This window comes from Streptomyces sp. NBC_01198, from assembly GCF_036010485.1.
In the GTDB taxonomy this organism is placed as follows: domain Bacteria; phylum Actinomycetota; class Actinomycetes; order Streptomycetales; family Streptomycetaceae; genus Actinacidiphila.
Genome location: NZ_CP108568.1, coordinates 7,381,490 through 7,437,833, shown reverse-complemented (window position 1 = coordinate 7,437,833; position 56,344 = coordinate 7,381,490). Strand labels below are relative to the sequence as shown.

Here is a 56,344-nt window from a genome sequence, read left to right as displayed (position 1 = left end):
GTAGGAGTCGACCACGTCGCCCGGCGCCAGACGGGAGAGTTCGGCGCCGTCGGACGCCAGCGCGACGACCGGCGGGCGGACCGCCGCAGCCGCGGGCGGCGAGATCCAGGCGAGCAGCACCGTCCCGTGCGCCGGCACCGCCACCTCGCGGTCGCCCACCACCAGACGGTCCGCCTCGGCGGCCACTCGCAGCTCCGTCGTGCCGACCCATGGCGCCTCGTGCGCGTGCCCGGGACGCGCCGCCGTGCGGGCCCAGCTCCGCAGGCCGCAGCTGCTCACGAGGTCGATGACGCCGAGCTGGCCGCCGCTGCCCACCGCGCACCGCGGCCCGGGCAGCGCTTCGTCCGCCACAGCGCCTCCGCCCGTCTCCGTCCACCTCCCGGCGGACCGCTCGACCACCGCGCTGATCGGCTCGGCCCGCGCCGAGCCGGGGCGCCAGACGAGCCGGACCGCGGCGACACCCGCGTCCAGGTCGAGGTCGAAGGCGACGACGGTCGCGACCCGGCGCGGCAGCCACCACGGCTGCGGGTCGCGCCCGGCGACCAGTCGCCGTACGACACCTGGCAGGACGCGGTCCGACCGCCGCCGGCGGCGCTCCAGTTCGCGCCGCAGCGCCGCAGTCACCATGTGCTCCACGGTACTGCCGCGACCCCCGTCGCGGCGTCCGATTTCCGCCAGCACCACGGCCGGAACCGCGGGCACAGTCGAGGGTGAGAGAGTACGTCGAACGAAGGGGACCACCGTGACCGTCCACACCACGATCGACAGCCCGATCGGTCCGCTCCTGCTGGTCGGCGAGGAGTCCGCGGCGCCGGGCGGGCGCACCGCGCTGGCCTGGCTGACGATGGCCGGGCAGAAGAACGCCCCCGCGGTGAGGCCCGAGTGGGCGCACCGCCCGGCCGCGTTCGCCGACATCGCCCGCCAGCTCGACGCGTACTTCGCCGGTGAACTGACCCGGTTCGACATCCCGTTCGCCGACAGCGGCACCGGCTCGGAGTTCCGGCAGCGGATCTGGGACGCGCTGGAGGACCTTCCGTACGGGACGACCACGACCTACGGCGAGATCGCCCGCCGGCTCGACGTGCCGCGTGGCGAGATCCGCGCGCTGGGCGCGGCGATCGGCGCGAACCCGGTGTCGATCGTGCGGCCCTGCCACCGGGTGATCGGCGCCGACGGATCGCTCAAGGGATACGCCGGCGGCCTGGAGCGCAAGCGCGAACTGCTCACCCTGGAAGGCGTGCTGCAGCCGATGCTCGGCTGACCCCGCCGTCACTCCGGCGGGTGAATACCGCACGGAGGACCAATCCGGTTCCGGCGGGGCGACGAAGTACGGCCGGAGCGTCCGCGACCGCGCGGGCGCGAAGGAGAGATGGGGCGTGATGGCGACGGATCGCATCGACACCCGGTTGCTTGAACAGCTCACGGAGCAGTCGCAGGACCTGAACAGCGACGCCGTGCGGATCACCGACGAGGCGCTGGAGGACTTCACCGAGGTCGCCCGCGAGCAGACGGCGGCCCGGCGGCGGTGGTGGCGCGGCGGCACGGTGGCCGGCGCGGCCGGCGCCGCGGCGCTGTTCGGCTCGCTGCGGGCGACCGCGGCGACGTCGAGCGACGACGTGATGGCGCTGCAGACCGCCGCGTCGATCGAGAACCTGGCGATCAGCGTGTACCGGACGGCGGCGGCGCTGCCGTTCATCAAGAACGGCAACAAGACGATCGTGGCGTTCATCGCCAAGACCACCGCCCAGCACCAGGCACACGCCTCGGCGTTCAACTCGGCGGCGACCCGGGCGGGCGGCAGCGCCCAGAACGCCCCCGACCCGAAGTACGCGGCGGTCGTCAAGCAGGCGCTGCCGTCCATCAGGACACCGGCGGACGTGGTGAAGCTCGCGATCACCCTGGAGGACGTCGCGGCGCAGACCTACACCAAGAACGTGGGGCAGGTGAGCAGCGCCGAACTGCGCAAGCTGTTCGCGTCGGTCGCGCCGGTCGAGGCGCAGCACCGGGCCACGCTGCTGGCCGTGCAGGCACTGCTGGCCGGGAACATGACCGGCCTGATCGCCATTCCGACCGACGTCGCCAGGCTGCCCGCCGCGGCGGGCAGCGTCGGCATTCCCGACGCGTTCTACCCGACCGCCGGCGCTTCGCCGATCTCCGAGGGGGCCGTGAAGTGACGACCGCGCACGACAACTGGGAACTGCCGATCAGCGAGGCGCAACTGGCCCGGCTGACCCGCGACATGGAGGACGCCCACCGCTCCACGCTGCCCGCGATGCGGGCCGGCGCGGTGGATCTGGCCGCCGAGGTCCGCGACGGCGGCGCCGGGCAGCACGAGCGGCCGCGCGATCCCGGGCGGCGGCGCTTCCTGGCCGGCGCCGGCGGCCTGGCGGCGGCTCTGGCGCTGGCCGCGTGCTCCAGCAGCGACAAGGACACCTCCGCGTCCGGTACCAAGGGCGCGGGCGCGCCGAAGCCGTCGGCGTCCAGCCTCTACACCGGTGATCTGAAGGTCGTCGCGCTGGCGACCGCGCTGGAGAACCAGGCGGTGGGCGCCTACCGGGCCACCCTGGCGGCGGCGAAGGCGGGCAAGCTCGGTACGGTCCCGCCGGCCGTCGCGACCTTCGTGACCACCGCGATGGCGCAGCACTCCGACCACGCGAAGGTGTGGAACGCGGTGCTGACCGGCGCGGGCAAGCCGGCGGTCACCGGGGTGCCGCTGACCAACCAGGCGGCCACCACGGCCGCGCTGGGCAAGGCCACCTCGGTCGGCGACGTCGCGAAGCTGGCGCTCCAACTGGAGGACCAGGCCGCGCAGACGTACGTCTTCGCCGCCGGCGCGGTGACGAGTGCGGGAGGCATCCAGACCGCCGCCACCATCGCGCCGGTCGAGGCGATGCACGCGGCGATCCTGCACTACGTGCTCGGGCAGTACCCGGTGCCCGACGACTTCCTGCCCACCAGCAAGGCGGCGAGCCCGGCCCTGCTGACCGTCTGACCGCCCGGCACCGGCGCCTGCCGGCCGTGCTGCGTGCCACCCGCTCGTTCCGCAAGCACGGCGGGACGAGCGGGTGGCGCGCCGCGGCCGGCAGGTGTCACCCGCCCGGCCTCAGGACATCCGCTGGACGGCGACGATCGCCACGTCGTCGCCGAGCCGCCGCCCGACGTGCTGGAGCAGGTCCGCGGTGAGCACGGAGAGCAGGTCGTGCGGCGGCAGGCCGGTCCAGCCGGCCAGCCGCTCGGCGAGCGGATAGAAGGTGCCGAGGTCGTCGCGGGCCTCGATCACCCCGTCGGTGTAGAGCAGCAGGACGTCGCCGACCGCGAGGTCGTAGCAGTCGATGTGCTGGGCCTCCGGGGTGAGGTCGCCCAGGCCGAGCGGTATGGCGGGTTGCCCGGGCTCCAACGCGAGCACCGTGTCCTGGTGCAGCAGGATCGGCGCGGGGTGGCCGCAGTTCACGATCTCGATGCTGTCGCCGTCCGCCGCGACGTCCACCATGGCGGCGGTCACGAAGCGCTCGAGGAAGTCGGGGCTCTCGGCCGCCTCGGGTTCCGGGTCGGTGCCTGGCTGGGGCGGCGGGGCGTCGGCGAGGTCGGTGAGGTCCTCGCGGAGATTCCGGTCCAGGAAGCCGGGCATGGCGCGCAGCGGGGTGTGGTGGCGGGCGGCGCGGCGGAAGGCCGCGATCAGCATGCTGGCGACCTCGACGGCGGCCAGGCCCTTGCCCTGGACGTCGCCGACCAGCAGCCTGATCCGGCCGCTGCCGAGGTCGGCGGTGGCGTAGAGGTCGCCGCCGATGGCGGCCTCCTGGTCGGCGGCCATATAGGTCGAGGCGATGGCGAACCGGCCGAGCCGGTCGGGGAGCGGGCGCAGCAGTGCCCGCTGGGTGACTCCGGCCACCCAGCGGGACTGGGCGAGCTCGCGTTCGCGGCGGCGGCGGACTCTGGCCGCCATGACGGAGGCCACGCCGACCAGCGCGGCGGTGGCCAGGGTGACCGGGAAGTTGAGGGTGTCCATCTGGCCGTTGCCCTCGGCGGCGAGCGCCAGGCAGGGGAAGGCGGCGAAAGCGACGAGCGCCACCGGGCCGGGGGCGAGGAAGGACGCGCACACCGCGGGCACGGCCACCATCAGGCCGCCGATGCGCAGCTGCGCGCCGCCGGCCAGGTCGATGCCGAGCAGCAGGGCGAGCAGGAGCAGCGGGAACGCGAGCCGGGCCTTCGGTGAACGCGCGAGCCTGGGCAGGCGCGGTTCGTCCGTGCTGCCGCTCGTCACCATGAGACAAAAGTACCGTCACCGGACATACCCCACCTTTCCGCCACGGGCCGCGGGCACGGATCAGGGCGGCGGAGCAGCGGTGCTCTTCCTGATCACCAGATTGGTGGCCAGTTCCATCCGGGTGGTGGAGGTGGTGGACGGCGCGGCCCGCAGCCGCAGCATCATCCGGGAGGCCTCCTCCGCCATCCTGCGCAGCGGCTGCCGGACGGTGGTCAGGGCGGGGCGGGACCACTGGGCGACGGCGACGTCGTCGTAGCCGACCACAGACAGGTCCGCCGGAGTGCGCAGCCCGTACGCGCCGGCCGCTTCGAGCACGCCGATCGCCTGCAGGTCGCTGCCCGCGAAGATCGCGGTGGGGCGGTCAGGACCGGCCAGCATCCGCATGGCCAGCTCGTAGCCGCCCTCGACGTGGAAGTCGCCGAAGGCGATCAGGCCGGGGTCGATCTCGATGCCGGCCGTCGTCATGGCGGAGCGGAAGCCGTCCAGCCGGGCCAGCGAGCACATCATGTCCTCGGGGCCGGTGATGATCCCGATCCGCCGGTGGCCGAGCTCGATCAGATGGCGGGTCGCGGCCAGCCCGCCGGACCAGTTCGCGGAGCCGACCGAGGGCACGTCGGGCTCGGGGTCGCCGGCCGGATCGATGATCACGAACGGGATGGAGCGGGACCGCAGCTGCTGCTTGAACTCGTGCGGCAGCGAGGAGAAGACCAGGACGACGCCGAGCGGGCGGCGGCGCAGGACCCCCTCGATCCATTCGGTGCCGGGCGAGTGGCGGGTGCCGCTCTCGGTGAGCACGACGCTGGCGCCGATCTCCTTGGCCACCTTCTCGACACCCAGGATCAGCTCCATCGCCCAGATGGCGTCCAACTCGTGGAAGACGATCTCGATCAGCGGTGCCTCGGGCGTGCCGCGTGAGGTCCGCCGGTAGCCGTGCAGCTCCAGCAGCCGTTCGACCTTCAGCCGCGTCACGGCCGAAACATCCTGACGCCCGTTCAGCACCTTCGAAACTGTCGAGATCGAGACACCGGCAGTTTCGGCGACCTGGGCGAGCGTGACCCGAGCCTCGTCCACCTCTTCATCCATAAGAGCGCAGCGTACGGCACATCTGAGCGTAACGCTTTGATAACCCGGACCCCGAGGGTTGACCCTTCCGTAGCCGCACCTTAGCGTCACACCGCGCAGCAATTTTCGGCGACGGTGCCGAAATATTTCGAAAGGCTGGACGATGACGAAGAGATGGCTTCCCCGTGCCGCGGCCGGCACCGTGGTGCTCGCGCTCGGGCTGACGCTGGCCGCGTGCGGCGGCGGCAGCTCAAGCAGCAGCGGCTCGGGCAGCTTCAAGGTTCTCGTATACGGCGACGCGAGCAACAAGGTCGAAAAGCAGATCATCGACACGTTCAACAAGACGTCGAAGGTCAAGGCGGTCCTCCAGACCATCCCTGGTGCGGACTACCAGCAGAAGCTGCAGACGATCATCAACACCAAGCAGGCCCCGGACGTCTTCTTCAACTGGGGCGGCGGCAGCATCGCGCCCTTCGTCAAGGCCGGCCTCCTCCTTCCGCTCGACGACTTCATCGCCAAGGACCCCGGTCTGAAGTCCAACTTCCTGCCGTCGGTCTTCAACAGCGCGGCGGTGGACGGCAAGGCCTACGGCATACCGATGCGCGGCACCCAGCCGGTCCTGATGTTCGACAACAAGAAGGTGCTGTCGGACGCGGGCCTGACCGAGCCCAAGACCTGGGACGACCTGCTCAACGCCGTCAAGGTCCTCAAGGCCAAGCACATCACCCCGATCGCGCTGGGCGGCGGTGACCAGTGGCCGACCCTGATGTGGTACGAGTACATGTACGACCGCATCGCGGGCCCCGGCCTGTTCGAGAAGGCCATGGGCGGCGACAAGTCCGCCTGGGACAGCGCCGACAGCCGCGCCGCGCTGGCGAAGCTCAAGGAGCTCATCGACGCCGGCGCCTTCGGCACCAACTTCGACTCGGTGAAGTACACCGACGGCGGCTCGGTGGCCCTGGTGGCGCAGGGCAAGGCCGGCTTCGAGCTGATGGGCTCCTGGTACTACTCCCAGCAGCAGCAGGACAACCCCGACTTCGCCAAGAGCGGCCTCGGCTTCAGCTCCTTCCCGACCGTCGCCGGCGGCAAGGGCGACCCGACGGACGTCGTCGGCAACACCAACAACTTCTACTCGGTGCTGAAGAAGACCAAGTACCCGGACGCCATCGCGCAGTTCCTGAAGCTGCAGTACTCCGACGAGTTCGTGAAGGCGCAGATGGCGATCGGCAACCTGCCGACCACCACCAACACCGTGAACTTCCTGAACACCGCTGCCATCCCGGACTACTCGAAGTTCCAGTACGACCTGGTCAAGGCGGCCCCCTCGTTCCAGCTCTCGTGGGACCAGGCCTACCCGCAGACGGCCAGCGAGGCCATGCACACCGCCGTGCAGCAGTTCTTCGACGGCAAGCTCGACGCCGACGGCTTCATCAAGGCCATGCAGGCCCTGCCCACGTCCTGAACCGGGATTCCCACATGACCACCTCTGCCGAACCCAGGGTGGCAAGGCGCCGGTCCATACGCCGGTCCGGCGCCGCCGTGGCCCGCCCAGGCTTCGCCTGGGCGGCGCCCGCCACCTTGTTCTTCCTGCTCTTCGCCGTCCTTCCCCTGGTCCTGGTCGCGGTGCTGTCCTTCACCGACTGGGACGGCCTGGGCTCGCCCCAGTACGCCGGTCTGGACAACTGGAAAGCGCTGATCCACGACCACGTCATGATCCAGAGCCTGTGGCTCAGCGTCCTGATCACCGTGCTCGGTGTCGTCGTCCAGACCCCGCTGAGCATCCTTCTCGGGGTGTGGGCGGCAGGCAAACAGCGCAACCGGGCGATCCTGTCCGCGATCTACTTCGTACCGCTGCTGCTCTCGGCGACCGCGGTGTCCATCTTGTGGCGGGCACTGCTCGACCCGAACTTCGGCGTCCCCTCGCAGGCCAAGTGGCTCTTCGGTGACGGCAACCTGTTCGGCCACCAGACCAGCGCCATCGGCGTGCTGGTCTTCGTCGGCGCCTGGCAGTACACGCCGTTCCACACGCTGATCTACCAGGGCGCCGCCCGGGCCGTTCCGCAGGTGCTCTACCAGGCCGCGGAGATCGACGGGGCGGGCACCATACGGCAGTTCTTCCACATCACGCTGCCGCAGCTGCGCAACACGATGATCACGTCGATGATCCTCATGGTCGTCGGCGGCCTCACCACGTTCGACACCGTGCTGATCCTCACCCAGGGCGGCCCGGGCACCGACACCACCATCAGCGCTTACTACATGTACCAGAAGGCGTTCAAGAGCTTCGACTTCGGCGGCGGTTCGGCCATCGCCCTGGTCCTGGTCCTCATCGCCACGGTCATCTCGCTCGTCGTCGTCAAGGTCTCCGGCTACGACAAGATGCGCAGTTCCTCGGAAGGCCTGTGATGAAGCGCCGTCCCAACTATCTGGCGGGCCTGGGATCCCTGGTCTGGCTGTTCCTCATCGGCCTGCCGCTGTACGTGATGCTGGCCGCCACCTTGCAGGACCGCTCCGACTACTCCTCGAACGGCCCGCTGGCCTTCCCCAAGCACGTCACGCTGCACAACTACACGCAGGACTTCTCCAACGGCTTCGGCCACTTCTTCCTGAACACCCTGCTGGTCACCCTCGCGGTGGTCGCCATCGTGCTGCTGCTGGTGCCTCCGCTGGCGTACGCGATCGTCCGCAGCCGGGGCCGGATCACCACCGGCATCTTCCGGCTGTTCCTGCTGGGCCTGGCGATCCCCGCCCAGGCGGTGATCGTGCCGATGTTCTACGTCATCAGCAAGGCGGGTCTCTACGACAACCTGATCGGCATCATCCTGCCGACCGCGGCCTTCTCGCTGCCGGTGTGCGCGCTGATCCTCAGCGGCGTCATGCGTGAGATCACGCCGGATCTGTACGAGGCCATGGCCATGGACGGCGCCTCGCCGTGGCGGGTGTTCTTCCAGCTGGTGGTGCCGCTGTCCAAGAGCGGGCTGTCCACCATCGTGGTCTTCTCCGCCCTCCAGGCGTGGAACGGCTTCCTCTTCCCGCTGGTGCTGACCCAGTCCGACTCGTCGAAGGTCATCACCCTCGGCCTCTTCAACTTCCAGACCGAGCACGGCATCGACATCCCCGGCCTGCTGGCCGCGGTCGTGCTGTCGATGCTGCCCATCTTCATCGTCTACCTGTTCGCCCGCCGTGCCCTGGTCCAGGGACTCATGGGCGTCGGAGGAAAGTGACCGGCACCGTGGCCGAAGAGAAGAAGTCCGCTGCCCCCCCATGGAGGAACACCTCCCTCGCCCCGGAAGACCGGGCCGACGCGCTGATCGCCGCGATGACCGTGCAGGAGAAGGTCGCGCAGCTGTTCGGCGTCTGGGTGGGCGCGTCCGACGAGGGCGGCGAGGTCGCCCCGTACCAGCACGAGATGGAGGAACCGGTCACCCTGGAGAGCCTGCTGCCGCAGGGTCTCGGCCAGCTGACCAGGTCGTACGGCACCGCCCCGGTGGATGCCGCGCTCGGCGCGCTGTCCCTGCTGCGCACCCAGCGGCGTATCGCCGCGGCGAACCGTTTCGGCATACCGGCCGTCGCGCACGAGGAGTGCCTGGCCGGCTTCGCCACCTGGGGCGCCACCGCCTACCCCGTACCGCTGTCGTGGGGTGCCAGTTTCGACCCCGAGCTCGTCCGCACCATGGCGGGCAGGATCGGGCGCGACATGCGTGCCGTCGGCGTGCACCAGGGCCTGGCCCCGGTGCTCGACGTGGTGCGCGACGCCCGCTGGGGACGGGTCGAGGAGACGATCGGCGAGGACCCGTATCTCATCGGCACCGTCGGCACCGCCTACGTCCAGGGCCTGGAGTCCGCCGGGATCGTGGCGACGCTCAAGCACTTCGTGGGCTACTCCGCCTCCCGCGCCGGGCGCAACCTCGCGCCGGTCGGCATGGGCGGCAGGGAACGCGCCGACGTGATGCTGGCACCGTTCGAGATGGCGCTGCGCGAGAGCGGCGTCCGCTCGGTCATGCACGCCTACACCGACACCGACGGCATACCGTCGGCGGCGGACGAGGAGCTGCTGACCGGGCTGCTGCGCGAGACCTGGGGCTTCACCGGGACGGTCGTCGCCGACTACTTCGGCGTCGCCTTCCTCAAGACCTTGCACGGCGTGGCCGGCACCCTCGGCGAGGCGGCCGGCGCCGCGCTCGCGGCGGGCGTCGACATCGAGCTGCCCACCGTCAAGGCGTTCGGCGAGCCGCTGCTCAAAGCGCTCGCCGACGGGCAGGTCTCCGAGGCGCACGTGGACCGCGCGCTGCGCCGGGTGCTGGTGCAGAAGGTGCAGCTCGGGCTGCTCGACCCGGACTGGGACCCGGTGCCCGAGGCGCTGGCGGGCGCCGACCTCGACGACACCGCGGCGCTTCGCGGTTCTGTCGACCTCGACCCGGCGGAGAACCGCGCCATCGCCCGGCGGATCGCCGAGCGCAGCGTCGTCCTGCTGCGCAACGACGGCACCCTGCCGCTGGAGCGCCCGGCCAGGATCGCGGTCATCGGCCCCAACGCCGAGGTCCCCACCGCGGTGCTCGGCTGCTACTCCTTCCCCGTGCACGTCGGCGGGCAGCATCCCGAGATGCCGCTCGGCATCGAGCTGCCCACCCTGCGCGAGGCGCTGGCCGCCGAATTTCCCGGCAGCGAGGTCGTCACCGCCGCCGGTTGCGGCGTCGACACCGACGACACCGGGGGCTTCGCCGAGGCGGTACGGCTGGCCGCCGGCGCGGACGTCGTCGTCCTCGCCCTCGGTGACCGGGCCGGGCTCTTCGGCCGCGGCACCAGCGGCGAGGGCTGCGACGCCGAGACCCTGGCGCTGCCCGGCGTCCAGCAGCAACTGCTCGACACGCTGCTCGACACGGGCACCCCGGTGGTCGTCACGATGCTGGCCGGGCGGCCCTACGTGCTCGGCCGGGCGGTGACCGAGGCCGCCGCGATCGTGCAGACGTTCTTCCCCGGTGAGGAGGGCACCGGCGCTGTCGCCGGCGTGCTGTCGGGCCGGGTGGAGCCGTCAGGACGGCTCCCGGTGAGCATCCCCCGGCAGGCCGGCACCCAGCCGACCACCTACCTGGCGGCCAAGCTCGGCCAGTCCAGCGAGTCGTCCAACATCGACCCGACGCCGGCCTTCGGCTTCGGCCACGGCCTGACGTACACCGCCTTCCAGTGGGCGGATCTGGACGTGCCGGACCTGCAGGCCGGGACGGACGGCGAGATCCGGCTGGCGTTCACCGTCCGCAACACCGGTGAGCGGGAGGGCACCGAGGTGGTGCAGCTGTACCTGCACGACCCGGTCGCCTCCGTGGTGCAGCCGGTGCAGCGGCTGGCCGGCTACCGGCGGGTGCACCTGGCACCCGGGCAGTCCGCCCGGGTCGAGGTCGTCGTGCCGGCCGACCTGGCGTCCTTCACCGGGCGCGGCGGGCGGCGGATCGTGGAGCCCGGCGAGCTGGAGCTGCGGCTCGGCGCGTCGTCCACGGACCTGCGGCTGACGGTCATCGCCACGCTGACCGGCCAGGTGCGGGAGCTGGACCACACACGCCGGCTGCACGCGACGTTCAGCACCTCCAAGGAGCCGCTGCCGCAGGTGTGAGCGGAGGGCCGGCGGGCGGCCCTGGCGGCGCACCGCAACCCCTCGACGCGGCGGCGGCCACCGGTGAACCACCGGTGGCCGCCGCCGCGTTCGTACACCTGGGCGGTCAGTCCAGGCTGAGCACCTGGCGCAGGACGCTGCCCAGCTCGGCCGCCGGGTCGGCGCAGCCGGCGGTGGCGCGCCAGGCGACGAAGCCGTCGGGGCGCACCAGCAGCGCGCCGTCCTCGCCGGTGCCGTGCGCCGCGGACCAGTCCGCGTCGGGCTCGGTCACCAGGTCGGCGTCCTGGCCCGCACCGACCCGGTAGCGCTCCAGCGGCACGCCGAGCTCGTCGGCGACCCGGGCCGCGGCGCTGTGCCACGCCTCACCGCCGGCGCTCCCGGCGCCGGTGAGCAGCACCGGCACCCGCTCGTACAGGTCGAGGGTGGAGAGCCGTTCGCCGCCCCGGGTGACCCACAGGTGCGGTGCCCGGGTGCCGGGCTCGCCCAGCCACAGCCGCGGCCCGCCCCCAGCGGCGCCCGCGGGCCTGCCGCCGCCGGGCGCCCGCGGACCGGCAGCGGCACCGGCCGCCGCGCGCTCGCCGCCGCGCACGCCGGGGCCACCGGCGCCTGCGGTGGGCCGACCGGGCGCCTGCGTGCCGCGGTCGGCCGGCGGGCCGCCGGCGGCCGGGAGGGAGGGGCCGCCGGGCGGCTCCTCGACGGTGTCCCCGGCGTCCGGCAGGTCGGGCAGGGTCGGGACGACCGGGCCGCCGCTGCCGCCCGGGCCGGCCGGCGGCGCCGGCGGGCCCTCGGGGACCACCGGGCGCCGCGGGTCGACGCCGACGACGGCGCCGGCCGGGTAGCGGTAGCCCAGCGCGACGGTCAGCACGCCGCTCTGCCGGTTGCCGCCGGCCGGGGCGGCGTCGTAACCCGGATGGCTGTGCTCGGCCGAGCGCTCCGAGGCGCGGGCGCTGGTGGCCACGGCGACCGGGCGGCGCTCGGCGCCGTAGGTCTCCAGCAGGCCGGGGCCCGCCCAGCCGCCGAGGACCGCGGCGAGCTTCCAGGCCAGGTTGTGGCCGTCCTGGATTCCGGTGTTGGAGCCGAACGCCCCGGTCGGCGACATCTCGTGGGCGGCGTCGCCGGCCAGCAGCACCCGGCCGTCGCTGTAGCGTTCCGCCACCCGCTCGGCGGCGTGCCAGGGGGCCTTCCCGGTGATCTCGACCTCCAGGCCCGGCACGCCGACCGCGGTGCGGATGTGCGCGGCGCACCGCTCGTCGGTGAAGGCTTCGAGGGGTTCGCCGCGGTCGGGGTGCCAGGGCAGGTGGAAGACCCACTCGGCCTCATTGTCGACCGGCAGCAGCGCACCGTCGGCGTCCGGGTTGGTCAGGTAGCAGGCGATGAAGTGCCGGTCGCCGACGACCTCGGCGAGCCGCTTGGCGCGGAAGGTGACGCTCACGTTGTGGAACAGTTCGCCGGCGCCCGTCTGGCCGATGCCCAGCGCGGTGCGCACCGGGCTGCGCGGCCCGTCGGCGGCGACCAGGTAGTCGGCGCGTACGGTCCGGGTCTCGCCGGTCTCGCGGTAGAGGACCTCGGCGGTCACGCCGTCCGCGTCCTGCGTGAAGGACCGCAGTTCGGCGCCGAAGCGGATGTCGCCGCCGAGCGCGCGGGCCTCCTTCAGCAGCACCGGCTCCAGGTCGTTCTGGCTGCACAGGCACCAGCCCGACGGGCTGAACCTGGCCAGGCCGCCACCCGGGTCGATCTCCCGGAACAGCCACTGCTGGTTGTCGCCGGTCAGCGACTCGGCCTGCAGGATGCCGTGGTTGCGGGCCAGTACGGACGCGGCCGTACGGATCGCCGGTTCGACACCCGCGGTCCTGAACAGCTCCATCGTGCGCACGTTGTTGCCGCGGCCGCGCGGGTGGTGCGAGGTCGCGGCGTGCTTCTCGACCAGCAGGTGGTCCACGCCGAGCCGGCCGAGGAAGAGGGAGGTCGACAGTCCCACCAGGGACCCGCCGGTGATGAGGACCGGTACACGGTCGTCGGACGTCGGTTGCATCTGTTGCTCCAGCCTGTACGGGCACGCGGGGCGCGGCGGCGGTGGGCCGCCGGTGCGGCTGGGGCCTGCCGTCGGGTGCGACACGGCCCAGGGGGCCGGCACGCCGTCGTCCGGTCCCGCTCTCTCCTTGCCCGGTCGGCGCCGCACGGCGGTGTCCTGGCGGCGCATTCGCCCGCATGGACCGCAGATCTCGCGGCGTTGGTGGGATCGAAGCACGATCAGAGCTCAGGGCCCCGGAAACGCACGCGGGTGCGGATCGGGTGTCCCTGGCGTCGGCGGCCGCGGCAGCGCGGACGGCCTGCGGCGGCAGATCGCATATCGCACACCGCACCTTGCACACCGCACATCGGCAGTCGAAGGAGAAGTGGAAGATGACGACCCTGTCCGAAGAGCCGGGGACTACGGGCACCGCGGCGGGCACCCGGGACACCGAGTCCGCTCGGCTCCGCGTGGTCCTGCTGCTCGACATCCAGAAGGGCGCGCAGGAGCGCTTTCTCGACGCGTACGAACTGCTGCGCAGCCAGGTCGCCTCGGTGCCCGGGCATGTCAGCGACCAGCTGTGCCAGTCCATCGAGGACCCCTCGCAGTGGCTGATCACCAGCGAGTGGGAGAGCTCCGAGCCGTTCCTGGCCTGGGTGGACAGCCCCGAGCACCGCGAGATGGTCAAGCCGATGCACTCCTGCGTCAACGACACGCGCTCGCTGCGCTTCGACGTGCTGCGCGAGACGTCGGTGGCCGGGCACACCGGTGACCGGGCGCCGCGCCCCGAGCGGGCCGGCGACGGGCGGACCCGGCACGCGATCACCTTCACCGTCAAGTCGGGCAGCGAGGACAAGGTCGCCAAGCTGCTGGCCGACTACGCCTCGCCCTCCGCGCGGGTCGACTCGGCCACCCGGCTGTGCAGGACGTCGCTGTTCATGCACGGCAACCGGGTCGTCCGGGCCGTCGAGGTGAGCGGCAACCTGGTCGCGGCGCTGCGGCACGTGGCGCAGCAGCCCGAGGTGCGGGCGGTCGAGGAGGCCATCAACCCGTACCTGGAGGAGGAGCGCGACCTGACCGACCCGGAGGCCGCACGCGCGTTCTTCACCAGGGCCGGGCTGCCCGCGGTGCACGAGGCGGTGGCCGAGGCCGACCGCGGCGGCAAGGTGCGCCGGTACGCGCTGCACTACCCGGTACGCGGCGGCAGCGGCGCCGCGGCGGCCCGGGTGCTGGCCAGGTCCGACGAGCTGGCCGCGGCCGACCCGACGGGCTCGCTGGTACGCAGCACCATCTTCCAGCGCGACGACATCGTCGTACGGGTGATCGACCTGGCGGCCGCCGCCGACGAGGACCTGGCGCTGACCACCGGCACCGCGGACCGCGACCTGGCCGCGGAGCTGGGCCGGGTGCTCGAACTGCCCGGCTCCGCCAAGGACCTGGGCGAGGACCGGGGCCGCAGGGAACTGCTCGCGCACCTGGAGATGACCCTGGTCACCGACCGCCACGCACAGGACTCGTGATCACCGTTCCGCATTCCCGCACGCGCGGGCCGGCCGCAGCTCCCCGGCGGCCGGTGTGACTTCACCTGGAGGCACCCGTCATGACCGCTCAGCCCCCTCGGATCGTGCACGTCGATGAGATCGAGCCCAACCGGCGCCGCGGCGGTGATCTGCGCGCCATGCTCACCCCGACCCTCTGCGGATCGACCAGCGGCTTCATGGGTATGGCGATCATGCAGCGCGGCGACCGGATCGCCGAGCACTACCACCCCTATTCGGAGGAGTTCGTCCTCGTCGTCAAGGGCGAACTCGAAGTCGACCTCGACGGCACGCCGTACGCGCTGAGCGCCGACCACGGGCTGCTGATCCCGAAGGACGTGCGGCACCGCTTCCGCAACGTCGGTGACGGCGAGGCGCGGATGGTCTTCCATCTCGGCCCGCTCGCCCCGCGACCCGAACTGGGCCACGTCGACACCGAGGACGCCGCGGGCAACCCGCTGGTGGCGGACGGTGCCCGGCCGAGCGCGGGACGGCCGCCGGAAGCGGCGGGGGCCGTCTCGTGACCCGGCGGGTGGCGGTGACCGGGGTCGGCGTCGTCGCCCCCGGCGGGGTGGGCGTGCCCGCGTTCTGGGACCTGCTCACCTCAGGACGCACGGCGACCCGGGGCATCACCCGCTTCGACGCCTCGGCCTTCCGGTCCCGAATAGCCGCCGAGTGCGACTTCGACCCGGCCGCCTGCGGCCTGGACGCCGGGCAGATGGCCCGCGCCGACCGTTACGTACAGTTCGCGATGGCGGCAGCCGACGAGGCGCTGCACGACGCGGGTCTGGACCCCCGGGCGGAGGACCCCTGGCGGATCGGGGTGTCGCTGGGCACCGCGGTCGGCGGCACCACCCGGCTCGAACAGGACTACGCCCTGGTCAGCGCGGGCGGTGACCGCTGGGACGTCGACCACAGGCCGGCGCTGCCGCACCTGCACCGGGCGTTCACGCCCAGCGCGCTGTCCGCGGAGGTCGCCGAGCAGGTGGGCGCGCACGGCCCGGTCCAGACGGTCTCCACCGGCTGCACCTCCGGGCTCGACGCGGTCGGTTACGCCTTCCAGAGCATCGAGGAGGGCCGGGCCGACATCTGCATAGCCGGCGCGTCCGACTCGCCGATCTCGCCGATCACGGTGGCCTGCTTCGACGCCATCAAGGCGACCTCGCCGAACAACGACGACCCCGAGCACGCCTCCCGGCCCTTCGACGCCAACCGCGACGGCTTCGTCCTCGGCGAGGGCGGCGCGGTGCTGATCCTGGAGGAGCTGGAGCACGCCAGGGCCCGCGGCGCCCGGGTGTACTGCGAGGTCAGGGGCTACGCCTCGTTCGGCAACGCCCATCACATGACCGGGCTGACCCGCGAGGGCCTGGAGATGTCGCGGGCCATCGACCGTGCACTGGCGCACGGCAGGATCGACCGGACGGCCGTGGACTACGTCAACGCGCACGGTTCCGGCACCAAGCAGAACGACCGGCACGAGACCGCCGCGGTGAAGCGGTCGCTGGGCGACCACGCCCGGACGACCCCGATGAGTTCGATCAAGTCCATGGTCGGGCACTCCCTGGGTGCGATCGGCGCCATCGAACTGGCCGCCTGCGCACTGGCGATGGAGCACGGCGTGGTGCCTCCGACCGCCAACTACGAGACCCCCGACCCCGAGTGCGACCTCGACTACGTGCCGAGGACCGCGCGCGAGATGCCGCTGCGGACCGTGCTGTCCGTCGGCAGCGGCTTCGGCGGCTTCCAGTCCGCCGTGGTCCTCAACCGGGAGGAGGCGAGCCGATGACCCCGAAGCCGAGCAGGCCGGACGAGCGCCGGACGGTGATCACCGGAATGGGGGTGATCGCCCCCACCGGGATAGGCGCCGACGCGTACTGGAAGGCCACCAAGGAGGGCGTCAGCGCCCTCGGCCCGATCACCCGGGAGGGCTGCGGCGACCTGCCGCTGGCCGTCGCGGGCGAGGTGCACGGCTTCGACCCGTCGACGCTGGTCGAGGAGCGCTTCCTGGTGCAGACCGACCGGTTCAGCCACTTCGCGATGGCCGCCGCCGACATGGCGCTGAGCGACGCGGCACTGGACGCCGCGGGCGCCGGCGAGTTCGCCATCGGCGTGGTGACGGCGGCGGGTTCGGGCGGCGGCGAGTTCGGCCAGCGCGAGCTGCAGCAGCTGTGGGGCCGCGGGCCGCGCTTCGTCGGGCCGTACCAGTCCATCGCCTGGTTCTACGCGGCGAGCACCGGCCAGATATCCATCCGCGGCGGCTTCAAGGGCCCCTGCGGCGTGGTCGCCGGCGACGAGGCCGGTGGTCTCGACGCCTTCGCCCACGCGGCCCGCAGCATCCGCGGCGGCGCCGACGCCATGGTGCTCGGCGCCACCGAGGCACCGCTCGCGCCGTACTCGATCGTCTGCCAGCTGGGCTATCCGGAGCTGAGCACGGTCGGCGACCCGCAGCACGCGTATCTGCCGTTCACCGACCGCGCCTGCGGCTTCGTGCCCGCCGAGGGCGGCGCGATGTTCGTGGCCGAGGAGGAGACGGCGGCCCGCGAGCGCGGCGTCACGGCCCGGGCGGTGGTCGCCGGACATGCCGCGACCTTCACCGGCTCCGCCGACTGGGCGGCCTCGCGCGAAGGCCTGGCGCACGCGATCCGCGGCGCGCTGGACGAGGCCGGGGTCGCGCCGGAGGAGGTCGACGTGGTCTTCGCGGACGCGCTCGGCGTGCCCGCGGCCGACCACGCCGAGGCGCTGGCGCTGGCCGACGCGCTCGGCAGGCACGCGGCCCGGGTTCCGGTGACCGCCCCCAAGACCGGCACCGGGCGCGCCTACTGCGGCGCCTCGGCGCTGGACGCCGCCTGCGCGGTACTGGCCATGGAACACGGCGTCGTGCCGCCCACCCCCAACGTCACCGACGTGAGCCACGGCCTGGACCTGGTCACCGGCCACGCCAGGCAGGCCGATCTGCGCACCGCCCTGGTGCTCAGCCGCGGGCTGCTCGGCTCGAACTCGGCACTGGTGCTCCGGCACGGCGCCGACGCCCGTCTGTGACCCCTGACCGCACGTCCTCCACCCCACACCCATCCCCCACGTAAGGAGCCGCTCATGCACACCGAACTCAGCTACGCGGAACTGGCCTCGCTGATGGAACGCCGGGCCGGCGTCATCGTCAGCCCGGCCGACCTGGAGCTCCAGTCCGACACGCCGTTCGCCGACTTCGGCCTCGACTCGCTGGGCCTGCTCGGCATCGTCGGCGCGCTGGAGAACGAGCACGGCGCCACCATCCCCGCCGACGCCGACGCCTGCCGGACCCCCCGGGAACTGCTCGACGTCGTCAACGACGTCCTGAAGGCGAGGACCTGAGCCATGGCCGCGCACACCGAGAACGAGATCACCGTCAACGCGCCGCTCGACCTCGTCTGGGACATGACGAACGACCTGGCGCACTGGCCGCAGCTGTTCAGCGAGTACGCGTCGGTGGAGATCCTGGAGCGCCAGGGCCGCAAGACCACCTTCCGGCTGACGATGCACCCCGACGAGAACGGCACCGTGTGGAGCTGGGTCTCCGAGCGCGAGCCGGTGCCCGAGACCCGTACGGTCACCGCCCGCCGGGTCGAGACCGGCCCGTTCGAGTTCATGGAGATCTTCTGGAGCTACCACGAGGTCCCCGGCGGCACCCGGATGCGCTGGGTGCAGGACTTCGCGATGAAGCCGGAGGCCCCGGTGGACGACGCCGGGATGACCGCCAGGATCAACGCGAACTCCGCCGTCCAGCTGGAGCTGATCAGGGACAAGATCGAGCAGCGCGCCCGCGAGCAGGTCTCGGTCCCCAACTGACGCCGCGCCCGGGCGGGCACCACCCGCCCGGGCTCCCCCTCCCCCGCAGCAAGCAGGAAGGACGTGACCGTGCACCGCGCTCTGATCGTGGCCCGTATGGCACCCGGCTCGGCGGACGACATCGCCGAGGTCTTCACCGACTCCGACCGCGGCGAGCTGCCGCGGCTGATCGGGGTACGGGGCCGCAGCCTGTTCCAGTTCGGCGACCTCTACTTCCATCTGATCGAGGCCGACGGCCCACCCGGGCCAGCGGTGGCCGAGCACGCCTCGCACCCCGAGTTCAAGGACATCAGCGAGCGGCTGTCGTCGCACGTCAGCGCCTACGACCCGGCGACCTGGCGGTCCCCGAAGGACGCCATGGCCCGCGAGTTCTACCGCTGGGAGCGCAGCGGCGGCTGACCGGCCGCCCACCGCCGCGGTCCCCCGTGCGGCGCAGCGCGCCACCCGGAGGGCGCAAGGTTCACCCCTTGCGGCCCTCTCCGGTGGCGCGCCACTGGTGCATGGCTGACGGTGAACATGTCGCTACTGCGCACCCTTCGGCTGACGACCTGTCATCCGACGCATGCGCGACGGAAGGAAACTTCACCATGCGCACTGCCCGCACCCTCTTCGCCGGAGCTGCACTCTCCGCAGTCCTCGCCATCGCCGCCCCGGCCGCCCACGCGACGGGTGCCGTCAACGCCTACGACCCGAGCAGCCAGGGTTCGTCGCACTCCAGCAACCACTCGTCCTCCCACGGCGGCGCCGCCGCCACCGACGGCAGCGCGGACAGCTCCGCCGCCAACGAGCACGCGTCCTCCGGCAGCGAGCACGCGTCCTCGGACGACACCACCGCCGAGCAGGGTGGCGAGGGTTCGTGGCACGGCAAGCAGCCGCACGGCGGCGTGCACACCGGCGGCGGCGGCATGGCGCTGTCCGGCGGCGGCATGGCGGCCGGTTCGATCCTGCTGCTCGGCGGCCTCGGCGCCGGTGCGGTGGCGCTGCGCCGTCGCCGTACGCCGGCCGGCGGTCTCGCGGTCTGACACCGGCCTGCCCGGTGAACGGCTGAAAGCCCGCTGAAACCGTTCCCTGCTGTCTCCTGCCGTGGCCACCGCCGCTTCCCGTGGCGGTGGCCACGGCACATTCGGCCCCCGCGCCGCCCGCACTGTCCGCGAGCCGATGAAAGGCATCGCCCCATGTCCCAGCAGTACCCGCCGCCTCCCCCCGGCGCGGCGGCCGCCGCACCCGGCGCACGCCCGCGCGTGCTGCGCTGGGCGGTCGCCTCGGTGGCCCTCGGCGCCCTGATGATCTACAACTCGGTCGACTCCTCGGGTACGGCCCTGCCCGGCCCGCCGCCGTCCGCGGCGGCGCCGCCCAGCGCCCCGGCCAGTGGCCCCGGTGCGGCCGTGGGCATCGCCCCCGGCACCGCTCCGGCGGCCGTCAAGCCGACCCCCACGGCCACCACCGTGCCGGGCCTGCCGCACTCCAACCCCACCCGGCTGACCATCAAGAACATCGCGGTGAACGCGCCCTTCACCCCGTTGCACCTGGACGCCGCCGGCAATCTCAACGCGCCGCCCGCGGGCAACACCAACCTCGTCGGGTGGTACGCCGAGGGTCCGACGCCCGGCGAGCGCGGTCCGGCGATCGTGGCCGGGCACGTCGACACCAAGACCGGACCGGCCGTCTTCCTGCTGCTGCGGCTGCTGCGGCCGGGCGCGACCGCGGACATCACCCGGGCGGACGGCACGGTGGCCACCTTCACCGTCGACTCGGTGGAGATGTTCTCCAAGGGCAAATTCCCCGACCAGCGGGTCTACGGACCCACACCCGACCCGCAGTTGCGGATCATCACCTGCGGGGGCAGCTACGACCGCTCCAAGCGCGACTACACCGACAACGTGGTGGTCTTCGCGCATCTGACGTCCTCGCGGCGCACCTGACGGCCCAGCGGACCGCGACGGACGCGACGGACGCGACGAACGACGGCCGGCCCGGATGACCGGGCCGGCCGCTCGTGTGCGCACCGCGGTGGCGGATGTCAGGCGCCGCGGACGGTGCTCTCGAAGGAGTGCAGATACGGGTTGACCGGCCGCACCTCGCCGACCGCGAGGCCGGCCTCGGTCATCCGGGTGACCAGGCTCTCCCTGGTGTGCTTCTGCCCGCCGACGTTGAGCAGCAGCAGCAGGTCCATGGCGGTGGTGAACCGCATGGAGACGCTGTCGTCCACCAGGTTCTCGATGACCAGCACCCGGGCGCCGGGGCGGGCCGCGGCGACGACGTTGCGCAGCGTCCTGCGGGTGGAGTCGTCGTCCCATTCGAGGATGTTCTTGATGATGTAGAGATCCGCGTCGACCGGGATCTCCCGGCGGCAGTCGCCCGGCAGCAGGGTCGCCCGGTCGGCCAGCGCACCGCCGGCCCGCAGCCGCTTGTCGGCGTTCGCGACGACCTTGGGCAGGTCGAGGAGGGTGCCGCGCAGCGCCGGGTGCTTCTCCAGCAGGCCGGCCAGCACGTGGCCCTGGCCGCCGCCGATGTCGGCGACGGTGGCGACACCGGTCACGTCGAGGCTGTCCACCACGTCGCGGGCGGACTGCATGCTGGAGCGGGTCATCGCCTTGTCGAAGACCGCGGCCGACTCGGGCGCGTCGTCGTGCAGGTAGTCGAAGAACCGCTTGCCGTGCAGGTCGGCGAAGACGTCCTGACCGGTGCGCACCGCGTCGTCGAGCCGCGGCCAGGCCTCCCAGGTCCACGGCTCGGTGCACCACAGGGCGATGTTGCGCAGCGAGTCGGGGGCGTCCTCGCGCAGCATCCGGGACATGTCGGTGTGCACGAAGCGCCCGTCGGACTGCTCGGCGAAAACGCCGTAGCAGGTCAGCGCGCGCAGCAGCCGGTTCAGCGGCCGGGGCTCCGCCCGCACCGCGGCGGCCAGCTCCTCGGCAGTGGCCGGCTGGTCGTCGAGCGCGTCGGCAACGCCGAGCCGGGCCGCGGCACGGACCGCGGCGGCGCAGGCGGCGCCGAACACCAGCTCGCGCAGCCGCATCACCGACTGGTCGGGCGCGTGCGGCGGCGGGGCGGGCGCGGCCGGGGGCGCCGCGGCAGGTTGGGTCATCGTCATGGTCGGCCCTTCTGGTCATGCCGGGTCGGCGGCGGGAACGGACGGAGTCGTGGTGCGCGCGGCGGGCCTGCGTGCCTGCCGGTCAGCACCGGCCGGCCGGCTCGGAGACGCTGCACGCGTTCGCGCTGAAGGTGTTGCCCGACCCCTTGGTGTCGCGGTCGGCCAGGTCGGCGGGGTGGTTGCCTGACAGGTTGTTGCCGCTGACCTGGTCGCGCAGGTTGGCGACGCCGACCTCGCTGGGGAAGAGCACGACTCCGCCGGACATCGGGGAGGTGCCGGAGTTGCCGGTGATGGTGTTGTCGGTGATCCGGGTGTCCTCGGCGCCGGTGAGCAGCACGCCGGTGCCCTGGATGGCCGGCAGCCGGCCGTTGGAGGCGCAGAACTTGTTGTTGTCGGTGATCTTGTTCTGCCGGATGTCGAGGTCGCCGGCCTTGGGGTTGTTCTCGTCGCCGACGACGAAGACGCCGCCGCAGTTGCCGGTGACGGTGTTGTTCTCCACCGCCATCACGCGGGCCCGGCGGACGGTCACGCCGATGCGGTTGCCCGACAGGGTGTTGCCGGAGACCAGCGTGCCCCGGGTGTCGAGGGCGCCGCCCTCGGCGTTGACGAAATTGGCCACGAAGATGCCGGACTGGCCGTTGCCGACCGCCTCGTTGTCCCGCAGCACCGCCCGGGTGGACTTCTCCTGGCTGATGCCCTGCTGGCCGTTGTTCTTCACCATCACCCGGCGGACGACCATGCGGTCGGTGCCGGAGGCGTCGATGCCGTTCGCGCGGAAGCCGGTGACGGCGAGCGACTCGATACGGACCGCGGTGAGCGGGTGGCCGTCGGCGCCGGTGACGCAGATGCCGTGGCCGGCCGCCGCGCAGGCCGCCTGAGTGGTGGTGCCGGTGACGGTCGTGCTGGTCTCGGTCTTCGCGGTGGCCTCCGTCTTCGCCGCGGCGGGCGCGGTCCCGTCCGGCGTCGCGGCGGGGGCGGCGGGCTTGCTGCCCGCCGGGGCGGGCGCCGGAGCGGCGGGGGCGGCGGCCGGGGCGTCCTGCGCGCCCTGGCCGGCCGGGGCGGTGAGCGTGACCAGGCCGGAGCCGACGCCTTCCAGCGTCACGTTCCTGGTGATCTGCACGCTCTCCCGGTACGTGCCCGGCATCACCAGAACGGTGTCGCCGTCGGCGGCCGCGTCGACCGCCGCCTGGATCGACTCCCCCTCGTGCACCAGCTGCACGCCCCACTGGGCGTGAGCCGCGGGCGCCATGACGGCCCCCGCTCCGAGCGCCGCGACCGTCATGACTCCTGCGATGTACCTGCTGTGCCGTACGGGCATCGCCCTGACCTGCCTTTCTCGACCCGGCAGAGCCACAGCGCTGCGACGGGTCCCAGTACCTGTTTCGGATTGCACTCGCCAACGCCCCTTCGGCGAGGGGGCGGTGCCCGCGCGATTCGAAGCTATGGTCGGCCCGGGCCGCCCGCCATTTCTGCTCCGTCATCCGGGGGCGGCCGCCCGGATCCGGGCACGTGGCCGCACGCCGGACGGCCGTCCCGTACGCAGCGGCGGGACGGCCGTCCGGCATCACCCGTCGTGACGGTCACCGACGGTGATCACCGTGGACGCGCCGAGAAGGCACCGTCGGTCGGACTGACCGGCGGAGCGTCACCCGGACGCCGTACAGCTGGGGGTGCCGAGACTCTGGTCCGTGCCGCTGAGCGTCATGCCCCAGGAGGTGCTGGCTGACGGGGCGAGGGTGCCGTTGTAGGCGACGTTGCGCAGCGTGGTGGCGGGCGCCGACGCATCGGCCGCGGCGTTCCAGACGCTGCCGATCGTGACGCCCTGCGGCAGAGCCAGCCTGACCGCCCAGCCGGTGGTCTGCCGGGTGCCGGTGTTGCGCACCGTCACGTCGGCCTGGTAGCCGCCCGGCCAGGAGTTGCTGACGTGCACGGCCGCGGCGCAGCCGCCCGCGCCGGACGAGGTCGGCGGGGTGCTGGTCGGGGAAGTCGGGGGCGTGGTGGGAGGGGTCGTCGCAGGTGTGGTGGTCGGGGTCGTGCTGCCGCCCCCGGTCGTGTAGTCGACGCCGGTGTACGGCTGCGAGCAGGTGCCAGAGCACGCGGCCGGCAGCGAGAAGTCGTACGTGCGGCCGCCGAAGACGTAGCTGTCGTCGACGTCCCGCACCCGGATGCGGAAGTCGGTGCCGCCGTCGGTCGTCGGGTCGAGGATGAACGACTGGCCCATGTCGCTGTTCATCTGCGCCTCGTGCCAGGCGCCGCCGGAGTAGAACTCCACACCGTGCACGCCGTTGGGCAGATGCGAGACCGAGACCGCGCCCCAGTAGCGCTGGGCGCCCTGCAGGAAGCCGATCTTGATGTCGCCGGTGTAGCCGGGCGCCGGGACGTAACTCCAGGACACATGGCGGTTGTTCCAGTGGTCCGCGAGCCCGGTGACCGCCGTGCCGTTCTGCGTGAAGTGGCCGAGCGAGGCGGTGTCGAGGTCCAGGTGGTTCGGGTCGTCCCGGCACCAGGCGTTGGTGTCCGCGCAGCTGTCGGCGACCAGCATGGTGAGGGTGGCTCCGTTGTAGGAGTCCTGGGTCCATCCGCCGTTGCGGCAGAAGGGCTGGCCGGCGGCCCCGTCGTTGGTGCCGGTGCAGTAGTCGCCGATGGTGACCCGCACCCAGCGCCCGCAGTTGTGGCCGTTGTCCCAGGCGCCCACGATCGAGCTCTGGGCGGCTGGCACCGGACGCGGGTGACTCCCGTAGTCGCCCGGTGTGTTGAAGACGTTGAGCGCGACGAAGTCCGGCGAGTCCAGCTGGGACTGCGGCATGCCGCAGCCGCCGTAGGGCTGGCCGAGGCCGTCGAAGTGGGTGGCGTTGCCGACGACGTCGGCCTGGGCCGCGTGCGGGGTCGCCGCGGGGGCGGGCAGCATCGTCAGCACGTAGACCAGCACCGCGGCCACCGCGGTGGCGAGTGCCGCGAGCAGTCTGCGGGGCGGTCGGTGCGAGCGGTGGGGGTGCGCGAGTCCGCGCATGGCTGGCTCCTTGGCGTGGGGGGTATGGGAGCGCTCCCATAGTCCGGCGCCGAGTCTGCGGCGTCAACGGGCCGCCGCCTGACGGATGTCCGGCGCCGTCACATGCTTCGGCCGCCAGGGAGGGCTGGCCCGGTCCCGCAGCGGGGACAGCCCCGCGCGGCCAGGCGCCCGGGCCGCCACAGGCTGCGGCCGCCAGGGCCGTTGGCCCGGTACCGCAGCCAGGACACCCCCGCGGCCGCCGGCGGCCGGAGCGACCACCTCCGGTCCGGCGGCGGTCGCCTCGGCGCGGTAGACGGCCCGTACGTCCGGCTGCCGCGATCATGCGTGTCCGTCTCGGCGATGGGTAGCGTCACTGCGTGGACGTACTCAGCGACGTGATCGGGGTGCTGCGGACCGGCCGTCCCCGGTCGGCGCCGGTCCTTCATCACGCGCCCTGGGCACTGGAGTTCGCGCCGGCCGCCGGCTCGGCCGCCTTCCACGTGGTGCTGCGCGGCACGTGCGTGCTGCGGCCCACCGCCAGCCGGCAGTCCGTCGACCTCGGCCCGGGTGACGTGGTGTTCGTGCCGCGCGGCACCGGTCACGTGCTGGCCGACAGCCCCGGCACCCCCGTCACGGGTCCGCCCTGCGAGCCCGGCGCCGCCCGACTCCCCGGGCCGCGCCCGCCGGCCGGCGACGGCCCCGCGGCACTGCTGCTGTGCGGCAGTTATCCGCTCGATCCGCAGCGCACCCACCCGCTGCTCGCGGAACTGCCCGACCTGCTGCGGCTGCGCGCCGCACCGGCCAGGCACCCGGAACCGGCCGCTACCGTACGCCTGCTGGCCGGCGAGCTGGAGCGGCCGCGACTGGGCAGCGACGCGATCGTGCCGTCGCTGCTCGACACGCTGCTGCTGTACGTGCTGCGGGCCTGGTACGACGACGCGCCACTGCGGGACTGCGGCGCCACGACCGGATGGGCGGCCGCGCTCAACGACGCGCCGCTGATGGCCGGTCTGGCGGCGATGCACCGGAATCCCGCCGGGCCGTGGACCGTTGAGCGGCTGGCGCGCGAAGCCGGACTGTCACGGGCCGCGTTCGCCCGGCGGTTCGCGGCGCTGACCGGCCGGCCGCCGCTGGGCTACCTGACGTGGTGGCGGATGACGCTGGCGGCCAGGCTGCTCGCGACCTCCGCGCTGCCGCTGTCCTCGGTCGCCGCACAGGTCGGCTACACCTCCGAATTCGCCTTCGCCCACGCCTTCAAGCGGTGGTGCGGCATGGCGCCCGGCCGCTACCGGCGGGTGCACGCGGCAGGCAGTGGATGCCAGGGAGGTCATGAACTGACAGTATGTGAGCAGTAGGGTGGGCGGCGCCCGACCAGCGGCGGCACCCGGCCCCAAGGAGCGCACCCGTGCCCACCTACTCGTACACACTGACCATCGACGCCCCGGCCCCGCGGGTCTGGCAGATACTCACCGACGTGGAGCGCTGGCCGGACCTGACCACGTCCATGACGTCCGTACGCGGCCTTGACGGCCCGCGCCCCGCCCTCGGCGCACGGTTCGAGGTGCGCCAGCCGAAACTCCGCAAGGCGATCTGGACCGTCACGCAGCTCGACGAGGGCACCTCCTTCACCTGGGAGGCGCGCGAGCCGGGCATCGTCTCGCGCGGCGCCCATCTGGTGGAGCCGGACGGCGAGGGCACCCGCCTCACCCTGACGATCGACCAGTCCGGCCTCCTGGCCTGGCCGGTCGGCCTGCTGGCGGGCAGCACCATCCGGCGGTACGTGACGCTGGAGGCCGAGGGCATCAAGTCCCGCAGCGAGCAGTCGCCCGCTCAGCCGTAAGGGTGCCCGCCGCGGGCCCGGCAGCAGTGGCGGGCGCCCGGTGTGCGACGCTGGCCGCACGACGGGCGGCGGCGCCCCCGTGCGGCTGCCGGAGGCCGCGCGGTCGAGAGGAGTGAGCCCAGTGTCCCGGGACGCCCGGTGGAGCTCGCTGCTCGACCTGCTGGCCGAGCACGGCCGCCTCGACGTCGACGAGGCCGCAGACGCGCTGCGGGTCTCCACCGCCACCATCCGCCGTGACCTCGACCAGCTCGCCGAGCAGCAGATGCTCATCAGGACCCACGGCGGTGCGGTGGCGCACGGCGTGTCCTACGAGCTGCCGCTGCGGTACAGGACCGCGCGCAATGCCCCGCAGAAGCAGCGGATCGCGGCGGCGGTGGCCGCGATGGTCACCGCCGGCGAGGTCGTCGGGCTGACCGGCGGCACGACGACGACCGAGGTCGCACGGGCTCTGGCGCTGCGCGGCGATCTCGCCGACGGCGGCGGCACCGGCGCGGCCGGCCGGCCGCCGGTGCTCACCGTGGTCACCAACGCGCTGAACATCGCGGGCGAGCTGGTGATCCGTCCGCAGATCAAGCTGGTGGTGACCGGCGGTGTCGCCCGCCCGCAGTCCTACGAGCTGACCGGTCCGCTGGCAGGCGGCATCCTGGCGCAGATCACGCTGGACATCGCGGTCCTCGGCATCGACGCGATCGACCCGGCCGAGGGCGTCTACGCCCACCACGAGGACGAGGCGAGCACCAACCGGCTGCTCGCGGAGCGCGCCAGGCGCGTGGTGGTCGCCACCGACTCCTCCAAGATCGGCCGCCGCGCCTTCGCCCGTATCTGCGGCACCGGTTCTGTCCACACGCTGGTGACCGACAGCGCCGCCCCGGCCGCGGCGGTGGCCGCCTTCGAGGAGGCCGGCGTCCAGGTGATCACCGTCTGAACGACCCGGCACGGCGTCGTTCCGGCTACGCCGTCGCACGGCGGGCCCGGCCGTCCCGGTCCTCGCACCCGCATCCGCTCCCCCGCCGGCCCCGAGGCCCATCAGGCGACCCGCCTTCCGCCGCGCCCCTGCCGGCTCCGGCGCAAGGAACGGCCCGCGCCTGCCGGAGGGCAGGGCGCGAGCCGGGTGGGACGGGTCGGAGGGGGCTCAGGCGAAGTAGTGGCCCTTGTCGAGGTCCTCGACGAGCCCGGGGTGCGTCGGGTGCCAGCCCAGCAGTTCGCGGGTGTGCACGCTGGACGCCGGGCTGTCGGCCGACAGGAAGCCGGCCAGCCAGGTGAAGTGCTCGGCCGCGTCCTGCGGGTCGACGGAGGCGACCGGGACGCCGAGGTGACGGCCGATCGCCTCGGCGACGGTGCGGAGCGGCACCCCTTCCTCCGCCACCCCGTGCAGGGCCGACCCCGCGGGGGCCTTCTCCAGGGCAAGCCGGAACAGCCGTGCGGCGTCCAGCCGGTGTGTGGCGGGCCAGCGCTGGGACCCGTCGCCGATGTAGCCGGCGACGCCCTTGTCGCGGGCGATCGCGACCAGGGTCGCCATGAAGCCCTGGTCGCCCTCGCCGTGGATGGTCGGGGCGAGGCCCACGACGGAGGAGCGGACCCCGCGGGACGCGAGGGCGATGGTGGCGCGCGCGGTCTCGTGCCGGATGCCCAGGCCGCCGCCTGCCCCCGGCGCGTTCGGGCCGAGCCCGTCGCCCTCGACCGCCACCCGGCCCGGCGCGAGCCCGAGGGTGCCCGAGGCGAGGGAGAGCGGGCGGTCGGATCCGGCCAGGACCTCACCGAAGGCCTCGACGGCCAGCCGGTTCGCCTCCGCGGCGGCCTCGAAGTGGCCCGAGAAGGCGAGGTCGTGCTGGAAGGCGAGATGGATCACGCCGTCGGAGGCGTCGGCCGCGGACCGCAGCACGTCGAGGTCGGCGAGAGTGCCGCGCCGGACCTCGGCCCCGGCGGCACCGACGGCCTCGGCCGCGGCGTCGGAGCGGGCGAGCCCGACGACCTGATGGCCGGCGGCGATGAGTTCGGGGACGACGGCTGAGCCGATCCAGCCGGACGCGCCGGTGACGAAAACACGCATGGAAAAGAACCTCCGTGGTGCCGGTCGGTCGGCCGTCCTGTGCCACGGTCCGGCCGACCCGCATTCGATGTCAGCAACTGACATCAACCGTAGCACTCGATGTCAGTCGCTGCCATCACGTAGAATCGGGGGCATGGGTCGATGGGAGCCGAACGCGCGGGGCCGCCTCGAACAGGCCGCCCTTGATCTCTACGTCGAGCACGGCTTCGCGCAGACCACGGTCACCGAGATCGCCGCCCGGGCCGGCCTGACCGAGCGGACGTTCTTCCGGCACTTCGCCGACAAGCGGGAAGTGCTCTTCTCCGGCTCGGCCGCACTGCAGGAGGTCCTGGTCGACGCCGTGGCCGGCGCCCCCGACACCGCGGCGCCGATCGACGCGGTCGCGGCCGGCCTCGACGCGGTCGGCGACCTCTTCGCCGACCGGCGGCCGTTCTCGGTGCGGCGCCAGTCCGTGATCGCCGCGAACCCCGAACTGCTGGAGCGCGAGCTCATCAAGCTCGCCACTCTCGCCGCCGCGACCGCCGACGCCCTGCGCCGGCGGGGCGTGGCCGAGCCGGCCGCGAGCCTGGCGGCCGAGGCCGGAATCGCGGTCTTCAGGATCGCGTTCGAGCGCTGGATCGAGGGCTCCGCGGGCGACAGCCTGACGCAGCTGATGCGCACATCGCTCGCCAACCTCAAAGCCGTCACGTCGGGGGCCTGACCGTCCCCGCCCCCGGGGCCTCACCGGGATCCAGCTCCCGGACTTCGGAGCCGTCACCTCGCGGACCCGAACCCGCACCTCGCAGCCGTCACCCCGGGGCCCCGGCTCCGCACCTCAAACCCGTCGCCTCGCGGCCCCGACCCGCACCTCGGCACTCGCCGCCCGGCCCCTCGGACGCGGTCCGCGACCGGATGCACACGGAACAGTTACGACACCGTAATCGGGCGTCGCCGCCACCCCCGCGCCCGCCGCGCCGCGCCCGGCGGGACCCGGCGGCAGCGGGCCGCCGCCCGCGGAATCGCACGTCGGGGCCCCGTACGGCCGGCGTCGGCCCGAGCGCCGCGGTTCGCGCCGCACGGGCGCGAACGGCGGGCGCCGTGGCGGAAGTTGCGACTGGGAGGGGCGTGGCCAGGCACGAAAGAGAGCGCTCTCACAAATCTTGACAGCAGGCCCCGCACGCCGGAGGGTACGTCTGCGAGAGAGCGCTCTCACGTCGCCCACAATCCGTAGGGCTACCGGTTTCAGGTGGTAGAAGGTGGTCATCGCTCATGTCGTCGTTCAGGGCCGCAGGCAGTGAACTCCCGGACCAGGAAACGCAGGACGCTGCCGCGGACAGCGCGCTGAGCCGGCGTTCGTTCATCGCCACGGCCGCCCTGGCGTCAGCCGTGCCGCTCGGCGCGGCAGCGACACCCGCCGCCGCGCGCGGCGGCCAGGGGCGCCCGCACGCCCCGGCGGAGCCGGACTTCGGTCCGCACGTCCAGGTCTTCGACCCCACGACCCCGACCGCCGACATCCAGGCCGCGCTGGACGCCGCCGCCCAGCAGCAGGTCACCAGCGAATTCGGTACCGGACGCTTCGCGTTCCTGTTCAAGCCCGGCGCGTACGACGTGGACGCGCAACTGGGCTACTACACCTCGGTCGCCGGCCTCGGCCTGTCCCCAGACGACGTGACCGTCAACGGCGCCGTCCGCGTCGAGGGGCAGCCGCAGCCCGGCGGCGGAGACAGCGCGCTGACCAACTTCTGGCGCTCGGCGGAGAATCTGTCCGTCAACCCGACCGACGGCATCGCCTGGTGGGCGGTGTCCCAGGCCGCGCCCCTGCGCCGGGTGCACATCCGCGGCCGGCTCTTCCTCTTCCCCCGCCAGGGGGGCTTCTCCAGCGGCGGCTTCATCGCCGACTCGGTGGTCGACGGCCAGGTCGTCAACGCCTCGCAGCAGCAGTGGCTGACCCGCGACAGCGCGGTGGCCGGCTGGTCCAACGGGGTGTGGAACCAGGTCTTCTCGGGGGTCACCGGCGCCCCCGCGCAGTCCTTCCCCGACCCGCCCTACACCACGCTGCCGGCCACCCCGGTCAGCCGCGAGAAGCCCTTCCTGTACGTGGACGCGACCGGCCGCTACCGGGTGTTCCTGCCCGCAGTGCGGCACGACTCGGCGGGCGCGACCTGGAGTGCGGGACACACCCCGGGCAGTTCGATCCCGATCGAGCAGTTCTTCATCGCCCAGCCGTCCGACTCGGTGCGGACCATCAACAAGGCGCTGGCACAGGGCAAGCACCTGCTGCTGACCCCCGGCATCTACAGGCTGACCGGCACCATCAAGGTCAAGTGGGCCGGAACGGTGGTGCTGGGCCTGGGATTCGCGACCCTCACCCCGGTGGGCGGCGCGGTCGCGATGCGGGTGGACGACGTGCGCGGGGTGCGGATCGCGGGCCTGCTGTTCGACGCGGGCGAGACGGAGTCGCGGTCGCTGCTGGAGATCGGCACCGGCCACGGGCGGCGCAGCGACCCGCTGGACCCGACATCGGTCCAGGACGTCTTCTTCCGTATCGGCGGCGCGGGCCCCGGCCGTACCGGCACCGCGCTGGTGGTCAACAGCGACCACGTGCTGCTCGACCACGTCTGGGCCTGGCGCGCCGACCACGGCAGCGGGGTGGGCTGGACGGTGAACACCGCTGAGTCCGGTGTCGTCGTCAACGGTGACCACGTGCTGGCCACCGGCCTGTTCGTGGAGCACTTCCAGAAGTACAACGTCGTGTGGAACGGCGACCACGGCCGGACGATCATGTTCCAGAACGAGCTGCCGTACGACCCGCCGAACCAGGCCGCCTACCGCCACCACGGCGTCGACGGCTACCCGGCCTACAAGGTCGGCGACCCGGTGCGCCATCACGAGGCCTGGGGCCTGGGCAGCTACTGCTTCTTCAACGTCGATCCGACGATCCACGTGTCGCACAGCTTCGAGGCGCCGGTGCGGAAGGACGTGCGCTTCCACGACCTGCTGACGGTGTCGCTGAATGGCGCAGGCGTGATCGACCATGTGATCAACGACCACGGTGACGCGGCGCAGGGCACTGACACCGTGCCGGTGGACGTGGTGAGCTACCCGGCCGGCTGACCGGCAGGCGGTTCACCCGCGGAGGGGGCTGACGGCGGCGGCCGTCGGCCCCCTTCGTCATGTCCGCGTCGGGCGGGGCGTGCCGGCCCGTCAGGGATTTTCCGTGTCCGGCTTGAACTGTCGCGCGCGGCAGAGCAGACTGCCTTGGCAACGTTGTCAACACAAGCATGGCAACGTTGTCATACTCCGCTCGCCTCCTCGTCCGGGGCGGGCGGAACCCCGCACTTCATCCCCCCGCATCGCCTTCATCGCCCTCACCACCCGTCGCCACCCTCAACCCTCATTCCTGAACGGAGCGGTGCCATGCCGAAGAACCCGGCCTCCCTCAGCAGACCCGGTGCCGCCCCGGCCCCGGCGGCGCATGCGGCCGGGACCGCGCGCGCCGCCGGGCCCGGGCGGCGGCCCGGCCATGCGGCGGTCGGGCCCGGCCGATCCGGCGGTGCGTATCGCGAGGCCTACCGGCGGGCGGTCGACGACCGCCTCGACACCTCGACGTCGGAGCAGGACCTGTGCCGCAAGGCGCAGTTCGTCGACTACGAGAGCATGCGCGCGATGTTCGAGGCCTGGAACGCCCGGATGTGGCGCGGCGCCGGCACGCTGCCCTCGGCGCTTCCCCACCCGCCACTGCACACCCCGGTGTGGCCGGTCCTCGGCCACGGCCTCGACGTGACCGGCGGCTACTACGGTGCCCGCAAGGGCTGCGAGCCGCTGCACGTCCAGGCGGACCCGGCGGACGGCACGGTGCTCGCCGCGAACCACACCGGCGCCGCCGTACGGGGCGCGTCGATCGCCGCGCAGCTGTACGACCTCGGCGGGCGGCCGATCGGCGCGCCCGCCCGGCAGGCCGCGGACCTGCCGGCCGGCAGCGTCACGGCGGCCTTCGCCGTACCGTTCGCGCGGAGCCTGCCGGCCACGCATCTGCTGCGGTTGCGGCTGACCGGCGCGGACGGGCGGCTGCTGTCGGCCAACGACTACTGGCGCTACCGCACGCCGACGGACATGCGCTCGCTCAACGGCCTGCCGAACGTCGCCTTGGCGGTCACCGCGCGTCCCGCGGGCCAAACCGCGGTCACCGCGGCGGTGGCGAACACCGGGGCCTCCCCCGCCGCGATGGTGCGCCTGTCGCTCGCGGCGCCCGCACCCGGCGGCGCCCTGCCGCCCTCGCTGGCGGACGACAACTGCCTGTGGCTGCTGCCCGGCGAGTCCCGGGACATCGTGCTGCGCTGGGCGGCCGGCGCCCGGGTCGAGGGCTCGCCGGCCGTGGTGGCACAGGCGTACAACGCGCTGCCCGTCACCGCCTGACGGCCGCGCGCCCCCGCATCCCCCCGCGCGCCCCCGGAACACGCCCCAGGAGCCTCGCCGGCCACCCCCTGACGGGCAGCGCTGCCCGGCGGGCGGATCACGGATGGGTCAGGAGTGAGGCGCGGGGTGGTCGTTGCCTACCGCGGTCTCGACCGGCGGGCGGCGGCTGCCTAGGATGGAGTGCTCCAGATCACTCTCAACTCGCCCGTGCGGGGCCGACGATGCCGTGAGGAACCCGATGGACAACGGGGACGCTCCACTGACGGACAAGATCGACGTGACGGTGCCCAGCGTGGCCCGCATGTACGACTTCCTGATGGGCGGGAAGGACAACTACCCGGCGGACCGCGCGGCCACCGAAGAGCTGCTCAAGCAGGTGCCGAGCACCAAAGTGCTCGCGCTGAACAACCGTTCCTTCCTGCGCCGGGTGGTGCGCAGGCTGGCCGATGACTACGGGATCCGGCAGTTCGTCGACCACGGCTCCGGCTTACCGACGCAGGACAACGTCCACGAGGTCGCCCAGCGGGTCGATCCCGCCTGCCGGGTGGTCTACATAGACAATGACCCCATAGTGCTCGCGCACGGCCGGGCACTGCTGGAGCAGAACGACAACACCGCCGTGATCCAGGCGGACATGCGCGACACCGAGAAGATCTGGTCGCACCCTGAGGTGCGGCGGCTGATCAACACCGAGGAGCCGGTCGCGGTGCTCTTCGTGTCGGTGCTGCACTGCATTCCGGACCGTGACGACCCGGCGGACGTGGTGCGGCGGGCGGCGGCCAAGGTGCCGCCCGGGAGCTTCCTGGTGGTCTGCCAGCTGGTCAGCGAGGACGAGGAGACCCGGCGCGCGGTCACCGACTTCATGGCCCGCAGCACCGGCGGGAATTGGGGCGAGGTCCGGCGCGAGCAGGACGTGCTGCGGTTCCTGGAGGGCACGGAGATCCTGGAGCCCGGCTTGGTGGAGGTCTCCACCTGGCGCCCGGACTCGGACCTGGCACTGAAGCAGCCGAGCATGGAGTGGATCGGGTTCGGCGGTGTCGGCCGCATCGTCGGCTGACCGGCCCGCCGCGGGTCAGGCCCCGCCCGCCCCGCGTCACCGGTAGCGGAGCAGGGCCTCCTCCAGGATCGCCCTGCTGGCCGCGGGAGTTGCCGCCAGGGCGCTGAGTTCGTCGAGCGAGGCACGGTAGCGGTCGACGTCGTCGAGCCGGTCGAGGTAGACCGCGCTGGTCATGTGCTCCAGGTAGACGACGTCGGGCAGGAAGCCCTGGGCGAATCGCAGATAGGTCACCGCGGCCCCCGGAGTGGCGGCGGCGCTCGCCGCGTAGGAGGCGACCTGCAAGCGCACGCCGGGCTGACGCAGGACGTCGAGCAGGTGCTGCAATTGCTCGCGCATCACGGCCGAGCCGCCGACCGGGCGGTGCAGCACCCCCTCGTCGATCAGCGCCCACAGCACGGGCGCGCCCGGTTCGGCCATCCTGCGCTGCCGTTCGAGCCGCAGTTCCACCCGCTGGGCGTTCTCCTCGGCCGGGGCGAGCCGGCGCCCGCTCTGCACCACCGCACGGGCGTAGGCGACCGTCTGCAACAGGCCGGGCACGAACTGGGTTTCGTACGTACGCACCAGGTGCGCGTCGCGTTCCAGTCCGATCAGCGCCTGCAGCCAGTCGGGCACGACCTCGCCGTACGGCTGCCACCAGTCGGGGCTGGCGGCGCGCTGCACCAGGCGGCCGATCTCGGCGCGTTCCGCCTCGGCGACACCGTAGAGCTGGAGCAGTTCCTCCACGTCGCGGGCCTTGAGGGAGACGTGGGCGGTCTCCATCCGGCTGATCTTCGACGCGTGCGCACGGATATGGCTGCCGGCGGTGGCCGGACTGCAGCCGCGGCTCTCGCGCAGCGCGCGCAGGTAATTGCCGAGCACCCTGGACATGGCCCGCGCACCCATGTCGGGCCGGCGTTCGAACAGCGGTAACGGTGATACGGGCTGCGCTTGAGGGGACATGCGGGCTCCCGAGTCATACTGGACGGGCCAGTATTGCACCGCGAAGCCCGCAGGTCGTCCTCCTGGGACGTCAACCGGTCGGCTTCACGCTGTAAAGGCGTCGAAGTCGCCGTCCTTGGCACCCTCGACGAATGCGGCCATCTCTGCCTGTGTGTATACCAGAGCAGGTCCCTCGGGGTAACGCGAATTGCGCACGGCCACGCCGCCGCCTGGCAGTTGGGCGACCTCGACGCAGTTGCCGCTCTGGTTGCTGCGAGCGCTCTTGATCCACGTCACTCCGGAAATGATGCTGGACCGCACTCCGTTGCCGATCTGCTGCTCCACAGGGCATCGCCTCTTTCCTGAGTCCACCGTGCTCGTCCGTCGCATCCGCACCGCGCCTCGCGGCACTCACACACCACTACCCGGCAAGTGCGGATGCAATTCCCGATGCAATTGCATTCGCCGCGTGCAGCGACCGGCGCTCTTTGTGCCGAGTGCGACAAATCAGCAAATGGGGAGGAAAAGCACCGCATGGGGCGGCGGGCGGGAAACGTGCGAGCGGGGCCGCTCAGCGGGCGCCGCCGGCCGCCCGGAAGGCCGCCGCGTATTCGCGCAGGAAAGCGGCCTCGGCGATCACCGCGCCGCGCAGTTCCGAGAAGAGCACCCGCTCGTTGGGAGCGTGCAGATTGCACATGCTGTCCTGGGCACCGAACAGCAGCACCTCCGCGTTTGGCGCGGCTTTGGCGAGCCCGTTGACCAGCGGGATCGAGCCGCCACCCGCGGCGAACTGCGGTTCTGCGCCCCACCCTTCACGCAGCGCGGTACGGGCGGCACGGTAGGCGGGGCCTTCGACCGCGGGTTCGAAACCGGGTCCCGCCTCGCTCGCCGTGACCGTCAGCTCGACTCCGTACGGGCGGAGTTCGCGCAGGTGCCGGACCAGCGCCCCGGCGGCCTGCCCCGGATCCTGCTGCGGGTGGACCCGCAGGTTGAGCTTGGCGCGGGCGTAGGGGACCACCGCGGAGGCGGCGCCGTCCACCGCCGGGGCGTCCAGGCCGATCACCGTGATCGCCGGGCCGCTCCACAGCCGCTCCCCCAGACTGCCGGTACCGGTCAGCGGCATCCCGGCGGCCACACCCGCCAGTTCGCGGAACTCCTGCTCGGTGTACGACGCCCCCGTCCACTCATCGCGGCGCAGCCCGGCCACCGCCACGTCGCCCCGCTCGTCGTGCAGCCCGGCCAGCGCGCGCACCAGGGCGAGCAGCGCGTCGGGGGCGGCGCCGCCGAAGGCTCCGCTGTGCCGGGCCTCGGCGAGCGTGCGGACCTCCACCACGACCTCGGCGACGCCGCGCAGCCCCGTGGTGAGGGTCGGTGTCCCGGGCCGCAGGTTGCCCATGTCGGCGATCACCATGGCGTCGCAGGCGAAGCGCTCCGGGTTCGCGGCGGGGTAGTCGTCGAAGGCGCTGCCGTACTCCTCCTGGCCCTCGATCACGATCTTCAGGCCGGTGGGCGGCCGTCCGCCGTAGGCCCGCAGCACCCCCAGGTGGGCGATGACGTTGGACTTGTCGTCGGCGATGCCGCGGGCCCGCAACCCGCCCTCGACCGGGGTCGGCTCGAAGGGCGGGGACAGCCACAGCGACTCGTCACCGGGCGGCTGGACGTCGTAGTGGCCGTAGAGCAGCACGGTCGGAGCACTGGGGTCCGGCGGCGGGACCTCCGCGTAGATCACCGGTGAGGTGTCGGGCAGGTCGAGGCGTTCGATGTGCTCGACGCCCGCCTCCCGCAGCAGATCCACCAGCAGGTCGTGGGCCCTGAGGACCTCGGCGCGCGGATAGCCGGGGAAGGCGACGGACGGGATCGCGGCCAGCCGGACGAGGTCCGCGGTGAGGCCGTCCATCAGGCCGTCCACGGTGCTGGTGAGGTCCATCGGGTGCGCTCCTGGTCCCGTCGTGCGGCCGGGCCCCGGCGGGGTCCCCTCGCTCAGCACCCCGGTCGCCCACGGTGCCGCCGCGGCCGGAGTGGGCCGAACCGGACGATATACGGAAGCCGGCCGGTCCGCCGCACGCGGCCCGGCCCCCGGTCAGGCCGCTCGCACCTCGATCAGCAGCGCGTGCCCAGGGTTCAGCGTCGGCATCGGCAACCCGGCCCGCGCCAGCACCGTCCCGGGCAGCGGCACCCATCCGTCCAGCGCCGCGGTGAACCAGGCCGGCCCTGCCGTCTGGTGCAGCGAGGGCAGCCCGAGGTCGGTCCTGATCCGTACCCGGTAGGCCGCCTCGGGCGCCAGACCCGGCAGCGGCACCCGGCCGGACTGGCTCTCCGCCGAAGTGGCCAGCCGCGCCCAGCAGTAGAGCGCGGCCGACGAGTCGTCCGCGACGACGCCGTGCAGCACGGTGGCGTCACCGGGCAGGTCGGCGCGGACCTGCCGGCCGCTGTGCAGCAGCGGGCGCAGCTCGCGGTAGAGGGCGGTCCACGCGGTGAGCCTGGCCAGCTCCTGCGGGTCGCACCGGGTGAGGTCCTGCTCGATGCCGGGGTGGCAGAACAGGCTGGTGGCCAGCCGGAAGGTGTCGGCGGTCACCCGCCCCGTGGTGTGGCTCTCCGCGGCTCCGACATGCGCGCCGATCAGCTCCGGCGGCAGCAGCTGGCCGGTCCAGCGCTGGATGGTCTGGCGCTCCACCGGGTCGTTGCAGTCCGAGGTCCACACCCGGTCGGTCCTGGCGAGGACCCCCAGGTCGACCCGGCCGCCGCCGGAGGCGCAGCTCTCGATCTCCAGCCCGGGATGCCGCGCCCGCAGCGTGTCGAGCAACCGGTAGAAGGCCTCGACCTGCGCGTGCCCCGCGGGCCGGTCACCGGGCCCGTGCACCGCCTCGTGCAGATCCCTGTTGTGGTCCCACTTGAGGTAGGCGATGCCGTACTCGCCGACCAGGGTGTCGAGGCGTTCCAACAGATAGGCCCACGCGTCGGGGTGCGAGACGTCCAGGGCGTACTGGTTGCGGGAGGTCGGGCCGCGGCCGCGGGCGGGGCCCAGGATCCAGTCCGGGTGCGCGCGGGCCAGGTCGGAGTCGGGGTTGACCATCTCGGGTTCGAACCACAGCCCGAAGTCCATGCCGAGCGCCCGCACGTGGTCGGCCAGCGGGGCGAGGCCGTCCGGCCACACCCGGGGATCGACGTACCAGTCGCCGAGCCCGGCGTCGTCGGCGCGGCGGCCGGTGAACCAGCCGTCGTCCAGCACGAAGCGCTCCACCCCGACCTCCGCGGCCCGGTCGGCGAGCCGGCGCAGCCGGTCCAGGTCGTGGTCGAAGTAGACGGCCTCCCAGCTGTTGAGGACCACCGGGCGCGGGGTGCCGGGGTGCGAGGGCCGGGCACGGAGAAGGGCGTGGAAGCGGTCGGCGAGGCCGTCCAGCCCGTCGGCCGACCAGCCGAAGTGACAGACCGGGGTGCGGTAGGTCGCACCCGGGGTGAGCCGTATCTCGCCGGCGCGCAGCAGCTCGCCGCCGCCGAGGACCGCGGCGTGCACACCGGCGCCCTCCGGGAGGCGCTCGGCCAGATAGCGCTGGTCTCCGCTCCAGGCCACGTGCACGCCCCAGACCTCGCCGTCCCGGAAGCCGAAGCCGGGCACGCCGACGGCCAGCAGGTAGGGCGAGTCCAGGCCCGGCTTGCCCCGCCGCACCTCGCGCACGTGGCTGCCGTGGCCGAGCGGGCGGCGCTGCGGCTGGCGTTCCCTGCTCCACTTGCCGGTGAAGTCCAGCACCTCGGTGGCGCGGGCCGGCAGCGGCAGCAGGGTGGAGACGCGGGCGAGGTCGTACGGTACGGGCTCGGCGTCCGCCGTGCGGGTGAGCGCCGCGGAGACGCCGAGCACGCCAGAGGGCTCCAGCCGGTAGGTGACGTCGATGTCGAGACCGGCGGTGGCGTCCGTCAGGGCGATGACGATCTCCCCGCCCCCGCCGGGGAACTCCCGGTGCGTGCCGCCGGTGAGCAAGGGCCCGGGGGCCGCCGCGCCGCCGGCGAGGTGGCCCTCGTGGGCGGGGGTGCCGGACCAGCCGTCCGCCTCGGTCGGCCACACGGTGAACCTGCGTGCCTGGTCGATGGAGTTGTTGAGGACGGCGCCCTCCGCGGTGAGGCACAGCGCGGCGAGGCCGGCGTCCGACAGCTCGCCGAGGTCGGCGCCCCAGTGCAGGACCCGCGGCACCGGCTCGGCCAGCTCCACGACCAGGGCGGTGCCCGCCGCACGCAGGGAGACGGTCCGTGCGGGGGCGTTCTGCATGGCGGGGTCCTTTCCTCGGGTCCGGCGCCGAATCTAGGCCGACTTTCCTTCCATGGTCAACATATTCGGATGCCCGGTCCATGGGTCTGGGGGGAAGTCAGGTGCAGGTGGAATGCTGTGGTCGTTTCCGGCAGAAAGGTAGGCTCGCCCGTATGACGCTCGCCGGACGGCCGCCGGCCGCCGCTCTGGTCTTCAGGACGCTGCTCGTGCACGGCCCCCTCACCCGGGCCGAGTTGGGGCGGCGCACCGGACTGTCACCGGGCGCCGTCACCAAGGTCTCCGCCCCGCTGCTGGCCGACGGCTGGATCGCCGAGCTGGGCCGGCCGGACGGCGAGCGGGCCAGCGGCCGGCCCGCGACGCCGATGGCCGTGCGTGCGGAGCGCGCCCGCTTCGTCGGGGTGAAGGTGACCGCTGACGAGCTGATCGGCGTCCTCACCGACCTCACCGCGACCCCGCTCGCCGCCCGCCGCGCCCCGCTGGCCTCCCGGGACGTCGACAGCGCCGTACGGGCGATCGGCCGGCTGGTGGCTGGGCTGCGGACGGCGGGCGGGGAGGCGGCGGGCGCCGGGGCGCCGGGCGCGGTGCACGGCATCGGCGTCACTCTGGCCGGGGACATCGACGCGCGGACCGGGACCGTGCAGTATTCGCCGTTCCTCGACTGGCGGCAGGTGCCGCTCGCCCGGCTGGTAGAAGCGGCCGCCGGCCCGCCCGTGGTGGTCGAGAACGACGTGCGCGCGCTGACGGTCGCCGAGCAGTGGTTCGGCGCGGGCGCGGGACTGTCGTCGTTCGCGGTGGTCACCGTCGGCGCCGGGATCGGCTGCGGCATCGCGGTTGACGGACGGGTGGTGTCCGGGGCGTACGGCGTCGCCGGCGAGGCCGGGCACCTGCCGGTCGGCGGCGACCGGGTCTGCACCTGCGGCAACACCGGGTGCGTGGAGGCCGTCGCGGCCACCGACGCGATCGTCGAGCAGGCCAGGCAGGCCACTGGTGACCCCGGGCTGACCATGGCGTCCGCGGTCCGGCGCGCGCACGCGGGCGACCCGGCCGTGCGGGAGGTCTTCGCACGCGCCGGGCGCGCGCTCGGCCTCGCGATGGCCGCCATCGCCAACCTGGTGGGCCCGGAGCGCATCATCGTCTCCGGCGAGGGCGTCGCCTCCTACGACCTCTTCGCCGACACGGTCCGCACGGCCTTCCGCGCGCAGGCTTTCGGGGCCGCGGCCGACTGCGACATCGTGGTGCGGCCGCTGCCCTTCGAAGCGTGGGCGCGCGGCGGCGCCGCGGTGGCCGCCCAGCGGGTCTTCGCGCCCGCCCCGCGCTGACCCGCGCGCCTCGGGTTGTACGGTTCCCGGCATGACCTCCGCAGCAGAACGCGCTCCGGGGCCGGTGACGGCCGACGACGTCGACCTGGCCGTACGGCTGTCGGTGACCGCCTTGCAGGCCGCCCCCGACAGCGGCTGGGACAAGGCGGCGGGCAGCCTGCAGTGGACCTGCTGGCAGACCGTGGAGCACCTGGCCGACGACCTGTTCGCCTACGCGCTGCAACTCGGCCCGCGGGTGCCCTCGCTGACCACCCATGTGCCCGCCACCTGGCGCCGGGAGACCGCGGGCGGTCCCGCGAGCACGATCTTCGTGGACCGCGGCGAGGGCACCGCAGGTCTGCTGCAGGTGCTTGAGGCCTGTGGCGCCCTGCTGACCTCGATGGTGCGCACGACCTCACCGGACGTGCGGTCGCACCACGTCTTCGGCCCGGCCGACCCCGAAGGCTTCGGGGCGATGGGCGTGGTCGAGACGCTGGTCCACACCGGCGACATCGCCGCCGGGCTGGGCGTGCCCTTCGAGCCGCCGGCGGATCTGTGCGAGCGGGCGCTCCACCGGCTCTTCCCCGACGCCCCCGCCGACGCCGAGCCCTGGCAGGCGCTGCTGTGGTCCACCGGCCGGATCGCCCTGCGCGAACGCGAACAGCGCGCCACCTGGCGCTGGTACGCCGAGCCCCGCACCTGAGCCCCCCCGGCTCCCCGCCGCTGGCGGGCGCCAGGCGTCACGGCAAGGGCGCGGCGGCGGAGGGGTCGAGGAGCGGGGCCAGGAGATCGCCGTGGGCGGCGAGGCGCGGGGGGAGGTCGGTGAGGGTGAAGGCCAGGTCCGCCGGGCGGGAAGCGGAAGCCACCTCGTCCCACGCGAGCGGCGTGGAGACCGCGGGGTGCGGCCGCGCCCGTACCGTGTACGGCGTCGCCGTCGTCTTCTTCGCCGAGTTCTGCGACCAGTCGATGAACACCCGCCCTGTCCGGTCCACCTTGGTCATCCGCGAGACGACCCGGTCGGGGTGCGCGCGCTCCAACTCCTGGGCGACCCGCCGCGCGTAGGCGGAGGCCTGCCGCGAGTCGGCGCCCCGCAGCGCCGCGTAGAGGTGCAGGCCCTTGGAGCCGCTGGTCTTCGCCCAGGTCCGCAGGCCGTCCGCGGCGAGCCGTTCGCGGAGCAGCAGGGCCACCTGGCAGCAGTCGACCACCGTGCGGTCGGGGCCGGGGTCGAGGTCGATGACCAGCCGGTCGGCGATGCCGGGCGTCGCCGACCGCCACTGCGGGGTGTGGATCTCCACGCAGGCGAGGTTGGCGGCCCACATCAGCGTGGCGAGGTCGTTGAGCTGGACCTGCGGCATGAGTTCGCCGCTGCTCCTGAGCGTCTCGGCGGTCGTCACCCACTCGGGCGTACCGGCGGGCGGGCGTTTCTGGAAGAAGCGCTGGCCCTGGACGCCGTCGGGGGTCCGCACGAAGCTGACCGGCCGTCCGGCGCAGTGCGGGATGAGGACTTCGGCGACGTTCGCGTAGTAGTGCAGCAGCTCGCCCTTGGTGGTGCCGGTGTCCGGCCAGAGCACCCGGTCGAGGTGGCTGAGCTTGATCTGGCGGCCCTCGACCTCGGTGATCGGCATAGCATAAAGATTCCCATAGCCTGACAAAAAGGACACGCTATGCGCAGCGTCTGGAGCGGGAACCTGGCCTTCGGGCTGGTCTCCATCCCGGTGAAGCTCGGATCCGCGGTGTCGAGCCACAAGATCAGCTTCCGGCAGATCCATCTGGCCGACCAGGGCCGGGTGCGCTACCAGAAGACCTGCGAGCTCGACGAGGAGGTACTGACCTCCTCCGACATCGGCCGCGCCTTCGAGACCCCGGACGACCAGCTGGTCGAGGTCACCGACGCCGACCTGCAGGCGCTGCCGCTGCCGACCGCCAAGACCATCGAGGTGAGCGGTTTCCTCGACGCCGCCTCCGTGGACGCGATGCAGCTGGACACCCCGTACTTCCTGGCGCCGTCCTCGCCGACCGCGAACAAGCCGTACGTCCTGATGCGCGAGGCGCTGGCCCGCTCGGGCAAGGCGGCGGTGGGCAAGTTCGCCATGCGCAACTCCGAGCACCTGGCGCTGATCACCGCCCGCGACGACATCCTGCTGCTGCAGACCCTGCGCTGGCCCGACGAGCTCAACTCGGCGGCCGACGCCGTCCCGCGCGGCAAGGTCAACATCAGCGACAACGAGCTGCACCTCGCCGACACCCTGATCCAGGCGCTCGGCGAGGCGGACCTGTCGGCCTACCACGACGAGTACGCGGCGGCGGTGGAGGCGCTGGTGACGGCGAAGCTGGAGGGCGCGGAGCCGCCGGCGGCCACCGGCGAGGGCGGCGGCGGCAAGGTGGTGGACCTGATGTCGGCGCTCCAGGCATCGGTGGACCAGGCCAAGGACAGCCGCGGCGGGGACGACGGGAAACACGCAACCGTCACCGAGCTGAGCTCCAAGGGCGAGGGCGCGGCCGGCAAGCGCCCGGCCAAGAAGGCGGCCGCGAAGAAGGCGGCGGCCAAGAAGACCACCGCGCGCAAGACCGCCGCCAAGAAGACCGCGAAGAAGGCGACGCCCCACCGCAAGGCAAACTGAAAGCTCACTGTCATTTGACAGATGACATCTTCCTGGGAGTTACTTTCTTTATCGAGTCGACTCCCAGGAGGTCGCCATGTCCGTCCCCGTACCCGCCCCTCCCCCGCTGGCGAACTCCCCGCGCCGGTGGTGGGCGCTGGCCGCCCTGACGCTGAGCGTGCTGATCATCGCGCTGGACGGCACCGTCATCACCGTGGCGCTGCCCACGCTGTCCCGTGAGCTCGGTGCCGACAGCGCCCAGTTGCAGTGGATCAACGGCGGCTACCTGCTGGCGCTCTCGGTGGCGATGCTGCCGGTCGGGCTGCTCGGTGACCGCCACGGCCACAAGCGGGTGCTGATCGGCGGTGTCGCGCTGTTCGGCCTGGCGTCGCTGGCCGGCACCCAGGCCGGTTCGCCGGGGCAGCTGATCGCGGTGCGGACGGTGCTCGGGCTGGCCGCGGCGATGATCATGCCGGTGTCGATGGCCGTGCTGCCGCGGATCTTCGGCCGGGCCGAGCTGCCCAAGGCGATCGGCGTGTGGACCGCGGCCACCGCGGTGGGCATGCCGGTGGGGCCGCTGGTCGGCGGCTGGCTGCTCAACCACTTCTGGTGGGGCTCGGTGTTCCTCTTCAACGTGCCGGTGGTCGTGCTGGCGCTGGCCGCGTGTGTCTGGCTGCTGCCCGCCGACCGGACGCGGGAGCGCACCGCGGCCGCGCCTTTCGACACGGTCGGCACCGTGCTCAGCGCCCTGGGCATCACCGCGCTCGTCTACGGCACCATCCTGGTCCCGGACGACGGCTGGGGCAGCCCCGAGGTGCTGGGCGGCGTCGGCGGGGGCGTGGCGCTGCTGGCGGTCTTCGCGGTGTGGCAGCGCAGGTTCCCGCACCCGCTGGTGGACCTGCGGCTGTTCGCCGACCCGCGGTTCCGCTGGGGCACGCTGATCGCGGTCTTCGTGAACTTCGCGCTGATGGGCATCATGTTCGTCGTGCCGCAGTATCTGCAGGTGGTGCTCGGGCACGACGCGCTCGGCACGGGCCTGCGGATCCTGCCGCTGATCGGCGGGCTGATGGCCGCCGCCACGCTGGGCGAGACGCTGGTGCCGCGGCTGGGCACGCGGGTGGTGGTACCGGCCGGGCTGCTGGTGTTCGCCGCGGGCACCCTGGTCGGCGCGGGCACCGGCGGCGGCGACGGATACGCCTACGCGGCGCTGTGGCTGACCATGACCGGCTTCGGGTTCGGCCTCGCCGTGGTGCCGGCCACCAGCCTGGTGATGGCGTCGCTGCCCGCCGAGCGGTCGGGCCGCGGCACCAGCCTGCTGGAGACCGTGCAGCAGGTCGGCGGGGTACTCGGGGTGGCCGGCCTTGGCAGCCTGCTGAGCGCGGGGTATCTCGCCCGGCTGGACACCGGCGGGCTGCCAGCAGCGGCCGCGGGCACCGCGCGCGACTCGGTGAGCGGCGCGGGCGCGGTGGCGGCGCGGCTGCACGACCCGGACCTGCTGGCCTCGTCGCACCTGGCCTTCGTGCACGGCATGAGCCTGGCGCTGCTGGTCTGCGCGGCCATCTCGCTGACCGCGGCCGTCCTCGCCGCCGTCTTCCTGCCCGCCCGCGCGGCCGGCGGCACTGAGCGTAAGGCCGCGGCCGGGGACACCGTCCCGCCCGCGCGCGAGGTCGCCACGAGCACCGCCGACCACGGACAATCGCTGGCATGAACGCCAAGGAGACCCCGACCGCGCCGGAACCGGGCCTGCGGGAGCGCAAGAAGCAGCGCACCCTGCGGACGATCAGGCGCGAGGCCTACCGCCTCTTCGCCGCCCAGGGCTACGAGGCCACCACCGTCGACCAGATCGCCGACGCGGCCGAGGTCTCCCCCAGCACCTTCTTCCGCTACTTCCCGACCAAGGAGGACGTCGTCCTCGACGACGAGTACGACCCCGCTCTCGTCGAGGCGCTGCGGGCCCGGCCGCCCGGCGAGCCGATCATCGACTCGCTGCGGCACGCGCTGACCGACTCGCTCGGGCGGCTGCTGCAGGCCGACCACGACGAGCTGCTGCTGCGCACCCGGCTCGGTTTCACCGACCCGGCCATCAGGGCGCGTTCCTGGGACGAGCTGCAGCGCAGCCAGGACGTGGTGGCCGCGGTGATCAGCGAGCGCACCGGCCGCGACCCCGACGACCTGGACGTGCACTGCGCCGCGGCCGCGCTGATCGCGGTGTCCACCGCGGTGGTCAAGCACTGGGTGCAGCGGGACGGCTCGGTGGATCTGGTCGCGCTCTATGACCGGCAGTTCGCGCTGCTCGCCGAGGGGCTGCGTTTTTGAACGGCGTATGAAACCAGCGCCCGTGACGGCTGGTCAATCTCCGCAGAGCCGGACATCGCGGGCGCCCCGTCGTTGACACGCCCTGCGCCCGATGCCAACGTTACGGCCCGTGCCGCCGGATCACCGCCGGCCGCCGCAACACCGGGCCGCGACGCGGCACCGTACCCGCACACGGACGATGGTGGCCGACATGGACGCAGGAAACGGGACGGCAGCGTGTCGACGACACCGCCGCACGCCGGCTTTCCTGTCCTGGCATGTCGATGTGCTCCGCGTCAGCGCCGCGCTGTGTCGCCGCTGACCGGCTGAGTACACCACCGCCGGCCGCCGGGCGCCGCTGACACCAGATCAGGCCCGCGGCACCGCCGGCCCGCCTGCCCTTGCCTGTGCACCCTTCCGTGCTCAGCTCCGGCCCCTCCCGCACCGCCTCCCCGGCCGGCTCCCCGCCGCAGCCGTGCGGCACCACCTGCTTCGCGCTGGAGTCACCCGATGAACGAATCGCCCCCGCCTGCCACCGCAGGCGCGCCCCCGTCCGCCACCGAGAGACCCGGACCTCCGCCAGGCCCGTCCGGCAAGCCGCCGGACGTGCTGTCGGCCCAGCGGGTCGTCCCGCTGCGGCACCCGGGGCGCTGGCTGCTGACCGCGGTGGTCCTTCTCGTCGTCGCGCAGGTCGCGCACGGGCTGGTCACCAACCCCTTCTTCCAGTGGGACCGGTACCGCTACTGGTTCCTGCGTCCGGTGATCGTCGACGGGCTGCTGATCACCCTCAAGGTCGCCGCGTGGAGCGCGCTGTTCGGGCTGCTCGGCGGCATCGTGCTCGCGGTGGCCCGGCTGTCGCCCAGCCCGGTGCTGCGCACGGTCAGCTGGGTGTACGTCTGGCTGCTCCGCTCGATCCCGCTGATCGTGCTGCTGCTCTTCCTCTACAACTTCGGCGCGCTCTACCGGACGGTGACCCTGGGGGTGCCGTTCGGCCCGGGTCTGCTGCACTTCGACGAGTCGAAGCTGGCCTCCGAGCAGGTGGTCGCCATCGTCGGCCTCAGCCTCAACGAGGCGGCCTTCGCCGCCGAGGTGGTCAGGGGCGGGGTGCTCTCGGTGGACCAGGGGCAGCACGAGGCGGCGGCCGCCCTCGGCATGCCGCGCGGCTACCAGTTCACCCGGATCGTCTTCCCGCAGGCGCTGCGGACCATCGTCCCCAGCTACGTCAACCAGCTGATCGGCCTGGTCAAGAGCACGTCCCTGGTCTTCTACGTCTCGCTGCTCGACCTGTTCGGCCAGGTCGAGTCGCTGGGCAGCACGTACCCGAGCGACGTGGTGCCGCTGCTGCTGGTCGCCACGACCTGGTACGTCATCCTCACCAGCGTCGTGTCGCTGATCCAGTTCTACGTCGAGCGGTACTTCTCCCGCGGCGCCCTGCGTTCCCTGCCGCCCACCCCGCTGCAGCAGCTGCGCACCCGGTTGCGGGACGTGCGGGCGCGGATCGCGATCGGAGCGGCCGGATGAGCACCGTCACGCAGGACAGCACGGCGCCGCGGCCCGCCGCCGTGAGCATCCACAACGCACACAAGGCGTACGGCACCCACCAGGTGCTCTCCGGTGTCGACCTGACCGTGCCGCCCGGCCAGGTCACGGTGATCCTCGGGCCGTCGGGATCGGGGAAGTCCACCCTGCTGCGGGCGGTCAACCACCTGGAGAAGCTGGACATCGGCCACGTCAGCGTGGACGGCGAGCTGATCGGGGTGCGGCGGCACCGGGGACGCCTGAAGGAGATCAGCGAGCGGGCCATCCTCGCCCAGCGCGGCCGGATCGGCTTCGTCTTCCAGAGCTTCAACCTCTTCCCGCACCTGACCGTGCTGGACAACGTGGCCGCCGCACCGGTCGCCACCGGCCGCAGGAACCGGGCGCAGGCGCAGCAGCTGGCCCGGACCCTGCTGGCCAGGGTGGGGCTCGCCGACAAGGCCGACGCCTACCCCCGGCAGCTGTCCGGCGGGCAGCAGCAGCGGGTGGCCATCGCCCGAGCGCTGGCCCTGGAGCCGGGCGTGATCCTCTTCGACGAACCGACCTCGGCGCTGGACCCCGAACTGGTCGGCGAGGTACTCGACGTCATCAAGGACCTCGCCACCAGCGGCACCACGCTGATCATCGTCACCCACGAGATCGGCTTCGCCCGCGAGGTGGCCGACACCGTGGTCTTCCTCGACGGCGGGCTGATCGTCGAGCAGGGCCCACCGGCCCAGGTGCTGGACGCTCCCGCGCACCCGCGTACCCGTGAATTCCTCAGCCGGGTCCTCTGACCCCGCTGCCCCTCCCGACCTCAAGGACGCCCATGCCTCGCCTCCGTCGCCGCCACCGATCCGTCCTGACCGCCGCCGCCGTCGCCTCGCTGGCCCTGACCCTGGGGGCCTGCGGCAGTGACAGCACTTCCGACGCGGCGGCGCCCCCCGCTTCCACCGCCGACGGCACGGTGGTCGTCGGGGCGGTGTCCAACGGCGCCGCCGAGCAGACCTCCATCGCGGTGTCCGAGGTGGCCGCGATCCGCGCCGAACTCCCGAAGGCGATCGCCGACAAGGGCGAGCTGTCCATCGGGCTCGGCTTCCTGCCCGCGGGCTCCCCGCCGATCGGCTACGTCGGCACCGACCAGAAGACCCTCACCGGCTCGGAGCCCGACCTGGGCCGACTGGTCGCCGCGGTCCTCGGTCTCAAGCCGGTCTTCCACAACGCGACCTGGGACAACCTCTTCGTCGGCCTGGACAGCGGTAAGTCCGACGTGGGCTTCTCCAACATCACCGACACCGAGCAGCGCAAGGAGCACTACGACTTCGCCTGCTACCGCAAGGACAACCTGGGCTTCGAGGTGCGCAAGGACGACACCTGGAACTTCGGCGGCGACTACCGGAACCTGGCCGGCCGGACCGTGGCGGTGGGCTCGGGCACCAACCAGGAGAAGATCCTGCTGACGTGGCAGCGCCAGCTCAAGGCGGAGGGCAAGAAGCTCACCGTCAAGTACTTCCAGGAGGCAAACAGCACCTACCTGGCGCTGTCCTCCCGCAAGATCGACGCCTACTTCGCACCCAACCCGAGCGTGGCCTACCACGTCACCACGACCGCGGGCACACCGAACGCGACCCGCAGCGCGGGCACCTTCTCCGGCGCGGGGGCGAGCCTGCAGGGGCTGATCTGCGCGACGGCGAAGAAGGACAGCGGGCTGGCCAAGCCGCTCGCCGACGCGATCAACCACCTCATCGCGGGCGGGCAGTACCGCACCTGGCTGGCCGCCTGGAATCTCAGCAACGAGGGCCTGCCCAGCTCGCAGATCAACCCGCCGGGACTGCCGGTGACCAACTCCTGAACCGCGCAGGACCGCCCCGGGCCAGGACTATCCCGGCCCCCGACCCGGTTGTCGTCCACGAGTGCCGACGAGCAGGCGCAGAACGGAGCACCACCCCGGCCATGTCCACCAGCCTCCCGCCCCAGCCCCGGCGTTCCCGACCGTTCCCGCAGGCCAGGCACGCGGGGCCCGGCCCGCACGTGCTGGACAACGCGGTGTGGGCCGCACTGTCCGGCGCGCACCGGCATCTCGCCGAGACCGCCGGCCTGGCCGCCCGCTACCAGCCGGACGTGTCGCCCTTCGTGGCGATCGCCGACCCCGACGACCCGCAGGCCTGGGACGACCTGGCCGAGCTGGTCGGCGCCGGCAACTCCTTCGCGCTCGCCGGTATCCCCGCGGTGCCCGCGGGCTGGGCGGCCGGCGCCCCCGCGGACGGCGTCCAGCTGGTGGCGACGTCGCTGCGGACCGCCGACGACCCGGAGGCCGAGCGGCTGGGCCGCGCCGACATCCCCGAGATGCTGGAGCTGGTGGGTCGCGCCAAGCCCGGGCCCTTCCTGGCGCGCACCGTCGAGATGGGCGCGTACTACGGCATCCGCCGGGAGGGCCGGCTGGTGGCGATGGCAGGGGAGCGGCTGCGGCCGCCCGGCTGGACCGAGATCAGCGCGGTGTGCACCGACCAGCAGCACCGGGGCCAGGGCCTGGCCACCCGGCTGGTCCGCCATGTGGCGGCCGGCATCACCGCCCGCGGCGACACGCCGTTCCTGCATGCGGCGGCGGTGAACACCGGTGCGATACGGCTCTACGAGTCGATCGGCTTCACGCTGCGCCGCACCACCCTCTTCCACTTCCTCCAGGTCCCCGCCGACCGCTGACCCGTACATCCGAGGAGCACGCCATGCCCACCGCCTTCGTCCACACCGCCTTCGGCGGCCCCGAGACCGAGACCTTCGCCGACCTCCCGCGACCGGTGCCGGGTCCCGGGCAACTGCTGATCGCGGTACGGGCCGCGGGCGTCAACCCGGTGGACTGGAAGCGCCGCACCGGCTACCGGCGGGCCGGCGGGCGGGCCACCGACCTGCCGTCGGTGTTCGGCAGCGAGGCCGCGGGGACGGTCGAGGAGGTCGGCCCCGGCGTCGAGGGCTTCGCGGTCGGCGACGAGGTGTTCGGCAGCACCGACACCGGCGGCTACGCCGAGTACACCCTGGTCCCCGCCGGCGGCACCGCGCACAAGCCGTCCGGGCTGTCCTGGACGGACGCGGCCGCGCTGCCGGTCGCGGCGGCGACGGCGTACGACGCCGTGAACCAGCTCGCCCTGCCATCCGGCGCGACGCTGCTCGTCAACGGCGTCGGCGGCGGCGTCGGGGTGGCCGCGGTCCAGATCGCCCGGCATACCGGGCTGGCCGTGATCGGCACCGGGAGCGAGGTGAAGCGCGACCTGGCCGAGTCGCTGGGCGCCGTCCATGTCACCTCGGGGGAGGGCGTGGCCGAGCGCGTCCGCGCGGCGGCTCCCGACGGGGTCGACGGGGTCCTGGACCTCGTCGGCGGTGCCTCGCTGCGCGAGCTGGCCGAGCTGCTGACCGACCGGTCCCGGCTGCTCAGCGGCGCCGACAAGGCGCTCGTCACGGAGCTGGGCGGCAGCGCGATCGTGCGCGAGCGCACCGGCGCGGTCCTCGACGCGGTGGCCTTGCTGGTGACCGCCGGAGACCTTGACCCGCTGGTGACCCGGGTCTTCCCGCTCGCCGAGGCCGGCCAGGCGCTCCGCGCGGTGGAGGAGGGCCACACCCGGGGCAAGATCGTCATCGAGGTCGGCGGCCGGTAGGGCCTGTCCGGCGGGCGGGTGACGCCCGCCCGCCGGACGGGGATTGCGCCGGGCGGGGGACCCGGGTTAGCTTCGCAGGACAACGGCCGTTCGGCCAGGACGAGGGGGTGACGGCATGGGTGCGACCCGGCCTCACCACGCCGTCTTCCACCCCGCCGCGGTACGCCTGCTGGTGCCGGGCGGACCGCACGTGCGCCTGTACGGGCGGCAGCACATCGACCTCGCGAGGGTGGCCGGCGCACTCTGTTGCGCCTGACCCGGCCCACTGCCGCGCGACCCTCCCCGCCGCACGTTCCTGCCGGCCCCCGTCCTCGTCACAGCACGGGCGGCGCCCCGCACGCGTACGGCCTGCCGGTCGCGCCCACCTCCCGGTCGATCGAGGAAGGCACCCCGCATGTCCGTACCCCCGCTCCATCTCGCCGTCGCCCTGTCGGACGCCGGCTGGCACCCCGCCGCCTGGCGCGAGCCGGGCGCCCGTCCCCGCGAACTGTTCGACGCCGCCTACTGGGTGGACGCGGTCCGCGAGGCCGAGCACGCCCTGCTCGACTTCGTGACCTTCGAGGACTCCCTGGCGATCCAGCAGGCCGATCCGCTCGCCGGCCCCGACGAGCGCACCGACCAGGTGCGCGGCCGCCTCGACGCGGTGCTGACCGCCGCCCGGGTGGCGCCGCTGACCAGCGGCATCGGCCTGGTCCCGACCCTGGTCGCCACCCACACCGAGCCGTTCCACCTGTCGAAGGCCATCGCGACGCTGGACTACGTCAGCACCGGCCGCGCCGGCCTGCGGGTCCAGGTCGCCGCGCAGCAGCACACCGCCGCGCACTTCGGCCGCCGGGTGCTGCCGTCGCTGCGCACCGGCGGGACCTCCCCGGCGGACCTCCTGACGGAGCTGCTTGACGAGGCCGCCGACTACGTCGAGGTGGTGCGCCGGCTGTGGGACAGCTGGGAGGACGACGCGGAGATACGGGACGTGGCAACCGGCCGCTTCGTCGACCGCGCCAAGCTGCACTACATCGACTTCCAGGGGCGGCACTTCAGCGTCAAGGGCCCCTCGATCACCCCCCGACCGCCGCAGGGGCAGCCACCGGTGACCGCGCTGGCCCACGGACCCGTCGCGTACCCCCTGGTCGGGCGCTCCGCGGACGTCGGCTTCGTCACCCCCGAGGACACCGCCCACGCTGCGGAGATCGTCGCCGCGGTCCGCGCGGAGCAGCGGGATGCGGGCCGGGCGGAGGAGACCGTGCACGTCTTCGGCGACCTGCTGGTCTTCCTCGACGACAGCGCGGCGGCCGCCACGGCCCGCCGGGAGCGGCTGGACGCGCTGCTGGACCAGCCGTACTCCGGTGACAGCCCGGTCTTCACCGGCACACCCGCCCAACTGGCCGATCACCTGCTGGCGTTGCGGGAGGCCGGCCTGACCGGCTTCCGGCTGCGGCCGGCCGACGCCGACCACGACTTGCGGGCGATCACCCGCGGCCTGGTCCCCGAACTGCGCTCCCGCGGCGCCTTCCGCCACGCCTACGAGGCCGCCACCCTGCGCGGCCTGCTCGGACTCCCCCGCCCCGCCAACCGCTACGCCACCGCCTGAGCCGGAAGGACGGAAACCGCCCATGAGCAGACCGCGCAAGCAGATCCATCTCGCGGCCCACTTCCCCGGTGTCAACAACACCACCGTATGGAGTGACCCGCGCTCCGGCAGCCAGATCGACTTCGCCTCCTTCGTGCACTTCGCCCGCACCGCGGAGCGCGCCAAATTCGACTTCCTCTTCCTGGCCGAGGGCCTGCGGCTGCGCGAGCAGGGCGGCGAGATCTACGACCTGGACGTCGTCGGCCGCCCCGACACCTTCACGGTGCTCGCCGCGCTGGCCGCGGTCACCGACCGGATCGGGCTGACCGGCACCATCAACTCCACCTTCAACGAGCCCTACGAGGTCGCCCGGCAGTTCGCCAGCCTCGACCACCTGTCGGCCGGGCGGGCTGCATGGAACGTCGTCACCTCCTGGGACGCCTTCACCGGCGAGAACTTCCGGCGCGGCGGCTTCCTGGCGCAGGACGACCGCTACACCCGGGCGCGGCAGTTCCTGCGGACCACGCAGGAGCTGTTCGACTCCTGGCACGGCGGGGAGATCGTCGCGGACAAGGCGGCCGGCCGGTTCCTGAGCGACCCGGCGGCCGGCGCGTTCCGCCACAAGGACGAGCACTTCGACATCGAGGGCCGCTTCAACGTGCCGCGCGGCCCGCAGGGACGCCCGGTGGTCTTCCAGGCCGGCGACTCCGACGAGGGCCGGGACTTCGCCGCCTCCTCCGCAGACGCGATCTTCAGCCGGCATGCCGCCCTGGAGGCCGGCCAGGCCTTCTACCAGGACGTCAAGGGCCGGCTCGCCCGCTACGGGCGCTCCCGGGACGACCTGCTGATCCTGCCCGCCGCGACCTTCGTGCTCGGCGGGACCGACGCCGAGGCGCGCGACATCGCCCACGAGGTGCGCCGGCACCAGGTCAGCGGGCAGAGCGCGATCAAGCTCCTCGAACAGGTGTGGAACCGGGACCTGTCGGCGTACGACCCGGAGGGGCCGCTGCCCGACATCGATCCGGACCCCGGCGAGCACACCGTGGCGCGCGGCCGGGCGAGCGTCAGGATGGTCCGCGACCCGCTGGCCACCGCCCGCGAGTGGCGGCAACTGGCCGAGGCGGAGGGGCTGTCGATACGCGACCTGATCATCAGGACGAGCAGCCGGCAGACCTTCGTCGGCTCCCCCGAGACGGTCGCCTCCGCGATCGACGCGTTCGTGCAGGCCGACGCGAGCGACGGTTTCATCCTGGTGCCGCACCTGGTGCCAGGCGGCCTCGACGAGTTCGCCGACACCGTGGTGCCGCTGCTCCAGGAGCGCGGGGTCTTCCGGCACGACTACGCCGGCACCACCCTGCGCGACCACCTCGGGCTGCGCACCCCGCAGGCGGGCGCCGAGCGTACGGACGCGGCCTCATGACCGGCGCCACGCCCGCCGCGGCCGTCCCGCTGTCGATCCTCGACCTGTCCCCGATCAGCTCAGGCTCCACCCCCGCGCAGGCACTGCGCAACACCGTCGATCTCGCCCGCCGGGCCGAGGCGGCCGGTTACGCCAGATACTGGCTGGCCGAGCACCACCTGGCCACCGGGGTGGCCGGTGTCTCCCCGGCGCTGGTGATCCAGCTGGTGGCGGCGGCCACCCGGCGGATCCGGGTCGGGGCCGGCGCGGTCCAGCTGGGCCACCGCACGCCCCTGTCGGTCGTCGAGGAGTTCGGGCTGCTCGACGCGCTCCACCCCGGCCGCATCGACCTCGGCCTCGGCCGCTCCGGCTTCCGCGCCCCCGGTCCCCCCGGTTCGCCGGCGGCGCCGCAGCCCAAACCGGCTCCGCGGGTCAGCGAGGAACGCCACACGCCCGAGGGCCTGTTGATCCCGGCGCCGTACGACATCAGCTCGCTCATCGGGTCGCCGCTGCTGACCCGCTACATCCAGCTGGTGCAGTTCCCCGGCGCCGACCTGCCCGAATACCGCGCGCAGGTGGAGGTGATCCAGTCGCTGATCCGCGGCGACCTGCGGACCCCCGAGGGTCTTGAGGCGCACGCGCTGCCGGGCGAGGGCGCCGACCTGCAACTGTGGATCCTGGGCAGCAGCGGCGGCGCCAGCGCCCAGGCGGCGGGGGCGCTGGGGCTGCCCTTCGGGGCGAACTACCACGTCAGCCCGGCCGCCGTGCTCGAAGCGGTGGACGCCTACCGCGAGGCCTTCGTGCCGTCGGAGGTCCTGGACAAGCCGCACGTGCTGGTCTCGGCCGACGTCGTGGTCGCCGAGGACGACGAGACCGCCCGGCGGCTGGCCTCCCCGTACGGTCTGTGGGTCCACAGCATCCGCTCGGGCCGGGGCGCGATCCCCTTCCCGTCCCCGGAGGAGGCGGCGGCACACGTCTGGACCCCGCAGGAGCGGGCCCTGGTCGAGGACCGCGTCCGTACGCAGTTCGCCGGCTCGGCGTCCACGGTGACCGAGCAGTTGCGCGTCCTGCAGCGCGCCACCGGGGCGGACGAGCTGCTGGTGACGACGATCACCCACGACCACGCGGACCGGGTCCGTTCGCTGGAACTCCTGGCCGAGGCCTGGCACGGCTGACCACCGCCCCGGCCAACACCTCCGCTGCCGGCCTGTCGCGCCGGGCCCCGCAACCCTGATGGCTTGCGCTTTACGAGAAGGGTGACCGTTTCTCAGGGGCGCGGGGAACGGCGCGACCAGCCACGACGCGCCGCAGGACGCGAAAGCCACCGCACGTGGCAAGCACCCAGCGCGGGGTCCCGCCCCAGTGGCAGCGTGCGGGTCAGGCCGAGCGGCGGCGGAGGGCCGGGTCGGTGAGGGCCGGCGGGACGTACCCGCCGTCCCGTGCCGACAGGTTCACCCCTGGCGGCACGATCTCGTCGATGCGGTCGAGCACGTCCCGCTCCAGGGTGATCTTGTCCGCCCCCAGCTGGCCCGCCAGCTGCTCGAAGGTCCGCGGCCCGATGATCGCCGAGGTGATGCCGGGGTGCTGCAGCACGAACGCCAGCGCGAGCTGGACCAGGGTGAGCCCGGCCTCCTCCGCCAGCGCGGCCAGCGCGTCGGCCGCCGCCAGCTTCGCCGCGTTCTCCGCCGAGCCGATGTCGAAGCGGGCGGTCTGGCGTTCGGCGCGGCTGGAGACCGGCTGGTCGACGCCCTTGCGGTAGCGGCCGGAGAGCCAGCCGCCGGCCAGCGGGCTCCAGGAGAGCACTGCCAGGCCGTAGCGCTGGGCGACCGGCAGCACCTCGCGCTCGATGCCGCGGGCCAGCAGCGAATACGGCGGCTGCTCGGCCACCACCCGCTCCCGGCGCCGGCGTTCGGCGATCCACTGGCCCTCCACGATCGCCGAGGGCTCGAACGTCGAGGTGCCGATGTAGCGGATCTTGCCCTGGTGGACGAGGTCGGACAGCGCGCCGAGCGTCTCGTCGAAGTCGGTGTCGGTCTCGGGCCGGTGCACCTGGTAGAGGTCGATCCAGTCGGTGCCGAGCCTGCGCAGGCTGTTCTCCACCTCGCGGACGATCCAGCGGCGCGAGTTGCCCTGCTCGTTGGGGTCGCTGCCGAGGCTGCCGTGGAACTTCGTGGCCAGCACGACGTTGTCCCTGCGGCCGCCGGCCAGGGCCTTGCCGACGATGGTCTCGGACTCGCCGGCCGAGTAGACGTCGGCGGTGTCGACGAAGTTGATGCCGGAGTCGAGGGCGTGGTGGATGATCCGGATCGCGTCGGCGTGGTCCGGGTTGCCCCGGGGTCCGAACATCATGGCGCCCAGGCACAGCGGGCTGACCTTGACGCCGGTGCGTCCGAAGGGGCGGTACTGCGTCATCGTGCTCTCCCGTTGACGAGATGGTCGGTGGTGGGTTCGGTGTGGGGTGCGGTGGCCGGGGCCAGCTGGTCGACGGTGGCCGACGCGCCGGTCTGCCGGAAGGCGTCCCAGAGCCTGCGGTACGTGCCCTGGGCGGCCAGCAGAGCGGTGTGGGTGCCGGTCTCGACGACGGTGCCGTGGTCGATGACGACGACCCGGTCGGCGCGGGCCGCGGTGGTCAGCCGATGCGCCACCACCAGCGTGGTGCGCCGCCGGGTGAGCGCCTCGGTGGCGGCGACGACCCGGCTCTCGGTGGCCAGGTCCAGGGAGGCGGTGGCCTCGTCAAGCAGCAGGATGTCGGGGTCGACCAGTTCCGCGCGGGCCAGCGCGAGGAGTTGGCGCTGGCCCGCGGACAGGTTCCTGCCGCGTTCGCCGACCTGCTGGAGGTAGCCGAGCGGCAGCGCGGCGACCATCTCGTGCGCGCCGACGGCGCGGGCCGCGGCCTCCACCTCGGCGTCCGAGGCGCCCGGCCGGCCGTAGGCGATGGCGTCCCGTACGGTGCCGCTGAACAGGTGTGCCTCCTGCGGCACCACGCCCAGCCGGGCGCGGAACGCCGCCAGGTCCAGGTCGCGCAGGTCGTGGCCGTCGATGCGGACCGCGCCGGAGGTGGGGTCGTAGAAGCGGGCGATGAGCTTCATCACCGTGGACTTGCCCGCG

Annotated in this window: 52 protein-coding genes (2 of these 52 cut by a window edge); 37 read left to right on the top strand and 15 right to left on the bottom strand. The window is 73.1% G+C overall.

The annotated features are described in order from the left end of the window. Window positions 1-627 carry the 5' portion of a hypothetical protein gene (locus OG702_RS33250; RefSeq protein WP_327292662.1) on the bottom strand. It extends 27 nt beyond the left edge of the window, so the window shows 627 of its 654 coding nt (coding positions 1-627); its start codon is at window positions 625-627; its stop codon lies beyond the left edge, outside the window. Window positions 628-742: 115 nt separating this feature from the next. Between OG702_RS33250 and OG702_RS33245 the strand changes: the two genes are divergently transcribed. The 3 genes from OG702_RS33245 (at window position 743) to OG702_RS33235 (ending at window position 2,992) form a co-directional block, all read left to right on the top strand. Then, complete coding sequence (locus OG702_RS33245; RefSeq protein WP_327292661.1) at window positions 743-1,261, top strand: methylated-DNA--[protein]-cysteine S-methyltransferase; 519 nt, start codon at window positions 743-745, stop codon at window positions 1,259-1,261. Between the two features lie 118 nt (window positions 1,262-1,379). Next, complete coding sequence (locus OG702_RS33240) at window positions 1,380-2,174, top strand: ferritin-like domain-containing protein (protein WP_327292660.1); 795 nt, start codon at window positions 1,380-1,382, stop codon at window positions 2,172-2,174. Further along, entirely contained in the window at window positions 2,171-2,992 is an 822-nt protein-coding gene (locus tag OG702_RS33235) for a ferritin-like domain-containing protein (protein ID WP_327292659.1), read from the top strand. The genes OG702_RS33240 and OG702_RS33235 overlap by 4 nt, the downstream gene beginning before the upstream one ends. 111 nt (window positions 2,993-3,103) lie before the next feature. On the opposite strand, the gene OG702_RS33230 is transcribed toward OG702_RS33235, so the two are convergent. Further along, complete coding sequence (locus OG702_RS33230; RefSeq protein ID WP_327292658.1) at window positions 3,104-4,264, bottom strand: PP2C family protein-serine/threonine phosphatase; 1,161 nt, start codon at window positions 4,262-4,264, stop codon at window positions 3,104-3,106. A 60-nt stretch (window positions 4,265-4,324) separates the two neighbouring features. After that, window positions 4,325-5,347: a LacI family DNA-binding transcriptional regulator gene (locus OG702_RS33225; protein ID WP_327292657.1), complete on the bottom strand. Its 1,023-nt coding sequence runs from the start codon at window positions 5,345-5,347 to the stop codon at window positions 4,325-4,327. A gap of 142 nt (window positions 5,348-5,489) precedes the next feature. Here OG702_RS33225 and OG702_RS33220 point away from each other — a divergent pair, with 142 nt between their 5' ends. From OG702_RS33220 to OG702_RS33205, 4 genes are all read left to right on the top strand, one after another. Beyond that, window positions 5,490-6,788 carry an ABC transporter substrate-binding protein gene (locus OG702_RS33220; RefSeq protein WP_327292656.1) on the top strand — a complete coding sequence of 433 codons (1,299 nt, stop codon included), beginning with the start codon at window positions 5,490-5,492 and terminating at the stop codon, window positions 6,786-6,788. Between the two features lie 14 nt (window positions 6,789-6,802). Continuing rightward, complete coding sequence (locus tag OG702_RS33215; RefSeq protein WP_327292655.1) at window positions 6,803-7,732, top strand: carbohydrate ABC transporter permease; 930 nt, start codon at window positions 6,803-6,805, stop codon at window positions 7,730-7,732. Further along, entirely contained in the window at window positions 7,732-8,550 is an 819-nt protein-coding gene (locus tag OG702_RS33210) for a carbohydrate ABC transporter permease (RefSeq protein WP_327292654.1), read from the top strand. Before OG702_RS33215 ends, OG702_RS33210 begins: the two co-directional genes overlap by 1 nt. 95 nt (window positions 8,551-8,645) lie before the next feature. Continuing rightward, entirely contained in the window at window positions 8,646-10,934 is a 2,289-nt protein-coding gene (locus OG702_RS33205) for a beta-glucosidase (protein ID WP_327293463.1), read from the top strand. A 106-nt stretch (window positions 10,935-11,040) separates the two neighbouring features. On the opposite strand, the gene OG702_RS33200 is transcribed toward OG702_RS33205, so the two are convergent. After that, window positions 11,041-12,966 carry an FAD-dependent oxidoreductase gene (locus tag OG702_RS33200; protein ID WP_327292653.1) on the bottom strand — a complete coding sequence of 642 codons (1,926 nt, stop codon included), beginning with the start codon at window positions 12,964-12,966 and terminating at the stop codon, window positions 11,041-11,043. 371 nt (window positions 12,967-13,337) lie between these two features. Here OG702_RS33200 and OG702_RS33195 point away from each other — a divergent pair, with 371 nt between their 5' ends. The 9 genes from OG702_RS33195 to OG702_RS33155 all read left to right on the top strand — a co-directional run bounded on the left by OG702_RS33195 (window position 13,338) and on the right by OG702_RS33155 (window position 20,230). Beyond that, entirely contained in the window at window positions 13,338-14,465 is a 1,128-nt protein-coding gene (locus tag OG702_RS33195) for a SchA/CurD-like domain-containing protein (protein WP_327292652.1), read from the top strand. A gap of 80 nt (window positions 14,466-14,545) precedes the next feature. After that, the gene (locus tag OG702_RS33190; protein WP_327292651.1) at window positions 14,546-15,007 is read left to right on the top strand and encodes a cupin domain-containing protein; all 462 of its coding nucleotides are present in this window, start codon (window positions 14,546-14,548) and stop codon (window positions 15,005-15,007) included. After that, window positions 15,004-16,269 (top strand): beta-ketoacyl-[acyl-carrier-protein] synthase family protein, encoded by a 1,266-nt coding sequence (locus tag OG702_RS33185; protein WP_327292650.1) that lies wholly within the window; start codon window positions 15,004-15,006, stop codon window positions 16,267-16,269. The genes OG702_RS33190 and OG702_RS33185 overlap by 4 nt, the downstream gene beginning before the upstream one ends. Continuing rightward, on the top strand, window positions 16,266-17,522 hold the full coding sequence (locus OG702_RS33180) for a beta-ketoacyl synthase N-terminal-like domain-containing protein (RefSeq protein WP_327292649.1): 1,257 nt from the start codon (window positions 16,266-16,268) through the stop codon (window positions 17,520-17,522). The genes OG702_RS33185 and OG702_RS33180 overlap by 4 nt, the downstream gene beginning before the upstream one ends. Window positions 17,523-17,576: 54 nt before the next feature. Continuing rightward, window positions 17,577-17,834 carry an acyl carrier protein gene (locus tag OG702_RS33175; RefSeq protein WP_327292648.1) on the top strand — a complete coding sequence of 86 codons (258 nt, stop codon included), beginning with the start codon at window positions 17,577-17,579 and terminating at the stop codon, window positions 17,832-17,834. A gap of 3 nt (window positions 17,835-17,837) precedes the next feature. After that, window positions 17,838-18,308 (top strand): SRPBCC family protein, encoded by a 471-nt coding sequence (locus OG702_RS33170; protein ID WP_327292647.1) that lies wholly within the window; start codon window positions 17,838-17,840, stop codon window positions 18,306-18,308. Window positions 18,309-18,377: 69 nt separating this feature from the next. Further along, window positions 18,378-18,707, top strand: a complete 330-nt coding sequence (locus OG702_RS33165; protein ID WP_327292646.1) for a TcmI family type II polyketide cyclase — start codon at window positions 18,378-18,380, stop codon at window positions 18,705-18,707. Between the two features lie 188 nt (window positions 18,708-18,895). Then, window positions 18,896-19,330 (top strand): hypothetical protein, encoded by a 435-nt coding sequence (locus OG702_RS33160; RefSeq protein WP_327292645.1) that lies wholly within the window; start codon window positions 18,896-18,898, stop codon window positions 19,328-19,330. Between the two features lie 153 nt (window positions 19,331-19,483). Beyond that, window positions 19,484-20,230 (top strand): class F sortase, encoded by a 747-nt coding sequence (locus OG702_RS33155; protein WP_327292644.1) that lies wholly within the window; start codon window positions 19,484-19,486, stop codon window positions 20,228-20,230. A 98-nt stretch (window positions 20,231-20,328) separates the two neighbouring features. Here the strand turns inward: OG702_RS33155 and OG702_RS33150 are convergent, their stop codons facing one another. The 3 genes from OG702_RS33150 to OG702_RS33140 all read right to left on the bottom strand — a co-directional run bounded on the left by OG702_RS33150 (window position 20,329) and on the right by OG702_RS33140 (window position 24,412). Then, entirely contained in the window at window positions 20,329-21,396 is a 1,068-nt protein-coding gene (locus tag OG702_RS33150) for a methyltransferase (protein ID WP_442814756.1), read from the bottom strand. An 88-nt stretch (window positions 21,397-21,484) separates the two neighbouring features. Beyond that, window positions 21,485-22,684 carry a right-handed parallel beta-helix repeat-containing protein gene (locus OG702_RS33145; protein ID WP_327292643.1) on the bottom strand — a complete coding sequence of 400 codons (1,200 nt, stop codon included), beginning with the start codon at window positions 22,682-22,684 and terminating at the stop codon, window positions 21,485-21,487. A gap of 363 nt (window positions 22,685-23,047) precedes the next feature. Next, window positions 23,048-24,412 carry a cellulose binding domain-containing protein gene (locus tag OG702_RS33140; protein WP_327292642.1) on the bottom strand — a complete coding sequence of 455 codons (1,365 nt, stop codon included), beginning with the start codon at window positions 24,410-24,412 and terminating at the stop codon, window positions 23,048-23,050. A gap of 356 nt (window positions 24,413-24,768) precedes the next feature. Between OG702_RS33140 and OG702_RS33135 the strand changes: the two genes are divergently transcribed. The 3 genes from OG702_RS33135 (at window position 24,769) to OG702_RS33125 (ending at window position 27,156) form a co-directional block, all read left to right on the top strand. Then, window positions 24,769-25,746, top strand: a complete 978-nt coding sequence (locus OG702_RS33135; RefSeq protein ID WP_327292641.1) for an AraC family transcriptional regulator — start codon at window positions 24,769-24,771, stop codon at window positions 25,744-25,746. A 50-nt stretch (window positions 25,747-25,796) separates the two neighbouring features. After that, window positions 25,797-26,231: an SRPBCC family protein gene (locus OG702_RS33130; RefSeq protein WP_327292640.1), complete on the top strand. Its 435-nt coding sequence runs from the start codon at window positions 25,797-25,799 to the stop codon at window positions 26,229-26,231. A gap of 121 nt (window positions 26,232-26,352) precedes the next feature. Further along, a complete protein-coding gene (locus OG702_RS33125) occupies window positions 26,353-27,156 on the top strand; it encodes a DeoR/GlpR family DNA-binding transcription regulator (RefSeq protein ID WP_327292639.1) in 804 nt (267 codons plus the stop codon). Window positions 27,157-27,363: 207 nt separating this feature from the next. On the opposite strand, the gene OG702_RS33120 is transcribed toward OG702_RS33125, so the two are convergent. Continuing rightward, a complete protein-coding gene (locus tag OG702_RS33120; protein ID WP_327292638.1) occupies window positions 27,364-28,281 on the bottom strand; it encodes an SDR family oxidoreductase in 918 nt (305 codons plus the stop codon). Between the two features lie 133 nt (window positions 28,282-28,414). Between OG702_RS33120 and OG702_RS33115 the strand changes: the two genes are divergently transcribed. From OG702_RS33115 to OG702_RS33100, 4 genes are all read left to right on the top strand, one after another. Continuing rightward, window positions 28,415-28,981: a TetR/AcrR family transcriptional regulator gene (locus OG702_RS33115; RefSeq protein WP_327292637.1), complete on the top strand. Its 567-nt coding sequence runs from the start codon at window positions 28,415-28,417 to the stop codon at window positions 28,979-28,981. Between the two features lie 548 nt (window positions 28,982-29,529). After that, window positions 29,530-31,374 (top strand): coagulation factor 5/8 type domain-containing protein, encoded by a 1,845-nt coding sequence (locus OG702_RS33110; protein ID WP_327292636.1) that lies wholly within the window; start codon window positions 29,530-29,532, stop codon window positions 31,372-31,374. A gap of 303 nt (window positions 31,375-31,677) precedes the next feature. Then, entirely contained in the window at window positions 31,678-32,676 is a 999-nt protein-coding gene (locus OG702_RS33105) for a hypothetical protein (protein ID WP_327292635.1), read from the top strand. A 238-nt stretch (window positions 32,677-32,914) separates the two neighbouring features. Then, window positions 32,915-33,733: an SAM-dependent methyltransferase gene (locus OG702_RS33100; protein WP_327292634.1), complete on the top strand. Its 819-nt coding sequence runs from the start codon at window positions 32,915-32,917 to the stop codon at window positions 33,731-33,733. 36 nt (window positions 33,734-33,769) lie between these two features. On the opposite strand, the gene OG702_RS33095 is transcribed toward OG702_RS33100, so the two are convergent. The 4 genes from OG702_RS33095 to OG702_RS33080 all read right to left on the bottom strand — a co-directional run bounded on the left by OG702_RS33095 (window position 33,770) and on the right by OG702_RS33080 (window position 38,912). Beyond that, window positions 33,770-34,600: a helix-turn-helix domain-containing protein gene (locus tag OG702_RS33095; protein ID WP_327292633.1), complete on the bottom strand. Its 831-nt coding sequence runs from the start codon at window positions 34,598-34,600 to the stop codon at window positions 33,770-33,772. 156 nt (window positions 34,601-34,756) lie between these two features. Then, window positions 34,757-34,996, bottom strand: a complete 240-nt coding sequence (locus OG702_RS33090; RefSeq protein ID WP_327292632.1) for a DUF397 domain-containing protein — start codon at window positions 34,994-34,996, stop codon at window positions 34,757-34,759. A gap of 226 nt (window positions 34,997-35,222) precedes the next feature. Beyond that, entirely contained in the window at window positions 35,223-36,578 is a 1,356-nt protein-coding gene (locus OG702_RS33085) for a M20/M25/M40 family metallo-hydrolase (protein ID WP_327292631.1), read from the bottom strand. A gap of 153 nt (window positions 36,579-36,731) precedes the next feature. Beyond that, window positions 36,732-38,912 carry an alpha-galactosidase gene (locus OG702_RS33080; RefSeq protein ID WP_327292630.1) on the bottom strand — a complete coding sequence of 727 codons (2,181 nt, stop codon included), beginning with the start codon at window positions 38,910-38,912 and terminating at the stop codon, window positions 36,732-36,734. A 152-nt stretch (window positions 38,913-39,064) separates the two neighbouring features. Between OG702_RS33080 and OG702_RS33075 the strand changes: the two genes are divergently transcribed. Both OG702_RS33075 and OG702_RS33070 read left to right on the top strand, forming a co-directional pair. Continuing rightward, entirely contained in the window at window positions 39,065-40,231 is a 1,167-nt protein-coding gene (locus OG702_RS33075) for an ROK family transcriptional regulator (protein WP_327292629.1), read from the top strand. 31 nt (window positions 40,232-40,262) lie between these two features. Then, window positions 40,263-40,913, top strand: a complete 651-nt coding sequence (locus OG702_RS33070; protein ID WP_327292628.1) for a DinB family protein — start codon at window positions 40,263-40,265, stop codon at window positions 40,911-40,913. Between the two features lie 37 nt (window positions 40,914-40,950). Here the strand turns inward: OG702_RS33070 and ligD are convergent, their stop codons facing one another. Next, window positions 40,951-41,835 (bottom strand): non-homologous end-joining DNA ligase, encoded by an 885-nt coding sequence (gene ligD / locus OG702_RS33065; protein WP_327292627.1) that lies wholly within the window; start codon window positions 41,833-41,835, stop codon window positions 40,951-40,953. A gap of 39 nt (window positions 41,836-41,874) precedes the next feature. Here ligD and ku point away from each other — a divergent pair, with 39 nt between their 5' ends. The 12 genes from ku (at window position 41,875) to OG702_RS33010 (ending at window position 54,411) form a co-directional block, all read left to right on the top strand. After that, the gene (gene ku, locus OG702_RS33060; protein ID WP_327292626.1) at window positions 41,875-42,831 is read left to right on the top strand and encodes a non-homologous end joining protein Ku; all 957 of its coding nucleotides are present in this window, start codon (window positions 41,875-41,877) and stop codon (window positions 42,829-42,831) included. 76 nt (window positions 42,832-42,907) lie between these two features. Next, complete coding sequence (locus tag OG702_RS33055) at window positions 42,908-44,518, top strand: MFS transporter (RefSeq protein ID WP_327292625.1); 1,611 nt, start codon at window positions 42,908-42,910, stop codon at window positions 44,516-44,518. Further along, window positions 44,515-45,126, top strand: a complete 612-nt coding sequence (locus tag OG702_RS33050) for an acyl-CoA-like ligand-binding transcription factor (protein ID WP_327292624.1) — start codon at window positions 44,515-44,517, stop codon at window positions 45,124-45,126. The genes OG702_RS33055 and OG702_RS33050 overlap by 4 nt, the downstream gene beginning before the upstream one ends. 489 nt (window positions 45,127-45,615) lie before the next feature. Then, on the top strand, window positions 45,616-46,626 hold the full coding sequence (locus tag OG702_RS33045; protein WP_327292623.1) for an amino acid ABC transporter permease: 1,011 nt from the start codon (window positions 45,616-45,618) through the stop codon (window positions 46,624-46,626). Beyond that, a complete protein-coding gene (locus tag OG702_RS33040) occupies window positions 46,623-47,417 on the top strand; it encodes an amino acid ABC transporter ATP-binding protein (RefSeq protein WP_327292622.1) in 795 nt (264 codons plus the stop codon). Before OG702_RS33045 ends, OG702_RS33040 begins: the two co-directional genes overlap by 4 nt. 32 nt (window positions 47,418-47,449) lie before the next feature. Further along, window positions 47,450-48,472: an ABC transporter substrate-binding protein gene (locus OG702_RS33035; RefSeq protein WP_327292621.1), complete on the top strand. Its 1,023-nt coding sequence runs from the start codon at window positions 47,450-47,452 to the stop codon at window positions 48,470-48,472. 101 nt (window positions 48,473-48,573) lie between these two features. Next, a complete protein-coding gene (locus tag OG702_RS33030) occupies window positions 48,574-49,323 on the top strand; it encodes a GNAT family N-acetyltransferase (RefSeq protein ID WP_327292620.1) in 750 nt (249 codons plus the stop codon). Between the two features lie 23 nt (window positions 49,324-49,346). Continuing rightward, a complete protein-coding gene (locus tag OG702_RS33025) occupies window positions 49,347-50,270 on the top strand; it encodes an NADP-dependent oxidoreductase (RefSeq protein WP_327292619.1) in 924 nt (307 codons plus the stop codon). Window positions 50,271-50,385: 115 nt separating this feature from the next. Next, window positions 50,386-50,526: a putative leader peptide gene (locus tag OG702_RS35590; protein WP_442814665.1), complete on the top strand. Its 141-nt coding sequence runs from the start codon at window positions 50,386-50,388 to the stop codon at window positions 50,524-50,526. Between the two features lie 138 nt (window positions 50,527-50,664). Next, window positions 50,665-51,858 (top strand): LLM class flavin-dependent oxidoreductase, encoded by a 1,194-nt coding sequence (locus tag OG702_RS33020; protein ID WP_327292618.1) that lies wholly within the window; start codon window positions 50,665-50,667, stop codon window positions 51,856-51,858. 22 nt (window positions 51,859-51,880) lie between these two features. Further along, window positions 51,881-53,257: an NtaA/DmoA family FMN-dependent monooxygenase gene (locus tag OG702_RS33015; RefSeq protein ID WP_327292617.1), complete on the top strand. Its 1,377-nt coding sequence runs from the start codon at window positions 51,881-51,883 to the stop codon at window positions 53,255-53,257. Beyond that, on the top strand, window positions 53,254-54,411 hold the full coding sequence (locus OG702_RS33010) for an LLM class flavin-dependent oxidoreductase (protein ID WP_327292616.1): 1,158 nt from the start codon (window positions 53,254-53,256) through the stop codon (window positions 54,409-54,411). Before OG702_RS33015 ends, OG702_RS33010 begins: the two co-directional genes overlap by 4 nt. Before the next feature lie 202 nt (window positions 54,412-54,613). Here OG702_RS33010 and OG702_RS33005 read toward each other — a convergent pair whose 3' ends face one another. Continuing rightward, on the bottom strand, window positions 54,614-55,648 hold the full coding sequence (locus OG702_RS33005) for an aldo/keto reductase (protein ID WP_327292615.1): 1,035 nt from the start codon (window positions 55,646-55,648) through the stop codon (window positions 54,614-54,616). After that, window positions 55,645-56,344 carry the final stretch of an ABC transporter ATP-binding protein gene (locus tag OG702_RS33000; protein WP_442814664.1) on the bottom strand. Its footprint extends 3,224 nt past the window's final position, so only the last 700 of its 3,924 coding nucleotides appear in the window; the start codon falls outside the window, past its right edge; its stop codon occupies window positions 55,645-55,647. The genes OG702_RS33005 and OG702_RS33000 overlap by 4 nt, the downstream gene beginning before the upstream one ends.

Coding starts and splice junctions, on each gene's coding strand:
- OG702_RS33215 (WP_327292655.1), top strand. CDS start 6,803: ATGACCACCTCTGCCGAACCCAGGGTGGCAAGGCGCCGGTCCATACGC.
- OG702_RS33085 (WP_327292631.1), bottom strand. CDS start 36,578: ATGGACCTCACCAGCACCGTGGACGGCCTGATGGACGGCCTCACCGCG.
- OG702_RS33105 (WP_327292635.1), top strand. CDS start 31,678: ATGCCGAAGAACCCGGCCTCCCTCAGCAGACCCGGTGCCGCCCCGGCC.
- OG702_RS33020 (WP_327292618.1), top strand. CDS start 50,665: ATGTCCGTACCCCCGCTCCATCTCGCCGTCGCCCTGTCGGACGCCGGC.
- OG702_RS33175 (WP_327292648.1), top strand. CDS start 17,577: ATGCACACCGAACTCAGCTACGCGGAACTGGCCTCGCTGATGGAACGC.
- OG702_RS33045 (WP_327292623.1), top strand. CDS start 45,616: ATGAACGAATCGCCCCCGCCTGCCACCGCAGGCGCGCCCCCGTCCGCC.
- OG702_RS33035 (WP_327292621.1), top strand. CDS start 47,450: ATGCCTCGCCTCCGTCGCCGCCACCGATCCGTCCTGACCGCCGCCGCC.
- OG702_RS33180 (WP_327292649.1), top strand. CDS start 16,266: ATGACCCCGAAGCCGAGCAGGCCGGACGAGCGCCGGACGGTGATCACC.
- OG702_RS33025 (WP_327292619.1), top strand. CDS start 49,347: ATGCCCACCGCCTTCGTCCACACCGCCTTCGGCGGCCCCGAGACCGAG.
- OG702_RS33225 (WP_327292657.1), bottom strand. CDS start 5,347: ATGGATGAAGAGGTGGACGAGGCTCGGGTCACGCTCGCCCAGGTCGCC.
- OG702_RS33170 (WP_327292647.1), top strand. CDS start 17,838: ATGGCCGCGCACACCGAGAACGAGATCACCGTCAACGCGCCGCTCGAC.
- OG702_RS33055 (WP_327292625.1), top strand. CDS start 42,908: ATGTCCGTCCCCGTACCCGCCCCTCCCCCGCTGGCGAACTCCCCGCGC.
- OG702_RS33075 (WP_327292629.1), top strand. CDS start 39,065: ATGACGCTCGCCGGACGGCCGCCGGCCGCCGCTCTGGTCTTCAGGACG.
- OG702_RS33115 (WP_327292637.1), top strand. CDS start 28,415: ATGGGTCGATGGGAGCCGAACGCGCGGGGCCGCCTCGAACAGGCCGCC.
- OG702_RS35590 (WP_442814665.1), top strand. CDS start 50,386: ATGGGTGCGACCCGGCCTCACCACGCCGTCTTCCACCCCGCCGCGGTA.
- OG702_RS33100 (WP_327292634.1), top strand. CDS start 32,915: ATGGACAACGGGGACGCTCCACTGACGGACAAGATCGACGTGACGGTG.
- OG702_RS33145 (WP_327292643.1), bottom strand. CDS start 22,684: ATGACGGTCGCGGCGCTCGGAGCGGGGGCCGTCATGGCGCCCGCGGCT.
- OG702_RS33080 (WP_327292630.1), bottom strand. CDS start 38,912: ATGCAGAACGCCCCCGCACGGACCGTCTCCCTGCGTGCGGCGGGCACC.
- OG702_RS33205 (WP_327293463.1), top strand. CDS start 8,646: ATGACCGTGCAGGAGAAGGTCGCGCAGCTGTTCGGCGTCTGGGTGGGC.
- OG702_RS33140 (WP_327292642.1), bottom strand. CDS start 24,412: ATGCGCGGACTCGCGCACCCCCACCGCTCGCACCGACCGCCCCGCAGA.
- OG702_RS33095 (WP_327292633.1), bottom strand. CDS start 34,600: ATGTCCAGGGTGCTCGGCAATTACCTGCGCGCGCTGCGCGAGAGCCGC.
- OG702_RS33040 (WP_327292622.1), top strand. CDS start 46,623: ATGAGCACCGTCACGCAGGACAGCACGGCGCCGCGGCCCGCCGCCGTG.
- OG702_RS33190 (WP_327292651.1), top strand. CDS start 14,546: ATGACCGCTCAGCCCCCTCGGATCGTGCACGTCGATGAGATCGAGCCC.
- OG702_RS33015 (WP_327292617.1), top strand. CDS start 51,881: ATGAGCAGACCGCGCAAGCAGATCCATCTCGCGGCCCACTTCCCCGGT.
- OG702_RS33200 (WP_327292653.1), bottom strand. CDS start 12,966: ATGCAACCGACGTCCGACGACCGTGTACCGGTCCTCATCACCGGCGGG.
- ku (WP_327292626.1), top strand. CDS start 41,875: ATGCGCAGCGTCTGGAGCGGGAACCTGGCCTTCGGGCTGGTCTCCATC.
- OG702_RS33160 (WP_327292645.1), top strand. CDS start 18,896: ATGCGCACTGCCCGCACCCTCTTCGCCGGAGCTGCACTCTCCGCAGTC.
- OG702_RS33195 (WP_327292652.1), top strand. CDS start 13,338: ATGACGACCCTGTCCGAAGAGCCGGGGACTACGGGCACCGCGGCGGGC.
- ligD (WP_327292627.1), bottom strand. CDS start 41,835: ATGCCGATCACCGAGGTCGAGGGCCGCCAGATCAAGCTCAGCCACCTC.
- OG702_RS33155 (WP_327292644.1), top strand. CDS start 19,484: ATGTCCCAGCAGTACCCGCCGCCTCCCCCCGGCGCGGCGGCCGCCGCA.
- OG702_RS33240 (WP_327292660.1), top strand. CDS start 1,380: ATGGCGACGGATCGCATCGACACCCGGTTGCTTGAACAGCTCACGGAG.
- OG702_RS33050 (WP_327292624.1), top strand. CDS start 44,515: ATGAACGCCAAGGAGACCCCGACCGCGCCGGAACCGGGCCTGCGGGAG.
- OG702_RS33005 (WP_327292615.1), bottom strand. CDS start 55,648: ATGACGCAGTACCGCCCCTTCGGACGCACCGGCGTCAAGGTCAGCCCG.
- OG702_RS33150 (WP_442814756.1), bottom strand. CDS start 21,396: ATGACCCAACCTGCCGCGGCGCCCCCGGCCGCGCCCGCCCCGCCGCCG.
- OG702_RS33210 (WP_327292654.1), top strand. CDS start 7,732: ATGAAGCGCCGTCCCAACTATCTGGCGGGCCTGGGATCCCTGGTCTGG.
- OG702_RS33010 (WP_327292616.1), top strand. CDS start 53,254: ATGACCGGCGCCACGCCCGCCGCGGCCGTCCCGCTGTCGATCCTCGAC.
- OG702_RS33230 (WP_327292658.1), bottom strand. CDS start 4,264: ATGGTGACGAGCGGCAGCACGGACGAACCGCGCCTGCCCAGGCTCGCG.
- OG702_RS33220 (WP_327292656.1), top strand. CDS start 5,490: ATGACGAAGAGATGGCTTCCCCGTGCCGCGGCCGGCACCGTGGTGCTC.
- OG702_RS33110 (WP_327292636.1), top strand. CDS start 29,530: ATGTCGTCGTTCAGGGCCGCAGGCAGTGAACTCCCGGACCAGGAAACG.
- OG702_RS33030 (WP_327292620.1), top strand. CDS start 48,574: ATGTCCACCAGCCTCCCGCCCCAGCCCCGGCGTTCCCGACCGTTCCCG.
- OG702_RS33070 (WP_327292628.1), top strand. CDS start 40,263: ATGACCTCCGCAGCAGAACGCGCTCCGGGGCCGGTGACGGCCGACGAC.
- OG702_RS33120 (WP_327292638.1), bottom strand. CDS start 28,281: ATGCGTGTTTTCGTCACCGGCGCGTCCGGCTGGATCGGCTCAGCCGTC.